This window comes from Pseudomonas baetica (assembly GCF_002813455.1).
Lineage (GTDB): Bacteria > Pseudomonadota > Gammaproteobacteria > Pseudomonadales > Pseudomonadaceae > Aquipseudomonas > Aquipseudomonas baetica.
On record NZ_PHHE01000001.1, the window covers coordinates 2,066,627 to 2,123,519 of the forward strand.

A 56,893-nucleotide genomic window follows, 5' to 3' on the forward strand; every position below is an offset into this window, starting at 1 on the left:
CTCTCAAAGGCGCCAACGATCCGCTATTGGCGTACTTCACAGAGCATGCATCCGAGGAGTGGGGTTATCTGCTTTTCAGCGACGTCGATGCGCATGCGTTATGGGACCATTGGCGCCACTTGCTAAGCGTGGAACATCCGAGCGGCGTGGAAGTCATGCCACGCATTGCGGATTCGGCGGTCATGCATCAGCTATTTGGGCTGGCCGAAAAAAACAGCAGCGCGCGCTGGTTCGGCCCGGTCAGCCATGTCTGCCTGCCGGACGGAGTAGCAATCAACTGGCAGCAACACACGCGCCCGCAACCCGCCATTGCTGAACCCGAGACCTACCGTTTAACGGATCAAGAACTCACCGCGCTGGGCGAAGTCGAGTTTCGTAATTTCGTCTCAGGTCTCGCTGAACACTTGCACACCTACTTTGCGGACTTCATGGCAACTTTTGCACCTGAAGATCGACGCCCGTATGCGCAAGCACTCGCGGATGATGCTTATCAAAAGGGTTTCGCCTCCGAACAGGAAATCACCCTCTACGCGAACGTTTACGGTTACCTGGCCGGTGAGCCACTCACTGATCATCCCGACATCGTTCAGCTACTGACGCAATCGTCACTTGAAGCACCATTGAAACGCGTGGAACGCGCTGCAGAACTGGCCGAACGCCGTGCCGCCGATCGACAAGGAAGCCTATCGTGACCACTCATCAAACACCAAAACCCAGTGCCAACACTGCCGCGATGGCCAAGCCGTCCAAGGACACTCGCGTGCCGATGGGCGTATGCCCGCTGATGAACAAGAAGGTGCAGCTGCTGCCACTGCGCTACGGCCTGGTTCAGCACCTTGACCCGGCTTCCGAGCTGTCGATGCCGTACAAAACCAAGAGCCAGCCGCTGGGCATTCGCTTGCTGCGCGACGGTTATCTGTACATCGTCAATGGCACCACCGGTTACCTGCACGAATACCGCATCGAGAAAGGCCAGATCGCCAAACTGCTGTGGAACAGTCAGGAAGTGTCGGGCGACACCCGAACCAGTTCTGTCGGTGAACCGCATCTGGTATTCACGCGCCAACACACCTTGTACGCCAGCTATTCCGAGATTCAGTGGACGGCCTTCAAATGCTCGCAGGTGCTCAAGTCCAAGGATGAACGCAAGCGCTTGATGCAGCAGCTCGAACTGGCAAGCGCCTGCCCGGAAAAGGGTGGCGAGCATTTGTTGAGCAAGCAGCAGGCGGAGAGTTGGCTGGCGGAGGTGAAGGAAGATCAATCTCGATCCGACGCCAAACCAGAGGGTTCGAATCCACAGGAAAGCGTGGCCTATCACTGGGAGGATCAACCACTATTCAAGCAAACCGCTATCGAAAGTCTGACCAGCAACCTGCAAGGCCCGTACAAGGATGATTACCTGTTTCTGGTGCTGCGTGACGACATTGGTGTGATGCGTGATCTGGCCAGTGCGCAGTTGAAAGTGGCGGACTGGATTGAGCAATGGAGCTCAGATGACCAGTGCCAGGCGCAGTACCTCACCGGTTCATATATCCAGTCCTTGTACGACGTCAACAGTTCGCGCCTTGAGGCGCTGAGTCAATCCGACCCAGCGATCAAGGCCTTAAAGGATGAGACCAACGAAGAACAACAATCGAAGATCTACGAGTTTCTGAAAGTACGTCGCGATCACAAGTATCCGGGCCCGTTCGGTACAGAAGAACATTGGCGAAGAGCCGCGAAAGTCAACGTCTACGCCCGCGCCTACGTGGATATGACGGACTCTCTTGGGCAAGAGCTTCATCGCAAGCATTACGAAACGATCAACAAACTCAGCTTGCAGAGTTGGCAGACACTGCACGGTAAAGAACTTGGCCAGCGTGGCATTGACGACCTGATCAACAGGCCTGAAATGGAAGCCTTTGTCATAAAGCAGCAAATGCTGCTCAGTCACTGGCACACCCGCCTGAACAACATACGGGAAGACCGGTTGAATATGTTCACGAGCGGTTACTTCCACCGTGCGGCCTGGTACTACGACTTTAATCTCGATGCGCAGATCAAACATCGTCTGGAGACCGAGTTTGTCTGCGTGGCCGCGATGTGCGCCGATCCAGCGGCCATTGCGAAAATGGCCGCCTACATGGAAGCCAACCTGCTCATAACGGTTCCGGGGCTCGACACCCTCACCCTTGCCTCACAAGTCGATCTCTCAAAAAAACTGGCGGACTTGAGCAGTTTCACTATCAACGTGATCTCGGCCAAGGAAAACCTCGCCAACATCAATGTGCTGACCAACCAGTTCCACAGCCTGATGACCGAGCACCTGCCCAACTTCACCAAACTGGACACGCAGTTCAAGGGCATGCAAAGCATGCTGGACGGAGCCTATAACCCGGCCCGTGAGATGCAACTTGCCGATGAACTGGACAAGACAAGTTCAGCATTCAGCCGCGGACAAAACATCGACCCCAACCGCTATATCCGCAAAATCGGCGCACCGGCACGCTTGCAAATGTTGCGTGAATTTTCCCGTCGGGGGCTGACGCTACGCGTAGCCACATCGGCGGAGCTCGCGGCATTCACTCAGGCTCGAGAACAGGCGCTGAACTTGCGCAGCCAATTAAAGGATACTTACAAACAGCGCAATCGGGAGTTGGCCCGACAAGCTGCCGACTCTGCGGCGCCCAACACTGCAAAGCTTCTAAACCAACGCATCGAGCAACTGAAAAAAGCGTTGATACCGCTAGAAGAAAAGCTGAGTGACGCCTTGACTGTCGGCGGCGATGGTCCTGCGAAAATCGGCACAGCGATAGAGGGTCTGGACCCGCAGTTACGTGCGGAGATGGGCCGAACTGTGCGTGATTTCAGGGCAACAGGAACACTCAACAAACCGCTGGAGGGAGTCCTTAAATCCAAAGGAGACGGAATCGCGTTTGTATTGTTTGTGATTCAAGGGCAAAAGTTTATTGAAGCGATGACGTCAATGAATGCGAAAAGCACCGCTACTCTAGCTGACAAGCTCGCAGCGTTTGAGGCATTCGTGGGGATGTCAGCGGCGGGTTTCGCGTCTGTTCAAGGTTTATCTGTAACAGTATTTCAGGCTCATATCGAACAAATGGAGAGTGCTGCCGGGAAGCTCAACACAATGAGCCGTTTAGGTCGCTGGACCAGCATTGCGGGATTGGGGGCATATGCGTTTGGCCTCGCGGCGGCAGCAATTGACTTGGGCAAACACTCACTGCAATGGGGCAAAGCTTTGGCGCAGGGCGACTACAAAAGCCTGGGAGCCACTACATTGCAAATTACCGGTGATGGAATACTGGTCGGTACCAATACGTGGGCAGCTAAACACACGACTGCCATAGCCACTAACATCGTGAAAGCTCCAGCAGGGCTACGCGCACTGGCGTGGGCTGAGGCCAGCCCACGTATTTTGGCGATCAGCGTACGCGCCAATCTAATCGGATTGATCGCTACCGCGCTGCAACTGGTGGGCGAGAGCCTTTACAATTACTTCAATCTGGATGATTTACAAAAATGGATGGAAAGCAGTGTCTGGGGTCTCAAGACCAAAAATCGTAACGTTCAGGACGAGTGGAATGAACTGGCGAAAGTCGTGCAGAAACCAACGTGTGAGTTGGTCCGCCCACAACCCCGGCAGACCTATCTGAAGGTGATATTGCCGGGCGTCTGCACCCAGGAAATGGATAACCGTAAATTGCGACTACAGGTTTACGAACAATACCGTGAAACCAAAAACAGACATCTTGGCCCCGGACCATTTCCTCTGATCTGGAAAGAAGCTACCGCCGTTTGGGTCACTCGTTTCATTGTGGCGAGCAAAGGACAAGAAGCATTGACACTCCATTTGCCCATCAGCGAATTGTTGCAAACCAAGGACTTTGCCTTGGCTTTGAACATCGGTTACCAATTGGAGACCGAACGCGACATCATGCATCAGACCATTTTCAGGAATAGCGACTGGCACATTACTGGTGCGCCTTACAGGCAAGACCCGACGCCGGGCACGTTTAAAGTCGATTCTGTTGACACAATGCCGACTGGAACAGGCAAAACTCAGTTCATATTTTTAAGGAAAGAAGACATGGCGACTGTCGATGTTTAAGGCACTATTCAAGCGTAAAAATCGTCATGATGCAGCCGAGTCTGAACCGGACATCCGCAGCCGGAGACCTTGCGCCGGGGAAATCCGCGTCAGCAGTTTGAGCGAGACCCTGTTCCTGTCGCCTTTACCTGTTTACACCGGTCAGCCTCAGTCATCACGCCGTAATTTTTCGGAGATGAACGACACCTATCTAGAGTTGGGTGGCAACAATTGGGGGATGGTAGAGCAAGGAAAAATACTCGCAGCGGGAATCTGGATGATCCTGGGGACGGCATTCGTCGTCCCTGTACTTATTTCAACTTGGCTCGTAGTTTTCCAGCCTCCCGGCATTGAGCGGAGTTTTTTTGACACACTCAGAGGTATCTTGCCGGTCTTCGCGACGGGGTCGCTTCTTCTGTTTCTTCCGATAGGCGCGTACTTATACGGAATGCTCTCCGACGTATTCAAAGGAACAAAAACCTACCCTGTTCGTTTCAATCGTCAACGCCGCGAAGTCTGCTACGTCGACAGTAAAACCCATCGTGTATTGATCACTCCTTGGGAACGCGTCGTCGCCTGGGTCTCCAACACGCAAGGCATCACCAGCTACGGAGCCACCCGGCAGTACACTTTTGGTATGGGTCTGGAAGATGACGAACAGGACAAAGTGCAATTTCTGCTGCTGCAACAGGCCAGTGATGCACACGCCTTGGGAATGTGGGCATCCATTCGCAATTACATGGAAGACGGTCAATTGGTCGATGTTCCAAACCCCATGTTTAAAGCACTGGGCTTGATTCCCACCGGAGATCGGCTCAAGCCGTACGAAGGGCTGCACACTTTTGAAATCGAACGCGAAGACGCGCGCGCGATGGGTTCGCTGGACGAGGGCGGCGACGAACTAACGCCCGAGCAGCGAGAGCACTATGGTTACTCGAAAAAATCCTATTGGCCACTGCGTCGTTGGTACATGTGGCGCGTGCTGAGTTTCTGGAAAATGCCTTACATACTCGCCGAATGGGCGCATCGCAAGGGCAGGCCTACACTTCCGGAACAAGTGCAAACATGGTCTCAGCCGTTGCCACCTGAGCAATGGGCCAAGCCCAGCGCTGCATTGGTAAAAGCCAATCAAATGGTCAAGACCGCAATGGACAAGAAAGGCGTGACGTTTGTCGAAGCTTGTAAAGCGGCGGGTTTGCATTGATGAACAGCGAGCAAACAGGTTTTTCTGCTTCCGATGTTTAGAAATCTGTTCAAACATAAGAGCAATCCTGCACCGGAAATCCGCAACCAGCGCCCTCGTACCGGAGAGATTCGTACGAGCGGCACGGATGAAATTCTTTTCCTATCCCCCCTCCCGGTTTACACAGGGCAAACACAATCATCCCGTCGTAATTTTCCAGAGATGAACGACACCTTCCTCGAATTAGGAGGAAGTAATTGGGGAATGGTTGAACAGGCAAAGATACTGGCTGCAGGTATTTGGATACTGCTGATTCTCGCCTTTATCGCGCCGGCTCTCATCGTTCTATATGGAATGCTCGCCTATCCGCAAAATTTTCCCACACCTATCAAAGATCTTTCGATGTTTGTACAGGCCTTTTCTGGATACGCGCTCTACGGCATCCTCCCTTTAAGTGCGTATTGTAGTGGTCAACTAATCCCGGACACGACGTTAAGTTTTTCTTCGGCCCGAGCTGGCGCCAACCCACCGTTGAATTGATGGGGTCGAACCCAGTTGTACTGATGCATCAAGAAGTGACTGATATCGCGCTGGGCTTCTTGAGCCGTTCTGTAACCCGTGGTCGGTATCCATTCCGTTTTCAAGCTGCGAAACACGCGCTCCATTGGCGCGTTGTCCCAGCAATTTCCCCGCCGGCTCATGCTCTGGCGCATCCGATAACGCCACAGCCGCTGGCGAAATAGACGACTCGCATACTGTGACCCTTGATCCGAGTGAAACAGCAGGCCTTGAGGTTTGCCTCGTTGCTCGTAAGCCATATCCAGCGCCTTGATAACCAGATCGGCGTCCGGCTTTTCCGACAACGCCCAGCCCACTACCCGGCGTGTGCAAAGATCCAGCACGACAGCCAGGTAATGCCATTTCCCCTGGGCCCAGATGTAGGTGATGTCGCCGCACCACACCTGGTTGGGTGCCGGAACATCGAACTCCCGATTCAAGATGTTCGGGATATCCAACCGTTCAACTGTCGCTCGTTTATAGGCATGTGATCCGGGCTGTTTACTGACGAGTTCAAGCTCGCGCATCAGGCTGCGCACTTTGAATCGACCGAGCTGCTCACCGTCGTCACGCATCAGCGACAGGATGCTGCGGCTGCCCGCAGCACTGCGACTTTGCGAGAACAGCTCGCTCACCCGGCTGCGCAACCGCAGCCGTTCGACATCAGGTGTTCGGCGCCTAAGGCGCTGGGCGTAGTAGCACGAACGGGTGACTTCAAACACCTTGCACAGCCAATCAATCGGCTCATGGACGCTCAGCTGATTGATCAGCGCGTACGCTCGTGATCTTCCGACATCAAGAGCGCGGTAGCCTTTTTTAATATCGATTTTTCCCGTTCAAGGCGGGCAATCCGGGCTTCCAGCTCCTGGATTTTCTGCTGTTCCGGAGTCAGCGCTTTGCTCTGTGGAGTGACGCCTTGGCGCTCCTGCTGAACCTGATCAACCCAGCGGCGCAGGGCCGATTCGCCGATGCCGAGTGAACGGCTGGCTTCGATGTAGCTGTAGTTTTGTTTGAGTACGAGGTCGGCAGCCTCGCGCTTGAATTCAGCAGAAAAGGAACGGCGTTGTTTGGTCATCTGACACCTCGATCTGGCGAGCATTCTCGCCTAAATGGGTGTCCGGTTTCATTAGACCACTACATATATCTACGGAATGTTCTCCGGCGTCTTCAAAGCAGCAAAAACCTACCCCGTCCGTTTCAACCGTCAACGCCGTGAAGTCTGCTACGTCGAGAGCAAAACCCAGCGCGTCCTGATCGTGCCTTGGGAAAGCGTCGTCGCCTGGGTCTCCAACACCCAAGGCGTCACCAGTTACGGCGCCACTCGCCAATACACGTTCGGCATGGGCCTGGAGGATGATGAACAGGACAAAGTGCAGTTCCTCCTGCTGCCACAGCCCAGCGATGCGCACGCTTTGGGAATGTGGACGTCGATTCGCAATTACATGGAAGACGGTCAATTGGTCGATGTTCCAAACCCGATGCTTAAAGCACTGGGTCTGATTCCCACCGGGGATCGACTCAAGCCGTACGAAGGGCTGCACACCTTTGACATCGAACGCGAAGACGCACGCGCGATGGGTTCGCTGGACGAGGGCGGCGACGAACTGACGCCCAAGCAACGCGAGCACTACGGTTACTCGAAAAAATCCTATTGGCCACTGCGCCGCTGGTACATGTGGCGCGTGCTGAGTTTCTGGAAAATGCCTTACATACTCGCCGAATGGGCGCATCGCAAAGGTCGGCCTACCCTTCCGGAACAAGTGCAAACATGGTCTCAGCCGTTGCCACCGGAGCAATGGGCAAAGCCCAGCGCTGCATTGGTGAAAGCCAATCAAATGGTCAAGACCGCCATGGACAAGAAAGGCGCTACGTTCGTCGAAGCCTGCAAGGCCGCTGGATTGCACTGAGGCATCCGCGCCAGCAGCGCTCGCAGGCAACAACGGAAATCAGACTGTAGCCTGCCGCACCTGCTTCTCCAGCTCCACCTTCAACCCCGGCTCCAGCTTCAACTGCCGCGCCAGTTCATCCAGATAGCTTTTCTCCATGAAATTCTCCTCATCCACCAACATCACACTGGCGATGTACATTTCTGCCGCCATCTCCGGCGTACTCGCGGCGCGGGCGACGTCGGTCGGGTCGAGGGGCTTGTTGAGTTCGGCGTGCAGCCAGTGCTGCAGTTCCTGGTCGTTGTCGAGTTTGGTGAATTCGCCTTCGATCAGTTCGCGTTCGCGGTCATCGATGTGGCCGTCGGCCTTCGCGGCAGCGACCAGCGCCTTGAGAATGGCCTGGCTGTGTTGCTCGGCTTGTGCCGGTGGCAAACGGTCGAGGGTCTGCGGTTCGCGTTGTGGGGCGGTGCCCTTTTGCGCGTTGTAGTTGCCGTAAGCCTTGTACGCCAGTACACCAAGCGCCGCGAGGCCGCCATAAATCGCGACTTTACCGCCGACCTTGCGCACTTTCTTGTTACCAAGAAGCAAGCCCATCGCGCCAGCCGCCAATGCACCGCCACCTGCACCTGACAGCAGACTGCCGAGGCCACCGGAGCCTGTAGCGCCGCCGAGCAAACCGCCCAAGCTACCACCAGCCGTTTTGTTCTGCGCTCCGCCAGCCTTGTTCTGCAACAGATCCTGGCCAGACTTGAGCAGTTGATCGAGCAATCCACGGGTGTTCATGTTCCGCCTCCAAAACAGGGGTTATCCGGATCTATAAGGCCTCCAGCCTAGTTCGAAAGTGCCCCTGTCCGACCTGCGAGTGTGCTTCCAGATGTTGCTCAGGACGCGCAGGCCCTTCGCAAAAACGGCCTGACATCAAACATTTGCTGGTCAGCGGCGAGATCGATGTCGGCATGTCGATGCTCTCCAATCTCGAAGACCGCCACGTCTTGCAGACCGAAGAGCTGAGCCACTCGCCCCACCGTTTATGGCTGTCGGCCCAGCATCCGCTGCTGGAGCACGACAGCATCAATCTCGCCAGCATCGCCCGTGAACCGTTGATTCAGCTCAACGTCGATGAAATGGATCGCAACGCCCGGCGTCCGTGGCGCGGCGCCGGGCCGGGCCGCAACCGAAGTCATCAACATGGCCTGGCCACGTAGGTCGGATGCGTCGTGGTACGTGAACTATGCGATGGTGTTGAGCACGGCCATCGTGATTGGTTTGGGGCTGGTTTATACGCGGATTGGCAAGTCTTATGACCATGGTAAGGGTCGGCTGGGGATGCGTGGAAGGTGAGTCGCCAAGAGCCTGTGATCCCGGCACTGACAGGTGCAGGGCTTTAGGAAAGCCAAGAAAACGTCAAAAAGAAAGCTCTGCCTGATCGTGCTTCAGCAAGGAAATACGATCGAACAGTTTGATTTTTTCGTTGGCTTTTTGCTTGGCGTGATCGGACATGAATGCAATCAATTCTTCGAGCTGACTGACGTCTCCGACCACTCTGAATTCCTTTTCCTTGTTGACGAAAACAAGCGACTTCTTCTTTCTCGACAACAGTTCTATGACGTTGCTGAGCGTACCGGTGCTCTTTGCATCCCAGATCATCAAGCCGTAGTCAGCTGCTTCGGCCATGACGACGTCTTTCTCGGTGAAGAAAGCTCTCGACCCTTTGGAATGTTTGGATTCCACTGTTCTGGCGGGCCACTGCCCAAGGTTATTGCGCGGCGTTGAACCACTGCAGAACACCGTGGTTCTGGATCGTTCGAGGCTCAACAGGTACTCCTGAATGGAGGTGTCGGCGCCACCTGCATCACCCACTACCACCTCAAAATCAGACGCAACAATATTATTGATACGCTCTTTGACCTTCGGATCAAGGTTCTTGATGTTGATAGAGCCGGCAATAAATACAGTTGTCATTGAGTTCACTTCCAAGTCAGCGCTGCTACGTAAATCTTCCCCACCTTCGGATATTTACGCAAAACAGCGCAAGCCGCGTCCATCGACGCCCCACTATCAAACAAATCATCTACAACCAAAACATTCCAGCGACCATCCGTGGTGATTTCATCATTGACGCTGAAACTGTCTCCAATCGCGGCAACCTTATCTGCTTTGGAATGCAAATCCTTGAGCGACTTTCCTGTCGCCGCTTTCCGAAGCAAATCCGAGAAAACCGGCAGCCCAGTAATTTTCCCCAACGCCAAGGCCACCTCAGTTACCGGTTGTCGCTGACGAATACTTGAAGCAGGCATAGGCACTACAAAACCTACCTGATCCAATTTCGGGAACACATTTGTTGCTACCGCTTGGGCGAGTGGGCCGACCTGAGTCCAATCCTTCTGGTATTTGAGCTGGTAGGTCGCCTCGCCTATCTCAGTGCGCTGATTATCGAAGCATGGATGACCGCGATCATCGTTGCCAAGAAAGGTACTACTTACCATATGTTTGTCCAGCACCCAGCCTTGATCCCAAGGGCCGTTGATCTGCTTGAGTGACACCTTCATTGAATTCTCCTTTATTCATAACAATCCTTTGAACCCTGAAAACAAGGGCCGAGCATCTGCAGCGATGCGCAAGATTTAGATAAATAACGGAAAAAACACTGGTTAGGAGCGGACTCGCTGGCATCCATGCAAAAACAGGCATTTCCTACAGAAACGACCCTCAGAGATAAATCCTCTTTCCTACAGAAGGTGTCGATAGAGCCGACTTGGCGTCGTAGGTTGCTAGCCGATAGGCTTTCTCTCGGCGGCGAAATCAGCGGCCCGGTGTCGGAGCCGGAATAAATATCAACACGGCGTGACCGCACTCATTTGAGTGGCGGCTCTATTCTCAAAATTGGAGTCGACAAATGCCTAACCACGTACAAATTCCTTCTGAAAGCTCCGCTTTCTTCACCCCCACCATCTTCACCCGCCACAACCGCTTCCTCCACGCCTTCATGCAAGACCACGAAGCCTGGTTCTGTGTTCAGGATCTCGGTCGCTTGATGGGCTATCCGCTAAACGAACGCCTCACCCAGAAACTCGATCCCGACCAGCGTCGCCATGTCCTCCTGCGTCGGGACGGCGAAATCATCGATTGCGCGATGGTCAGCGAGTCCGGCCTGTTCGCCCTGCTCGTCCATCACTTCGTCCCGGAAAACCGGCACCTGCGCCAATGGCTGAGCCATGAAGTCATCCCGATGCTGCGCGAAACCCATTCAAGCCCAATGGAAAACCATCCGAGCCTGAGTTCGATGCATTGGGCAGGCGTCACCGTGCCGCTGCTGCACTGGCAACAGCAGGCGTGGGTCAAATGGCGGGATGTGCCGGAGTTGATGCACGGCCAGCGGCCGTATCCAGTACTGGGAACGTGTAGCTGATCCAAATAAAAAATGGGCGGACTTCTCAGTCCGCCCCTTTTTATCTTCTCTTAAAACCGCGAAACACTCCGCATCGCATCCACCAGATAGCGCATCGCGATCCGGTCACTTTCCGAAAGCTCGCGATAGCGCTCCACCAGTTTCAGTTCCTCCGAGTTCAGCCGACGCCTTCTGCGCCCGCTACCCAAGCAAGGAAAGATGCCCAACATGTCGGTGATGCCTTGTATTTTTGCCATGGACGATGTCCTTCTCTAGTACCGCAAAGAATTGCCTAAACACCACATCGCCCTGCCCCTTACAGCAGCGCCTTGTGCCCTGCCGGCCAAATGGGTCGCGCCGGTCATGCCCATAGAATAGAAATAAATTCGGCGCTGAAAAGCAGTTTTTAGAGTAATTAGTCGAGAAAAGCAGATATGCCATGTAAATCAGACGGGCCTGTCAGATTTTTAACCGACATGTCTTGTTTCATTGACACCCTGTCGCACTGAATCAACGAATTTTGCATTGCGAGCGAACGGTTTAAGCTAGCGGGCATCTGTTAATAGTCCGTAGCGTTTGGCCGAAGGCTTGTCCGAACCGTAATTTCTGATCCAGCACGTGCCAGGAACGGCGCGGGATTGTCCACGACAGGTTGTATTTATGCACCGCAGGAATTTGCTCAAAGCGTCCATGGCCATTGCGGCTTACACCGGTCTTTCGGCCACTGGCCTGCTGGCCAGCCGTGCCTGGGCGGCCAGTGGCGGCGCCGCTGATGGCGAGGCGCAGGCCTTCGATTTCGAGGCGCTGAAGCGTCAGGCCAAGCAATTGGCCGGTAGTGGCTATCAGGACACCAAACAGGTGCTGCCGCCGACACTGGCGACCATGACCCCGCAAAACTTCAACGCTATTCGCTATGACGGCGAGCATTCGTTGTGGAAAGAAAATAAGGGTCAACTGGATGTGCAGTTCTTCCACGTCGGCATGGGTTTCCGTCAGCCGGTGCGCATGTACAGCGTCGATGCCAAGACCCGTACCGCCCGTGAGGTGCATTTCCGCCCGGCGCTGTTCAACTATGAGAACACTTCGGTCGATACCCAACAGCTCAAGGGCGATCTGGGTTTTGCCGGGTTCAAGTTGTTCAAGGCCCCGGAACTGGATCGTCACGACGTTTTGTCGTTCCTCGGCGCCAGCTATTTCCGTGCGGTAGACGCCACTGGCCAATATGGCCTCTCGGCGCGCGGTCTGGCGATCGACACTTACGCGAAGAAACGTGAAGAGTTCCCTGACTTCACCAAGTTCTGGTTCGAGACGCCGGACAAGAACGCCACGCGGTTTGTGGTATACGCCCTGCTCGACTCGCCGAGTGCCACGGGCGCGTATCGCTTCGACATCGATTGCCAGGCCGAGCGCGTGGTGATGGAAGTCGATGCGCACATCAATGCGCGCACGGCCATCGAACAACTGGGCATCTCGCCGATGACCAGCATGTTCAGCTGCGGCACCCACGAGCGCCGCATGTGCGACACCATTCACCCGCAGATCCACGACTCGGACCGTCTGGCGATGTGGCGCGGCAATGGCGAGTGGATCTGCCGTCCGCTGAACAATCCGGCGACCCTGCAATTCAACGCCTTCGCCGATACCGATCCGAAAGGCTTTGGTCTGGTGCAGACCGACCACGAATTCGCCAACTATCAGGACACCGTCGACTGGTACAGCAAACGCCCGAGCCTGTGGGTAGAACCTACAACCGCGTGGGGCGAAGGCTCTATCGATCTGCTGGAAATTCCTACAACCGGCGAGACCCTCGACAACATCGTGGCGTTCTGGACACCGAAAAAACCGGTGGCTGCCGGGGATTCGCTGAATTACGGCTACAAGCTTTACTGGAGCGCCTTGCCACCAGTCGGCACACCACTGGCGCGGGTGCATGCAACACGCTCCGGCATGGGCGGCTTCACCGAAGGCTGGGCGCCGGGCGAGCATTACCCGCCGGTGTGGGCACGTCGCTTTGCCGTGGACTTCACCGGCGGCGGCCTGGATCGCCTGCCGCAGGGAACCGGCATCGAACCGGTGGTGACCTGCTCGAACGGCAAAGTGCAGGACTTCAGCGTGCTGGTGCTGGATGACATCAAGGGTTACCGGATCCTGTTCGATTGGTATCCGACCAGTGATAGCGTCGAACCGGTGGAGTTGCGGTTGTTCATTCGCACCAATGACCGCACGTTGAGTGAGACCTGGTTGTACCAGTACTTCCCGCCGGCGCCGGACAAGCGTAAGTATCCTTGAGACTTCTCTAGCGTTTGGGCGGGCCTCTTCGCGAGCAGGCTCGCTCCCACAGTTGATCTAGGTCGACCGCAAAAGTCATGACCGGCATTGAACCAATGTGGGAGCGAGCCTGCTCGCGAAGGCGGGCCAGGCAAAACAATATTCAGCAGACAAAAAAACCAAGCCCCGACCATCACTGGCCGGGGCTTTTTGTTTTCTGGCAGTTCACTCAGTCACGCAGATCAGACTCATGAATCGGCTGATCACGATGGGTCGCGCGCTGATATTGCGCCGGCCATACGGCTTTGCGCCCACCCAGATCATCGTCGGCGTGCAGCGGCCAGTACGGATCACGCAGCAGTTCACGGGCGAGGAAGATGATGTCGGCCTGACAAGTGCGCAGGATGTGCTCGGCCTGCGCCGGCTCGGTAATCATTCCCACAGTGCCGGTGGCGATGCCTGACTCCTTGCGTACGCGTTCGGCGAAGCGTGTCTGATAGCCCGGCCCAACGGGAATCTCCGCGTTGGCCGCGGTGCCGCCCGAGGAGACGTCGATCAGGTCCGCACCGAGTGTGTGCAGACGACGCGCCAGTTCGACGGTTTCATCCGGGTTCCAGCCGTCCTCAACCCAGTCGGTAGCCGAAACACGGACAAACACCGGTAACTCCTCCGGCCAGACAGCGCGGACGGCCTCAGTGACTTGCAGCACCAGACGAATACGATTTTCAAACGAACCACCGTACTGATCCCGCCGTTGATTGCTCAGCGGCGAGAGAAACTGATGCAGCAGATAACCATGCGCCGCATGCACCTCAACCACACTGAAGCCCGCCGTCAGCGCACGTTTCGCGGCATCGACAAAGGCCTGTATGACGTCGGCAATCTGCCCCTCATCAAGCGGTTTCGGCTGTGTGTGTTGCGGGTCAAAGGCAATCGGTGACGGCCCGACCGGTGTCCAGCCGCCATCATCCGGTTTGACGCTGCCATGCTTGCCGATCCACGGCCGATGGGTACTGGCCTTGCGCCCGGCGTGCGCCAGTTGAATACCGGCGACTGCGCCTTGGGCGGTGATGAAACGGGTGATGCGTTGCAACGGTTCGATCTGTTCGTCGTTCCACAAACCAAGGTCTTCGGCGGTGATCCGCCCGTCGGCCGTAACGGCCGTGGCTTCGGTGAATATCAGCCCCGCACCGCCCACCGCACGACTGCCGAGGTGAACCAGATGCCAGTCGTTGGCCAGGCCGTCGACGCTGGAGTACTGGCACATGGGCGATACGGCAATGCGGTTGGGCAGGGTCAGTTGGCGCAGAGTAAAGGGTTCAAGCAGCAGACTCATGGGGCACCTCTCGAATCAGTGGGCAGGCTCCAGGGTTCTGTTTGAAAAGTCGACGAGTGACAGGAAAAGGTACGGCACCCGCCCCCGCGGGCAAAAAAATCGACAAGACGTCACAAGGCCAATCAAGCAGTGCTTAGAGCCTAGTCGACAACCGGGGATGAGGGAGGGTTCAGAGTAATTCTGTGTGTGAAAGTCCGCCTTCGCGAGCAGGCTCGCTCCCACAAGGACAACACCGTACCTGCGGGAGTGAGCCTGCTCGCGAAGGGGTCAGCGCGGTTCGATGTGGGCAATCATCAGTTGCACGGTCTCGTTGCCACGAAACTCGTTGACGTCGAGCTTGTAAGCCAGCTCGACCCACTTGATGGTCGGATTCGGCCAGATATCACGGTCGATACCGAACGCAATGCCATCGAGCTTCACCGAACCGCATTCGCTTTTCAGCACGACTTTGAGGTGACGTTCACCGACCACCCGCTGCTCGACCAACTGGAACACACCATGGAACAGCGGCTCCGGGAAGTGCTGCCCCCACGGCCCGGCGTGACGCAGGGCGCGGGCCAGTTCGAGATGGAACTCTTCCACGGCGAGGGTGCCGTCCGACAGCATGCGCCCGGTGAGGTCTTCTTCGCGAAGTTGCCTACGCACTTCAGCGTCGAATGCTTCAGCGAAAAGAGGAAAATTCTCCTGCCGCAAGGTCAAACCGGCCGCCATCGCGTGGCCGCCGTACTTGCTGATCAGCTCCGGATGCTGCGCCGCCACCACGCTCAAAGCATCGCGAATATGGAAACCCTGCACCGAGCGTCCCGAACCTTTGAGCAGACCGTCGCCAGCGTCGGCGAAGGCGATGGTCGGACGGAAATAACGCTCTTTCATCCGCGAGGCGAGGATGCCGATGACGCCCTGGTGCCACTCCGGATCGAACAGGCACAACCCAAACGGCATCGACTCGACCGGCAAGTCCTTTAGTTGGGCCAGCGCTTCGCGCTGCATGCCCTGCTCAATAGATTTGCGATCCTGGTTCATGCCATCCAGTTGCGCGGCCATTTCCCGGGCCATGTTGGCGTCGGCGGTGAGCAGGCATTCGATGCCCAGGCTCATGTCATCCAGACGCCCGGCGGCGTTGAGGCGTGGGCCGACGATAAACCCCAGATCCGTTGAAGTGATGCGAGCAGCGTCCCGCTTGGCCACTTCGAGGATCGCCTTGATTCCCGGCCGCGCACGCCCGGCACGAATTCGCTCAAGGCCTTGGTGCACCAGAATCCGGTTGTTGGCGTCCAGCGGCACCACGTCCGCGACGCTGCCCAGCGCCACCAGATCGAGCAGTTCACCGATGTTCGGCTGTGGGCTGTTCTCGTACCAGCCAAGGCTGCGCAGGCGCGCGCGCAAGGCCATCAACACATAGAAAATCACCCCGACCCCGGCCAGCGCCTTGCTCGGAAACTCACAGCCCGGCTGATTCGGGTTGACCAATGCGTCGGCCTGCGGCAATTCATCGCCAGGCAAGTGGTGGTCAGTGATCAGGACTTTGAGTCCATGACGTTTGGCGGCGGCCACCCCTTCGACACTGGAAATGCCGTTGTCGACGGTGATCAGCAACTGCGGCTCGCGGGTCATGGCGACTTCGACGATTTCCGGGGTCAGGCCGTAGCCGTATTCGAAACGGTTCGGCACCAGATAATCGACGTGCGCCGCGCCCAACAAGCGCAGACCGAGCATGCCGACCGTACTGGCGGTGGCACCGTCCGCGTCGAAGTCACCGACGATGAGGATGCGCTGGCGTTGTTCCAGCGCCGTCACCAGCAGGTCTACCGCGGCCTCGATGCCCTTGAGTTTCTCAAACGGAATCAAGTGCTTGAGGCTCTTGTCCAGCTCCACTTCGGACTGCACGCCCCGCGCCGCGTACAAGCGGGTCAGCAGCGGTGGCAGGTCACCGAGAAACGGCAGAGTGGCAGGCAACGGTCGAGGATCAATACGCATGGGGTGACGGAGACTTCTCTTGAATACGTAGGATTAATCAGCAGTGGCGCGGATCAGCCGCGCTCGCCTTGCAGCCATTGCAACTGGACTTCGTGCTGACCACGGTCGTCGGTGACGAAGATCGTCCCTTCGCTGATCATCACGTCCCACTTGATGACGCGGGGCATGTCCTTGGCCAGGGTTTCCAGCACTTCTTGTGGGACAGCGGCGATGTTGACGTTTTTCAGGTTCTTGATCGCCGGGATCACTTTGGTTTCCCAAACACGCAGGCTGCCGTAGGCCAGCAGGCTGGTGCGCTCGGTGCGGCGCGAGCACCAGGTCAGGCGATCGGCGTCCGGCTGGCCGACTTCGATCCAGTGCAGAACACGGTCGTCCAGGCTCTTTTCCCACAGCGCAGGTTCATCCACGTCCGACAGACCACGGCCAAACGACAACTGCTCGTTGTACCAGAGTGCGTAGGCCAGCAGCCGCACGGTCATGCGCTCTTCGGTCTCCGAAGGGTGACGGGCGATGGTCTGCTTGACGCTCTCGTAGACGCTGCGGTCGAGGTCGGTGAGGTTCAGTTCGAATTTATAGGTAGTGGACGGCTGGGCCATGAACGGGCTTCTTGATACGAGGAAAGTCGGCAAGTCTAACCGATGCGGTAGGCAATCATCGAATTGATGGCGATCAACTTCGGGCGCCTGACAGCCGGCTATGTTAAAACGCTGTATCCGCTCAACCTTGTCCTACAGGATTCAGTATGCCGTTCGCCAACAAACCGCTCAGCGGCGTGAAAGTCATTGAATTGGGTACGTTGATTGCCGGGCCGTTTGCCTCACGTATTTGCGGCGAGTTCGGCGCTGAAGTGATCAAGATCGAATCGCCGGACGGCGGCGATCCCCTGCGCAAATGGCGCAAGTTATACGAAGGCACCTCGTTGTGGTGGTTCGTTCAGGCGCGCAACAAGAAGTCGCTGACGCTGAACCTCAAACATCCCGATGGCCTGGCGATCCTGAAAAAGCTCCTTGCCGAAGCCGACATCCTGATCGAGAACTTCCGCCCCGGTGTTCTGGAAAAACTCGGCCTGAGCTGGGAAACCCTGCACGCCTTGAACCCGAAACTGGTGATGGTGCGCCTGTCCGGTTTCGGCCAGACCGGGCCGATGAAGGATCAGCCAGGTTTTGGCGCCGTCGGTGAATCCATGGGCGGCTTGCGCTACATCACCGGTTTCGAGGATCGGCCGCCGGTGCGCACCGGGATTTCCATCGGCGATTCGATTGCCGCGCTGTGGGGCGTGATCGGCGCATTGATGGCGCTGCGGCACCGCGAGGTCAACGGTGGTTTGGGTCAAGTGGTCGATGTGGCGTTGTATGAAGCGATCTTCGCCATGATGGAAAGCATGGTGCCGGAGTTCGACGTGTTCGGTTTTATCCGCGAGCGCACCGGCAACATCATGCCCGGCATCACGCCCTCCTCGATCCATACCAGCGCCGACGGCAAGCATGTGCAGATCGGCGCCAATGGCGATGCCATTTTCAAACGTTTCATGTTGGTGATCGGCCGCGAGGATCTGGCCAATGACCCGACGCTGGCCAGCAACGACGGGCGCGACAGTCGCCGTGACGAGTTGTATGGCGTGATTGATCGCTGGGTCAATTCGCTGCCGTTGCAAAGCGTGCTCGACCTGCTCAATCAGGCCGACGTACCGGTCAGCCGAATCTTCAGCGCCGAGGACATGTTCAACGATCCGCAATACCTGGCGCGCGAGATGTTCCTGCACGCCAAGCTGCCGGACGGCAAGCCCTTCAAGATGCCAGGCATCGTGCCGAAACTCTCTGAGACACCCGGCACATCCGAATGGGTCGGACCGCAGTTGGGTGAACACAATGCGCAGGTACTCCACGATCTTGGCTACGACGAACAGCAGATCGCCCGCCTGCGCGAAGACGGAGCCATTTGAACTGAAAAGCCAGCAGACTTCGGCCGCCAACCGCGCCCACCACTGGTGGACGTGGCGACTGTTCGGCTTGCTGTTTCTGCTGGGGTGGCCGGCCTGGGCACAGGCGAAACCGACACTGATCTGGTTATTGCGCGACATGCCGCCGCTGACCATTTTCGAAGGCCCGAAAAAGGGCCAGGGGGTCATCGATTACCTGATGCCGCTGCTCATCGCTGGAATGCCGCAATACGAACACACGCTGATGCGGGTCAACCGCGCCCGGGGCACACAGATGCTTCACGAAGCTTCGTTCACCTGCGACCCGTCGTTAATCTGGAGCAAGGAACGGGCGCAATGGATCGCGTTCTCCATCCCCGCCTTCCGGGCTGTCAGCAATGGTCTGGTAGTGCGCCAGCAAGACCGTGAGGTGCTGGCGCCGTTTCTGGTGGACGGTGAAGTCGATCTGGCAGCGTTTTTAGCCGATGGCAAGGACAAGGTCGGCGTCATCGCGAAGCGCAGTTACGGTGAGCTGGTCGACAATCTGCTGCGCCAGGCACCACAAGACGCGCTGACAGCGCATTACGGCAATGACGCCCTTAACAGCCTTTTGTCGATGCAACGCCTGGGACGCTTACAGGTGGTTTTGGGCTATTGGCCGGAAATCCGCTATCAGGCCCAACTGGCGCAAATTGCCGAAGACGAGCTGCTGTTTTATCCGATTCGCGGCAACGGTAAATACTTGTCGGGCTACATCGGATGCTCCGATACCACCCAGGGTCGCCAGGCGATCACCGAGATCAATCAACTGCTGCGTACCCTGCCCCACGATGAATTAAACCGGCGCTATGCCGACTGGCTGGACCCCGACAGACGTGCCGATTACCTCGAACAGGCCCGGGCGTTCTTCGAACAGCAGGCGGCGCAATGAGTAAATTGCGGACAAAAGAAACCCCGAGAAGTGGGGAGACGACTCGGGGTTAAACGTGGCCCGTAAAAAAGACCAGTAGCAGCAAGCGACAAGCACCGGAGCACAATGCTTGATCCTGCTGTTACGGGGTCTGACTGACAGGGATGCAGGAAGGTTCCCACAAAAAATATTTCATTTTCAGAGCGCCGGACGCTTGTCCAGTCCTGCATTGCGCAAGGCCGCGAGGACACACGGCTGCAGCCGCCCTTCGGCAATCAGGACGTCGCGGTGCAAGCCATCGACCACATCGGTCAACTGACGCTTGTCGGTCAACTGTGCCTGGTTGAACTCGCGCTCCACTACAATCGCGCCGATGCTGTTCTTCAAGGTCACCAGGCATTCGCCGTGGGCACCGCTTGGAGACAACGAAACCTGATACGGGCTCAGAGCCTCACCGAGCAATAGACTGATACTTTCCATCTCGATCTCCACTCAATAGTGCGAAAACATTGTGCCTGGGCGTGTTCACAATAAATGACCACCGGCCCGAGAAGAAAGTTCTGTATACCGGCCGCAGGCACCGCAGTGTCACCGGTCTGTCAGATCATGCCGGGCGAAGATGACAGAAAAACAATCAGCCTTTCTCATACACGAACGGGCTGCTGGGTGGCCGTCAGGTAAGTGTCGAGCAGGCCCCTCAGCAATACCGCCGAGACAGGGGAGTGCAAGCGCCCCAAGAGCTTCAGCCCATGCTCATGCAACTGCTCATCCAGATCCATCAGCAGGCTGTGGGCCACCGCGCCGAGCAGGATGACCGCGCGCGCCTCGCTTCGAGACGTCAGGTGCCGAATCAACGCCAGACCATCACCGCCCTTGAGCTGCGGATCGCAGATCGCAATATCAACCGTACCGCGATGTTCCAGCGAACACACCGCCGAGGCCAGGGATGGCGCAGTCAATACATCGTAGATACCGATGGCGTTGAGCATCTGGTGCAACGCCATCAACTGGAACGGATTATGCTCAAGGATCAGGACTTTTAGCGAGCGCATGGGCGACCTCTGCAACGACAATCGCGGCCTCTGACCGCAGTGACTGTCCACTCTAGGTCAGTGATCCTCAGCCTCCCATCGGAAAAGTAGCCGCGTCTTATAGGACATTTCCGATCCTCACTGCAGACATCGACACCCGCCCTCCGTCCGTCGCTGAGTGATGTCCGTCCAGCCGCCCAGCAAGCCGCGCAATTTGCCATCGGCACTGTAGAACGGCACGGTCCATTGATAAATGTCCCTGGGGCCGTTCTTGAACAGCAGTTGCCGCTTGCTGAAACGTGTCTTGCGGGTCTGCAACTGCGCCAGAAACTCATCGTGCAGCATCATTGCCGTCGCCTCGGGCAGCGCATCAACCTCAACAATGCGCCGCCCCTGCACCTGATCCAGGCGTACCGAAAGCGCTTCTTCGTAGCTACGGTTACACGTAATCAAACGGCCTTCGAGATCGCGCACAAACATCGGGTCGGGCATGGCGTCGATCAGCGCATGCTGAAAGGCCAACTCATCGCTCAAGGACTGTTCGGCCTCACGACGCTGCTTGATGACCACCGTCAGGCGGCGATTCCACACCAGCGAAAGCAGGCCGAACACGCCCACAATGCCCATCACCCAGCAACCAGGTTCGGTCAATCGCTGCCAGATCGATGGTTCTGGGGCCAGCGCGACGCCGTCCAGCCATTTCAGGCGGATGGCCCGCAGATCTGCCGGGGAAAACGCGCTCAGCGCCTTGTTCAGAATGCTCAGCAGCTCCGGCTGGCCTTTACGCACGGCCAGATGATCGGCTTCCCACTTGCCTTCCAGCACCTCGCCGACCTTGAGCAGACCCGACGGATACAACTGCGCGCCGATCTCGTTTTCAATGGTCGCGTGGGCCTCGCCGCTTTCGACCAGTGCCCGGGCCTCGGCATACGTCTTGACCAGACGCAATTGGATGGCCGGATGATCGCGGCGAATCACCTCCTCCAACGCATGCCTGGCGGGCAGCACCAACACCCGTTTGGCCAACTGATCCAGCGAGTTCAATGCCGGATCGCCCGCACGACCGACGAACACCCAGCCGGCGCCACCAAAGGCATGACTGAAATCGAGGAACGTTTTGCGTTTTTCGGTCATGGCCAGCGTCGTACTCAGATCCGCTGCGCCGCTTTCCAAGCGTTCCAGCATCTGGTCAGTGGAAAACGACTCTTCATGGACAAAACGCAGACCGGTCATGGCGCTGATGCGTTGCAGCACATCATTGTTCAAACCGTTCCAGCGGCCATGCTCGTCCTGGAACAGGTACAACGGGTATTGCACCGACGCGACGATGACTCGCGGGTTGTCGCGGATCCACTGTCGTTCCCGGGCATCCAGTGCAACCGGATCGATGTTCGCTGGCCTGACGCTGTCATGCCGCGCCAGCTGCGCGGCGCCGCTGCTGGATACGCCTGCCAGAAGACCTAAAAAAAACATCCAGTTCAAGACTGGTTTAAATCCTTTCTCAAACAGCATTGCCACTTCCTTCGTGATCGGTTCACCCGTCCTTCATGGGTGAAAACCCGAGCAGTGTGGCAGCACAAACAAAAAAGCCCGTCAGGAGACGGGCTTCAAAATGTGACAGCTTTTACAGGCTTAAAGCGGCTTGCCGCGGTTGCCATGCTGACTGACAAAGGCCTGCACGGCTTTCAGCTCGTTTGGCAGAACGGTGCAGCGCTCGTTTCGCTCAAACAAATCAGAAAGATGTGTAGGCAGTTCGAGAGCTTTTCCTACACCGGCTTTTTCCACCGCGTCGGGGAATTTGACCGGATGAGCAGTCCCCAGGATCACCATCGGGATGTCCAGGCTGCGACGGCATTCACGCGCGGCCTTAACACCGATAGCGGTGTGCGGATCCAGTAACTCGCCGCACTGCTCGTAAACTTCGGCGATGGTTTCGCAAGTTTGCGCATCATCCACGGCCAGCGAGTCGAACAGTTTGCGTGCTTCGGTCCAGCGCTCTTGCTCGACGCTGAAGCCGCCGCCCTGCTTGAACGAGTCCATCAAGCCGGCAATGGCGGCACCGTTGCGACCGTGCAGGTCGAACAGCAGTCGTTCGAAGTTCGACGAAACCATGATGTCCATCGACGGCGACAGCGTCGCGTGCAGGGTTTCCTTGACGTACTGATTGCCGCTCATGAAGCGGTGCAGGATGTCGTTGCGGTTGGTGGCGACGATCAACTGGTTGATCGGCAGGCCCATGTTGCGCGCCAGGTAACCGGCGAAGATGTCGCCGAAGTTGCCGGTCGGCACCGAGAACGACACCGAACGCGCCGGGCCGCCCAATTGCAGGGCTGCGTGGAAGTAGTAAACGATCTGGGCCATGATCCGCGCCCAGTTGATCGAGTTCACCGCCACCAGACGGGTGCCTTTGAGGAAGCTCTGGTCGGCGAAGCTCGCCTTGACCATTTCCTGGCAGTCATCGAAGTTGCCTTCGATGGCAATGTTGTGGATGTTCTCGCCGACAATCGTGGTCATCTGGCGACGCTGCACTTCCGACACACGGTTGTGCGGGTGCAGGATGAAGATGTCGACGTTTTCGCAGTGCTTGCAGCCTTCGATGGCCGCCGAACCGGTATCACCGGAAGTTGCACCGACGATCACCACGCGCTCGCCGCGTTTTTCCAGCACGTAGTCGAGCAGACGACCGAGCAGTTGCAAGGCAAAGTCCTTGAACGCCAGCGTCGGGCCGTGGAACAGCTCCAACACCCACTCGTTGCCGTTCAACTGACGCAACGGCGCGACGGCGCTGTGCGAGAACACGCCGTAGGTTTCCTCAAGGATCTTTTTGAAATCGGCATCGGGAATGCTGCCGGTGACGAACGGACGCATCACGCGGAAAGCCAGCTCGTGATACGGCAGGCCGGCCCAGGAAGCGATCTCTTCCTGAGTGAAACGTGGCAACACTTCCGGGACGTACAGACCGCCGTCGGTGGCAAGACCGGCCAGCAGGACGTCTTCGAAATTCAGGGCCGGTGCCTGGCCGCGGGTACTGATGTAACGCATGACTGACTCCAATGGAGAGTGTTCGCAATGCCGGGCCCGCGCACGGGCCCGGTGAACGATTACTGCTTAGTTCAGGTGCTCGACGCGGATGCGCACAACCGGACCGTTCACACCTGCCAGGGCTTCGAGAGCAGCGATCGCGTCGTTGATGCGCTGTTCCACCACGCGGTGGGTCAGCAGGATCATCGGCACCAGACCGTCGTGTTCCTCGACTTCCTTCTGCATGATCGACTCGATGTTGATACCGCGCTCCGAGAGGATGCTCGCCACCTGAGCGAGTACGCCCGGATGGTCCTTGGCCTGGATGCGCAGATAGTAGGCGCTTTCGCAGGCTTCGATCGGCAGGATCGGATGGGCCGACAGCGAGTCCGGCTGGAAGGCCAGATGCGGTACGCGGTTTTCCGGGTCGGAGGTCATGGCGCGAACCACGTCCACCAGATCGGCGATCACCGACGAGGCGGTCGGCTCCATGCCGGCGCCAGCGCCATAGAACAGGGTCGAACCGGCAGCGTCGCCGTTGACCATCACCGCGTTCATCACGCCGTTGACGTTGGCGATCAGGCGATCGGCCGGGATCAGCGTCGGGTGTACGCGCAACTCGATGCCGGCGGCAGTGCTGCGCGCCACGCCGAGGTGCTTGATGCGATAGCCCAGCGCTTCGGCATAATTGACGTCAGCGGTGGTCAGCTTGGTGATGCCTTCGGTGTAAGCCTTGTCGAATTGCAGCGGAATGCCGAACGCGATGGAGGCCAGAATCGTCAGCTTGTGCGCCGCGTCGATGCCTTCGACGTCGAAGGTCGGATCGGCTTCGGCGTAGCCCAACGCTTGCGCTTCGGCCAGCACGTCTTCGAAGGTGCGACCCTTCTCGCGCATTTCGGTGAGGATGAAGTTGCCGGTGCCGTTGATGATCCCGGCGACCCAGTTGATGCGGTTGGCGGACAGGCCTTCACGGATCGCCTTGATCACCGGAATGCCACCGGCAACAGCTGCTTCAAACGCCACGATCACGCCTTTCTCGCGTGCCTTGGCGAAGATTTCATTACCGTGAACGGCAATCAGAGCCTTGTTCGCGGTGACCACATGCTTGCCATTCTCGATGGCCTTGAGTACCAGCTCGCGGGCAACGGTGTAGCCGCCCATCAGCTCTATGACGATGTCGATCTCAGGGTTCGTGGCCACTTCGAAGACATCGTTGGTAATCGCAATACCGGTCGTCTGGAACTGAGGCTTTGGCGTGCGCATGGCAATTTGTGCCACTTCGATCCCACGCCCGGCACGACGAGCAATTTCCTCGGCGTTGCGCTGAAGTACGTTGAAGGTACCGCCACCGACGGTCCCTAACCCACAGATGCCTACTTTGACCGGATTCACTGTGAACTCCCCATAAAACGGCCGACTCAGGGTCGGCCGGAAAACAACCGCGTGCTCGCGGCTCTCTATTAATGGCCCGGCGATGCTGCTGCCGGACCATGATCGTCAAAGGCTGACCGTGACGATGCGAATTACTTGGCGCCCAGCGCCAGTTTGGCGACTTGTGGCGCAGGCTGGTAGCCCGGAATGACTTGTCCGTCAGCCAAAACGATGGCCGGTGTACCGTTTACACCAATCGACTGACCGAGGGCGAATTGTTTCGAAACCGGGTTCGCGCACTTGGCGGCCTTGATTTCCTTGCCATCGACCATTTTGTCCATGGCTGCTTTCTTGTCTTTCGAGCACCACACGGCTTGAAGCTGCTCGTCGCCCGGCGAGCCGAGGCCCTGGCGCGGGAACGCAACGTAGCGCACTTCGATGCCGCGCTTGTTCAGCTCAGGCACTTCGGCGTGCAGCTTGTGGCAGTACGGGCAGGTGGTGTCGGTAAACACGGTGATGTGCGATTTGGTTTCGCCGATGGCCGGGTAAACCACGGTTTCTGCAACCGGAATGGCATTGATCAGTTTTGAGATGCCCACGCGCTCGGCTTTCTCGGTCAGGTTGACCGGTTTGCCGTCCTTGAGCTGGAACAGATAGCCCTGAACGATGTACTGGCCATCGGCGCTGGCGTACAGCACACGGCTGCCCTTGAGCTTGACTTCGTACATGCCTGGCAGCGGGCTGGCATTGATGCTTTCTACCGGAACCTCGAGTTCGAGTTTTTCCAGGCTTTGACGAATCGCTTTGTCGGCCGCGTCATCGGCGACGGCAAAGGTACTGACCAACGCAATGGCTGCGGCGGCGAAAATCTGGGTCAGACGCATGAGAACTCCTGAAGGCGGACAAATGGATCGATCAGAACGCCCGTGCCGGAACACCGGGTCATAACCGTCCATCGTGCAAACCGGCAAAGCCTAACACATAAGGCCACGGTGGCCGAATGCGCCTGTCGACACACTTTCAGGACTGCACAGATCCTTGTGGGAGCGCGCCTGCTCGCGAAAGTGGTGTGTCAGCTAAATGAACGCTGACTGACACTCCCTCTTCGCGAGCAGGCTCGCTCCCACAGGAATTTTTGTTCAACCTCTTGGGTGATGTTTGGCGTGCAGGTCTTGCAGTCGGGCGCGGGCAACGTGGGTATAGATCTGCGTGGTCGACAGGTCGCTGTGCCCGAGCAACATCTGCACCACGCGCAAATCCGCGCCATGGTTGAGCAAATGCGTGGCAAACGCATGACGCAAGGTGTGCGGTGACAGCGACTTGCCGATCCCCGCAACCTTGGCCTGATGCTTGATCCGGTGCCAGAAGGTCTGGCGGGTCATCTGCTCGCCGCGCTGGCTGGGGAACAGCACATCGCTGGGGCGGCCACCGAGCAACTCGCCACGACCATCGCGCATGTAGCGTTCGATCCAGACAATCGCCTCCTCCCCCATCGGCACCAGACGCTCCTTGCTGCCCTTGCCCATCACCCGCAAGACGCCCTGGCGCAGGTTGACCTGCTCCAGTGTCAGGCTGACCAGTTCTGTCACGCGCAAACCACAGGCATACAATACTTCCAGCATGGCGCGGTCTCGCTGACCGATGGCTTCGCTCAGGTCCGGCGCTTTGAGCAACGCCTCGACGTCGGCTTCCGACAGCGATTTGGGTAATGGCCTACCCAATTGCGGCATGTCAACGCGTAACGTCGGGTCGACGCTGATCAACTTTTCCCGCAGCAGATAGCGATAAAAGCCACGCACCCCGGAAAGAAATCTCGCCGTGGAACGTGGCTTGTAGTTCTGTTCCAGACGCCAGGCCAGGTGATCGAGAATCAGCTCACGACCGGCGTTGATCAGCTCGAGGTTCTTCTCCTGCAACCAGCCGTTGAACAGCGCCAGATCGCTGCGATAGGCATCACGGGTGTTATCGGACAGGCCCTTCTCCAGCCATAGCGCGTCGAGAAACTGGTCTATCAGTGGATGATCGATGGCAGGCATGGGCGCTCAAGACACGCAACCTCAAGGATTGCGCGCAAATGTGAAGTGAACTGTAGGAATGGCCGCTAGTCTTTCATAGCCCGCTATTTCAAGGAACAGGGAGCAGCAATGAACGAGCAGCAAATTTTATTGGCATTTGGCGGGATTGGTGTTGTGGCGCTGGGCTGCCAATGGCTGGCCTGGCGCCTGAAGCTGCCGGCGATTCTGTTCCTGTTGCTGACCGGGATTCTCGCGGGCCCGGTGCTGGGCTGGCTTGATCCGCAGGAAATGTTCGGGCCGTTGCTGATGCCGCTGGTGTCACTGGCGGTGGCATTGATTCTGTTTGAGGGCAGCCTGACCTTGCACTTGTCGGAGTGGAAGGAGATCGGCAGCGTCGTGCATCGACTGGTGACCATTGGCGCAATTTCAACTTGGGTCGTCATCGCGGTCGCCACGCATTTCCTGCTCGGTTTCGACTGGATGCTGGCGATTCTGTTTGGCAGCCTGACGCTGGTCACCGGGCCGACGGTGATTGTGCCGATGCTGCGCGTGGTACGGCCGAAAGCCACGATTGCCAACATTCTGCGCTGGGAAGGCATCGTCATCGACCCGATTGGCGCCTTGCTCGCCGTGGTCGTCTACAGCTTTATCATCGCCAGCGGCGAAGGTCAGGGTCTCAAGCAGAGCCTGTTCACCTTCGGCGGAGTGATTGTGTGCGGTGCGGCGTTCGGGATCGTCGGTGGCTGGTTGCTCGGCACGGTTATCCGCCGACAATGGCTACCGGAGTATCTGCACAACCTCGCCTCACTGGCGGCGGTGCTGGGGATTTTCATTGCCTCCAACCAAGTGATGCACGAGTCCGGGCTGCTGGCGGTGACGTTGATGGGCATGTGGCTGGCCAACATGAAAGGCGTGGATGTGCGGCACATTCTGCACTTCAAGGAAAACCTCAGCGTGTTGCTGATTTCCGGGCTGTTTATTCTGTTGGCGGCGCGGCTGGACTTGAACGCTTTGATCGGTCTGGGGCCGCTGGTGCTGATTCTGCTGCTGGTGATTCAACTGATCGCCCGCCCACTGAACGTACTGCTGAGTACCGCCGGTTCCAGCCTGAGCTGGCGCGAACGTGCCCTGCTGTGCTGGATCGCACCACGCGGGATCGTCGCGGCGGCAGTGTCGGCGATTTTCGCCATTCGACTGGATGAAGCCGGGCATGAAGGCGCGCTGCTGCTGGTGCCGCTGACCTTTGCGGTGATCATCGGCACCGTGGTGCTGCAAAGCGCTACCGCACGACCGCTGGCACGCCTGCTCAACGTCGCGGAGCCAGCGCCGAGTGGCTTCCTGATCGTGGGAGCCAATGGTCCGGCGCGGGAGCTTGGCAAGTCGTTGCAGCAACTGGGCAGTCGGGTGCTGCTGACGGATTCAAGCTGGGAAAATATCCGTGCTTCGCGCATGGAAGGCTTGCCGACCTACTTTGGCAACCCGGCTTCACAGCATGCCGACGCCCATCTGGACCTGGTCGGGCTGGGGCACCTGCTGGCGCTGTCGCCGTCAGGCGAACTGAATACGTTGGCAGCCATGCGCTTTCGTCATGATTTCGGCCATCAACGCTTGTTCGGGCTGGCGAGTGGCCAGGAAAGCCGTCGCAGCGACAAACATCGTGCGAGCCTTGAGCATCGTGGCAATCAGTTGGGCAGTGAGGCTCTCACTTACGCGAAACTGGCCAGTCGGCTGAGTCAGGGTGCCGAGTTGTACAGCACGACACTGACGGATGGGTTTGGCTGGGATGATTACCGCGCGCTGCATGGTAATCGAGCAACGCTGCTGTTCATGCGCGATGACAGTGGCTGGGTGCATGTGGTGACGCCGGAGACTACGGTGAAGCCGGGATCCGGGTGGACAGTGCTGGCTCTGATTCAGCCTGAGATCAGCGGCGCCTGACCTGACGTCTTCGCGAGCAGGCTCGCACACAGGTTGTGTGCCGGACATGAATTTTGTGTTTACCCTGATCACTGTGGGAGCGAGCCTGCTCGCGAATGACGCGACTCAGTTCTGGATCAGGCAGCAAACCCTGGCAGCACCGGCACCGGTCGCTTGTCATCGTCGATGGCGACAAAGCTGAACTGCCCATGTATCGCCTTCTCACGCCCATCGCAACTCATGCTTTCAACAAACACTTCCACCTCGACCTTGAGGCTGGTGTTGCCGACCTTGATCACTCGCCCGACCAGTTCGACGATGGAACCGGCCGGGATCGCGTGATTGAAGTCGATGCGGTCGGTGGACACGGTCACCAGCGGCAAACGGCAAAAACGTGTGGCGGTGATGAACGACACTTCGTCCATCCACGCCAGCGCAGTGCCGCCGAACAGGGTGTTGTGGTGGTTGGTGGTCGGCGGGAAGACGGCTTTGGTCACGCGGGTTACCGAGAGTTCAGTGCGGCGTTCGATTTCCTGATCGCGGATAGACATGTGAGATGACTCGTAAAAAGTAGACTGCAAATCGAAAACAAGATCAAAAGATCGCAGCCTTCGGCAGCTCCTACAGGATGGGGGCAGTTTATTGCGGACAACAAAAAAGCAGCCCGTAGGCTGCTTTTTTCTGCATCGGAAGCTGGACTTAAGCCAGTTTTTCCTTGATGCGAGCTGCTTTACCCGACAGGTCGCGCAGGTAGTACAGCTTGGCTTTACGTACGTCACCGCGACGTTTAACAGCCATGCTGTCGATCTGCGGGGAGTAGGTCTGGAAAGTACGTTCTACGCCAACACCGTTGGAGATTTTACGAACGGTGAACGCACTGTTCACGCCGCGGTTACGCTTGGCGATTACAACGCCTTCGAACGCTTGCAGACGGGAACGATCGCCTTCCTTCACTTTCACCTGAACGACGATGGTGTCGCCTGGGGCAAAGGTAGGGATTTCTTTGGTCATCTGCTCTGCTTCGAGTGCAAGGATGATTTTGTTGGTCATGCTGTGCTCCTAAGGTAAATCAACTGATCTACCATCGATACGTTGTTAACTATCGTCCCGCTCGCGGATGTATTCCTCGAGCAGCTTCTTCTCTTCTCCAGAAAGCGAGCGGCTTTCCAGAAGATCGGCGCGTCGTTCATAGGTCCTACCAAGGGACTGCTGTAAACGCCAACGCCGGATATGCGCGTGATTGCCACTTAGCAACACGTCGGGAACACGCTGATCCGCATACACCTCAGGTCGGGTGTAGTGCGGGCAATCCAGCAGACCATCCGTAAAGGAATCTTCCTCAGCGGAATCCGCATGCCCTAAAGCTCCAGGCAGCAGTCGTGTAACCGCATCGATCAGGACCATCGCCGGCAGCTCGCCGCCAGACAGTACATAGTCGCCAATCGACCACTCTTCATCGACATGAGCCTCAATAAAGCGCTCGTCAATGCCTTCATAGCGGCCGGCAATCAGGATCAATGCATCCGATTGTGCCAACTCGCGTACCGCCGACTGAGTCAGTTGACGGCCTTGGGGGGACAGGTAAATCACCTTCGCCGCCTCCCCGGCTGCTGCCTTGGCCTGAACCAGAGCATCTTCCAGGGGCTTGATCTTCATCACCATGCCCGGACCACCGCCAAACGGGCGATCGTCCACAGTGTGATGCCGATCCGTCGTGTAGTTCCGCGGATTCCAACAGGTCAGCTGCAAGAGCCCCTGTTTGACCGCACGACTGGTGATGCCGTAGTCGCCAATGGCGGAAAACATCTCGGGAAACAAACTGATCACTTCTACGCGCAAATTAGCCACGTTTAGAAGTCCGCGTCCCAATCCACCTTCATCTCGCCCGCTGCGAGGTCGACTGCCAACACGCATTGCTCCGTATAGGGCAACAGGCGTTCGCGATCATCCAGGCTGCCAGCGCAAGGCTTGACTACCATTACATCATTGGCGCCGGTTTCCAGAAGATGATCGATTTTCCCGAGCAATTGCCCCAGTTGATCGATGACCTTCAGACCTTCCAGCTGGTACCAGTAGTACTCGCCTTCGGTCAATTCAGCGAACAGGTTGCGTGGCACGCAGATCTCGTAACCGGCCAGAAGACGAGCTTCTTCACGATCATCAAGACCCTTGAGCTTTGCGACCAGGAACTTATCGCTCCCGCGTCCACTGACCAGCTCGACCTGTTTGACATTGCCTTCGCGCTTGAGCGTCCAGGTTTTGTACTGCAACAGGTTTTCAGTCGGATCAGTAAAGGAATAAACCTTCACTTCGCCGCGAACGCCATGAACAGAATAAATTTTGCCAATAACGATCAAATCATCGGCAACAGCAGGCGTCGCGTTCATATTGCTCAGGCCGCAGCCTTGGCAGATTCCTTCAACAACTGAGCAACGCGCTCAGAAGGTTGTGCACCAACGCTCAGCCAGTAGGCAACGCGCTCTTGGTTCACGGACAGACGGGTTTCCTGACCACGGGCAACAGGGTTGAAGAAACCAACCTGTTCTTTGTGGGAACCGTCACGCGGGTTACGCGAGTCGGTTACGGTCAGGTGGTAAAACGGGCGCTTTTTGGAGCCGCCAAGGGCAAGACGGATTGTTAGCATGTGAACATCGTTCCTGTAGTCGGTGCTGCAAATCTAAATGCACAGCGGGCATGGGTGCCCGAAAGGCCGCATATTCTAAGGAATATCCGGACTTTTGCAAATGACTTTTTCCGGCGCCTATGGCATGCCGTGCAGATTTGCATATAGAGCCGTCGATGAAAACGGCCAGTCAGCTCCCGCCGAGTGCGGGTTTGCTGTTGATCCCGCATCCTTGCGGGGCTTGCGCCGGTGCGACGACCGGCGAGTTCTTGTGTCCCGCCTCACCCATTTCGCTCACTTTTGGCGAGTGGCTGATGCCCTCAAGCAAGGCGCCGCGACGAGTCATAGCCAGCTATGGCGAGGAGCGGCAACGCAGCATGAGGGCATCAGACGCCGCCATAAGTGAGCAGAATGGGTGAAACGGGACACCTTACATTTTCGGCATGCCGCCGCCGGGCAACATACCGCCCATGCCGCGCATCATTTTCGCCATTCCGCCTTTGGCGGTGAATTTCTTCATCATCTTCTGCATCTGCTTGTGCTGCTTGATCAAGCGACCAATGTCCTGCACCTGAGTGCCGGAACCCATGGCGATCCGGCGCTTGCGCGAACCGCTGATCAGCTCAGGGTCGCGGCGCTCGGCCGGGGTCATGGAGTTGATGATGGCTTCCATCTGCTTGAATTGCTTCTCTGCGGCGTTCTGGGCATTGCCCATTTGCGACAGGTTGACGCCGCCGATGCTCGGCAGTTTGTCCATGAGCCCGCCAAGGCCGCCCATGTTCTTCATCTGTTGCAGCTGATCGCGGAAGTCTTCGAGATCGAAGCCTTTGCCCTTCTTCAGCTTTTTGGCCAGTTTGTCGGCCTTGTCTTTGTCGAGCGTAGCTTCAGCCTGTTCGATCAGGCTGAGCACATCGCCCATGCCGAGAATCCGCGAAGCGATACGCTCAGGGTGGAACGGATCGAGCGCTTCGCTCTTCTCGCCCATACCGATGAACTTGATCGGCTTGCCAGTGATCGCGCGCACCGACAGCGCGGCACCGCCACGGGCATCGCCGTCGACCTTGGTCAGGATCACACCGGTCAACGGCAGTGCATCGCCGAACGCCTTGGCCGTGTTGGCGGCGTCCTGACCGGTCATGGCGTCGACCACGAACAGGGTTTCGACCGGGTTGATCGCGGCGTGCAGCGCCTTGATCTCGCCCATCATCTCTTCGTCGATGTGCAGACGACCGGCGGTATCGACGATGACCACGTCGATGAATTTCAGTTTGGCTTCTTTAATAGCCGCGGTGGCGATGTCGACCGGCTTCTGGCTCAGGTCGGACGGGAAGAACGTCACGCCGATGTCGTTGGCGAGGGTTTCCAGCTGTTTAATAGCAGCAGGACGATAGACGTCCGCCGACACAACCATGACCGACTTCTTCTTGCGCTCTTTAAGGAAGCGCGCGAGTTTGCCGGCAGTGGTGGTTTTACCCGCACCCTGCAGACCGGCCATCAGAATGACGGCGGGCGGCACAGCGCTCAGGTTCAAGTCTTCGTTGGCCGCGCCCATCAGGCTTTCGAGTTCGGCCTGGACGATCTTCACGAACGCCTGGCCCGGCGTCAGGCTGCGCGACACCTCGGTACCGACAGCGCGCTCCTTGACCGAATTGACGAAGTCCTTGACCACCGGCAGGGCGACGTCGGCTTCGAGCAACGCCATGCGCACTTCGCGCAGGGTGTCTTTGATATTGTCTTCGGTCAGCTTCGCCTTGCCGGTGACATGGCGCAGCGTCTGCGAGAGACGGTCGGTTAAGTTTTCAAACATTGCGCGATCCTTTCAGGCCCTGTGTAGACCGGGATAATGGCGGCCCAGACCGGAATCAACATGTGCTCGGCGAGCCTGCGGCGTGGGCAGGTCGCGGATTATAGCGAAGACTGCGTCTGGCGGACACCTCGCTGTCAGCTTGACGAGTCTTTCGTGTCATGGCGGTTCTATGCCAAACTCAGCCCCTTTCGGGCTTGCCTAACAGGATTTATGCTCCCCTTGTCACCCAGTTTGCTGACCACCCTCGCCGCCGCCCTTCTATATGCCGCTGCGACCCTTTATCAGAGCACCCGTCTGGCCACCGGCGCCAAGGCGAACAAGCGCCTGCTGGTTACCCTCGGCATCTTCGCCGTGGTCGCCCACAGTGCCAGCCTGCTCACCCACTTGCTGACGCCGATCGGCCTGGGCCTGGATTTCTTCAGCGCCTCCAGCCTGATTGCCGCGGCGGTCATCGCGCTGACCCTGCTCGCCTGCTCGCGAATCCCGGTGGAGAACCTGCTGGTTCTGCTGTTCCCGCTGGGGGCGATCACCGTGCTGCTGGCGCAGTTCGCGCCGACCGGCACGGTGCAGATCATCGATGAAGAGCCCGGGATCCTCGCCCACATCCTGTTGTCGATCCTTGCCTACGGCATGTTCACCATCGCCGTATTCCAGGCTTTGTTGCTGCTGGTGCAAGACCACCAGCTCAAGCACAAGCACCCGTCCGGGCTGATCAAGAACTTCCCGCCGCTGCAAACCATGGAAAGCCTGCTGTTCGGGTTCCTCTGGGCCGGCTGGACGCTGTTGTCGCTGTCGTTGATCTCCGGCTGGCTGTTCGTCGAGAACCTGTTCGCCCAGCATCTGGTGCACAAGACCTTGCTGGCGTGTCTGGCCTGGATCGTCTTCAGCGTACTGCTGTGGGGCCGTAATCGCCTCGGCTGGCGCGGCCACAAGGCGATTCGCTGGACCCTCGCCGGCTTCTGCCTGCTGATGTTGGCGTATTTCGGCAGCAAACTGGTTCGTGAATACATTCTGCACATCTGACGGGCGGCATAAATGGACGGTTTGCCCATAGGGCCGATGCTCGCGGTTTTTGTCCTGCTGATTTTATGGTCGGGGCTGTTTACCGCCGTCGAAATCGCGCAGCAGCATCTGCTCGCGCAACGCACGGCCTCGCGCGCCAGCGACAAGCCGCTGGCGAAGCTGAGCTTCCCGCTCGACAGTCTGATTCTGTGCAATACCCTGTGCCGCGCGCTCGCGGTGGTGATTGCCACGCTGCTGGCGATTTTCCTCTGCGAAGAAAACGGCCCCTGGGCCGCATGCCTGGGGGCCGGCGCAATACTGCTGGTCTTCGCCGATTACTTTCCGCGCACCCTCGCCCAGCGTTATCCCGACGCCGTGCTGGTTTTCGGCAATACCCTGCTGGCCGTGCCGCTGAAAATCATTTATCCATTTGCCTGGTTGTTCAGTCGGCTCAGCGCTTTGCTGATGCGTCCGTTTGCGCGCAAACCCCAGGTGGTGCAGCAAAGCGAAGACGATGTGCCGGCCAATCGTCATGACGACCCCGAACACCCGGCTCGCCTGCACCCGGTGTCCGGCATTCACGCGCTGGACAACATCACCGTCAACGACATTCTGGTCCCGCGCAGTGACGTCGACGGCATCAACCTCGACGACCCGATCGAAGCAATCATCGAACAACTGCGCGACACCAAGCGCACGCGCCTGCCGGTGTTCCACAGCGACATCAATCAGGTCGAAGCGGTGCTCAATACCCGGCAGATCCGTCACCTGCTGAACAATGACAGCCTGACCCGCGTGGCCCTGATGGCGGCCAGTTACGAGCCGTACTTCGTTCCGGAAAGCACGCCACTGCAATTGCAACTGCTCAATTTCCACAAGCAGCAGCGACGCCTGGGCATGGTGGTGGACGAATACGGTGAAGTGCTGGGGATCGTCACCCTGGAAGACATCCTCGAAGAGATCGTCGGCGAATTTGAAAGCGAGCACAGCCTCGATAACCCGCACATCCATCCGCAGCCTGATGGTCGTATGGTGATTGATGGCGCAGCGTCGATTCGTGAATTGAATAAATGCCTGGGTTGGCATTTGCCCAGCGACGGCCCGAAAACCCTCAACGGGTTGGTGACCGAAGCGCTGGAGACCATTCCGGAGAGTGCGGTTTGCTTGAAGATTGGCCGATATCGCCTGGAGATTCTTGAGACTGAAGAGAACCGGGTTAGCAAAGTGCTGATTTGGCATACCTCTTCTGTGCCTGCTTTGGTGCCTGCCCGATAAAAATCAAGAGATCGCAGCCTTCGGCAGCTCCTACAGGGGAACGCATTCCAAATGCAGGAGCTGCCGAAGGTTCGGGCCGCGTTCGGACGATCTTTTGCTCTTGTTCAATTGTTAGCCTCCTTCCTATAATCGAGGCGCTTACCCAAGCGCCGCCGAACCTCGTGCTTACCCCGCACCCGAGAGGCATCGGCCATTTCCGCTGCACTCCGGCGACTGTTCCTACTCGAAACAGCGACCGCTCCTCACCCCACATCCCTGGGTGTTCGACCATAATAATTCGCTCCAACGGAGCTCATGACTGTCAGGGGTCACCGCATGACAACCAGTACTGCTTACAGCGAAACCGCGCCTGCCCAGCCGACCAATTCCGCCACTCGCGTCGCCACGGCGAGCTTCATCGGCACCGCAATCGAGTTCTACGACTTCTACGTTTATGCCACGGCCGCCGCACTGGTGATTGGGCCGGTGTTCTTCCCGCAGACCTCCGGCACCGCGCAGATGCTCTCGGCGTTTCTCACCTTTGGCATTGCCTTTCTTGCCCGCCCGTTAGGCTCGGCGCTGTTCGGTCACTTCGGTGATCGCATCGGGCGCAAGTCCACGCTGGTTGCCTCGCTGCTGCTGATGGGCGTCTGCACCACGCTGATTGGCGTGCTGCCGGGTTATGCCAGCATTGGCGCCTGGGCGCCGATTCTGCTGTGCGTGCTGCGTTTCGGTCAGGGCCTGGGATTGGGCGGCGAATGGGGTGGAGCCGCGTTGCTGGCCACGGAAAACGCGCCCAAGGGCAAGCGCGCCTGGTTCGGCATGTTCCCGCAGCTCGGCCCTTCGATTGGCTTTCTCGCGGCTAACGGCCTGTTCCTGACATTGGCCATGACGCTGAGCGACGAGCAGTTCCGCAGTTGGGGCTGGCGGATTCCTTTCCTGCTCAGCGCGGCACTGGTGATGGTCGGCCTGTATGTACGCCTGAAACTCCACGAAACACCGGTATTCGCCAATGCCATCGCCCGCCAGCAACGAGTGAAAGTGCCGCTGGTCGAGGTGTTCAGTCAGTACTGGGCGCCAACCCTGTTGGGCGCGGCGGCGATGGTGGTGTGCTATGCGCTGTTTTATATCTCGACTGTGTTTTCCCTGAGCTACGGCGTGTCCACTCTGGGTTACAGGCGTGAGACGTTCCTTGGCCTGCTGTGCTTTGCCGTGCTGTTCATGGCGGCCGCGACACCCCTGTCGGCCTGGGCCAGTGACCGTTACGGGCGCAAACCGGTGCTGATCGTCGGCGGCGTATTGGCGATTCTGTCCGGGTTTCTGATGGAGCCGTTGCTGACTCAGGGCTCGACCTGGGGCGTGGCGCTGTTTCTGTGCATTGAGTTGTTCTTGATGGGCGTGACCTTTGCGCCAATGGGCGCGCTACTGCCGGAGCTGTTTCCGACTCACGTGCGTTATACCGGCGCATCGGCAGCCTACAACCTCGGCGGCATTGTCGGAGCCTCGGCAGCGCCGTTCTTTGCGCAGAAACTGGTGGCGATGGGCGGTTTGAGTTATGTCGGGGGGTATGTTTCGGGAGCGGCGGTGATCAGCTTGATCGCAGTGCTGTGCTTGAAGGAAACGCGTAATAACGATCTGAATCAGATTGCCTGACAGAAGATCAAAAGCTTCGCGAGCAGGCTCGCTCCCACATTTGGAATGCATTTCCCAGTGGGAGCGAGCCTGCTCGCGAATGCCGCGCCTCGGTTTACAGCTCTACAACAACAGCCTGAGCAGCGCGAGTTGCCTTGGCCCGAGCAGCCTCAATCGACTCATCCCGCGCCAGCGCCACGCCCATACGACGCTGGCCATTCACTTCCGGCTTGCCGAACAGACGCAGCGCCGTATCCGACTCGCTCAGCGCAGCACCCAGGTTGGCGAATGCGGTTTGATTCGACTGACCTTCCACCAGAATAACCGCCGAAGCCGATGGCCCGAACTGACGAATCAACGGCACCGGCAGGCCAAGAATGGCGCGTGCGTGCAAGGCGAACTGCGACAGATCCTGGGAAATCAGCGTGACCAGACCGGTGTCATGCGGACGCGGCGAGACTTCGCTGAACCACACCTGATCACCCTTGATGAACAACTCGACGCCAAACAGACCACGACCACCCAATGCTTCGGTGACAGCCTTGGCAACACGCTCGGACTCAGCCAGTGCAATCGGGCTCATGGCTTGTGGCTGCCAGGATTCCTGATAGTCGCCCTTCTCCTGACGGTGACCGACCGGCGCACAGAACGTGGTGCCGCCGATGTGGCGCACGGTCAGCAGGGTGATTTCATAGTCGAAATCGATGAAGCCTTCGATGATCACTCGGCCTTTACCCGCGCGGCCGCCCTCTTGGGCGTAGTCCCAGGCTTTCTGCACGTCATCATTGCTGCGCAGCAGGCTCTGGCCCTTGCCCGACGAACTCATCACCGGCTTCACGACACAGGGGAAGCCCAAGTCCTGAACGGCTTTGCTGTAGTCCTCGAAGGTGTCGGCAAAGTGGTACGGCGAGGTCGGCAGATCCAGCTCTTCAGCGGCCAGACGACGGATGCCTTCGCGGTTCATGGTTAACTGCGCAGCACGGGCAGTCGGAATCACGGTGAAGCCTTCGGCTTCCAGTTCGACCAGGGTGGCGGTGGCGATGGCTTCGATTTCCGGCACGATGAAGTGCGGTTTCTCGGCCTCGATGACTGCACGCAGGGCCGCGCCGTCGAGCATGTTGATCACATGGCTGCGATGGGCGACTTGCATGGCCGGCGCGTTCGCGTAACGGTCGACGGCAATCACCTCAACGCCCAGGCGTTGCAGCTCGATTACCACTTCCTTGCCCAACTCACCACAGCCACACAGCAATACGCGGGTCGCGGTTGGCGACAATGGAGTTCCGATACGGGTCATCTCAGGTCCTCAAAGAAGCGGATCATCGAGGAAAGCAACGCGATGCGCGCTTTCCATGGGGAGAAAGCGCGGCATTTTACATGAACCCGAGGGTTTGGCTTCAGCCGGCGACGGCCTGTTTGCGCTCGCGCCAGGCCATGATCAGCCAGACGGCGGTGACACCGGCAAACTTGGAGGCCAGCGCGGTGATGATTACCGGTGGCGTCAGCAGGTCGATCATGCCGAAAAAGATGAAGGTATCGAGGGGAATGCTCAGCGCCGAACTGATCCACAAGCGGTCGCGCAACGGTCGTTTGGTGATGCTGAACACCAGCCAGTCGATGCACTCGGAGACCGCGAATGCGGTGGCGCTGGCCAGTGCAATGGACGGATCGGAGGTAACGTAAGACAGCACCAGTGCCGCCAGCATCGCCACGATTGCGCCATGGCCGAAGCGGGTTTGAACCATGTCGCGCAGCACGAACACCAGACCGCCCCAGGCCGACCAGATGATGTCCAGGTGTGGCGCGGTGGAGAAAGCGAAGTTGATGAGTACAACGCTGCTGATGTAGGCGATGAGGAAAATCATGGGGGCGACCTGTCAGATTGGCGCACAGGTTACTTCAGGGATTGTTTTGGGCCAATAAGAAGTCGAGGCGGTGCCGGCCTTTTCGCGAGCAAGCCCGCTCCCACATTGGATCTACAGTGAACACAGATTTTGTGTATGCAATAGATCCAGTGTGGGAGCGGGCTTGCTCGCGAAGGCGCCCTGTCAGGCGCCGGATTTCCCGGGGATCATCCACACCAACCCACTCGCCTTCGCCCGCTCATGACACAAACCCAGCACCACGCGGCGCTCGTCATTGGTCATCCGGCCCCAGCGCGTAATCTCCTCGACCGTGCGCTGGCAGCCAGTGCAAACGTCGTCCTCATCCAGCGCACAAATATTCACACAGGGCGAAGCGACAGGTCTTTCGGGCGTGTTCATTCTTCTTGCTCGACCAGATCACGCGCATAACGCTGGGCGTTGTGCACATAGTGCGCGGCGCTGGCTTCGAGCATCTTCTTCTGTGGCTCGGTCAATTCCCGCACGACCTTGCCCGGCGAACCCATCACCAGCGAACCGTCCGGGATTTCCTTGCCCTCACCAATCAGCGAGTTGGCGCCGATGATGCAGTTCTTGCCAATCTTCGCGCCGTTCAGAATCACCGCATTAATGCCGATCAGGCTGTAGTCGCCGACCGTACAGCCATGCAGCATGGCGTTGTGGCCGATGGTCACGCCGGTGCCGATGGTCAGCGGATAACCCATGTCGGTGTGCATCACCGTGCCGTCCTGGACGTTGCTGTTCTTGCCGATCAGGATCAGTTCGTTGTCGCCGCGCAGCACGGCGTTGAACCAGACGTTGGCGCCCTCCTCCAGTTTGACCTTGCCTACCAGCACGGCATTGGGGGCGACCCAGCTCTGCGGGTGGGTCTCGACACGGGCGTCGCCCAAGCGGTATTTCATCTTGTTTTCCTCAGGGCTCACGGTGATGGCCATTCGAACGATGGCTTAGGTGTTAATAAAGCTTTTAGGCGGAGTATGCAGACTGATCTTGGCGTCATAGAGCAGATTGATCAACTCGACGATCATGATGGCGGTCAGGCCCCAGATCTTGAAATCGCCGTAGCGATAGCTCGGCACGTACCAACTGCGACCTTGATAGTCGATGCGATGGGTGTGTTCGCGAGGGTCTTTGCGGAAGAATTCCAGCGGCACGCTGAACACTGCGGCGATTTCCGCGTCGTTGGGCTGGTACTCGACGAAATCGGGGATCACGCCGACATAAGGGGTGACTTTGATGCCGTGCAGGGAGATCAACGGGCTGAGCGGGCCGATCACTTCGACCAGTCCCGGTGGCAGGCCGATCTCTTCTTCGGCTTCGCGCAGGGCGGTGAAGATCAGATCCGGGTCTTCGGGATCGCGACGTCCACCGGGAAAGGCGACTTCGCCGCCGTGGGTCGAGAGCCCGCTGGCACGCAGGGTCAGCACCAGTTCCGGCTCGTCACTGCGGGTGATCGGCACCAGAACGGCGGCCTCGGGGAAACGGGTGTCGGTCTCCAGCGTGCGCGGTGTGTGGTTGCTTACCCTATGCAGTAGCTCGTCCAGCATGAGTGTTCTCGATCTGTGCCTTACCCTGCATCATGCACCAATCATTGCAGCCGCCCAACCCCCTCACGGGGCCATGTCGCGAAACGACAACTTGCCGACCGACACCGCTGCACGCCAAGATAGGCGCAGCCTTCAGGAACCCAAGCATGAAATTTTGCAGCCAGTGCGGTAACCCGGTGACCCAGCGCATTCCCGAGGGCGACTCGCGACTGCGATTTGTCTGTGATAGCTGTCAGACCATTCACTATCAGAACCCCAATATCGTCGCCGGCTGTGTCGCGACCTGGGGCACTAAAGTGCTGCTCTGTCGCCGCGCCATCGAGCCACGCCTCGGCTATTGGACGCTGCCCGCCGGTTTCATGGAGAACGGCGAGACCATCGAACAGGCCGCGACCCGCGAAACCGCCGAGGAAGCCTGCGCCCGGGTGCGCAACCTGAGCATCTATACCCTGATCGATGTGCCGCACATCAGTCAGGTGCATGTGTTCTTCCGCGCCGAACTGGTCGATCTGGATTTTGCCGCCGGCCCCGAGAGCCTGGAAGTACAACTATTCGACGAAGCCGACATCCCGTGGGACGAGCTGGCTTTCCGCACGGTGGGGCGTACCTTAGAATGCTTCTTCGCTGACCGGCGTATCGAGACTTATCCGGTTCGTTCGGAATCGATCCCGCCGTTGGTGCAGCCGGTCATTATTTGATCGGGCGATGGCACCGGCTAGAAGATCAAAAGATCGCAGCCTGCGGTAGCTCATACATAAAACCTGTTTGCGTCACTCCTTGGGGAATCGTTTCAATGCGCTGGTTGCTTGCCCTGTTCTGCCTGTCGTTCGTCACGGTCTCGCAAGCGTCATTCGTGACCACCGTGACGCCGTCGAAAACGCCTCTGATCGAGAAAGTTCTGGTGCTCAAATCCGCCCATCAACTGCAGTTGATCGTCGACGGCAAGCCACTCAAGACCTATCGCATTTCCTTGGGCAAGGGTGCGAAAAAAGGGCCGAAACTGATCGAGGGCGACAAACGCACACCAGAAGGTTTCTATTGGATCGACTGGCGTAAAGTCAGCGAAAAATTCAATCTGGCGATGCACATCTCCTACCCGAACATCAGCGACTCCGCCCGCGCCCGGCGTGAAGGCGTCGAACCTGGGGGGATGATCATGATCCACGGCACCCCCGACACCGAGGACACTCCCGAAGACCTGTTCCACACACTGGACTGGACCGACGGCTGCATCGCCATGCGCAACATGGACATGCGCGAAGTCTGGGGCCTGGTGCCGGATGGCACGATGATCGAGATTCGCCCTTAGTCCCTGACCACTGGTCACCTGCAAAAAATAAATCAAAAGATCGCAGCCTGCGGCAGCGCCTACAGAGGTGATACCACTTCCCACTGTAGGAGCTGCCGAAGGCTACGATCTTTTGCTATTTAACGACCACCCTTAATACCACTTAAGACAACCACCTCAGAAAACCGCCATTTCATTGGGCCAACGACCATTTCCCTACGTTGACATGGTATTCAAGTGGTATTAATTTCCGCACCACAAGCGAGCCACAACAATCCAATACTCGCGCCGGAAATGACCGACATGAATGACTTCAACGTCCTACGCCCAGACGACTCCCAGCCGACGCCGCTGTACCTGCAACTGGCGCGCAACCTGGAAGCAGCGATTCATGCCGGGCAGTGGAAAGCCGAACAGGCGATGCCGTCCGAGCGCAACCTCAGCGAACAGTTGGGCATTTCCCGAGTCACCGCACGCAAAGCACTGGAAGTCCTTCTCGATCAAGGCCTGATCCGTCGCCTGCAAGGTTCCGGCACCTTCATCACGCCACGCCTGGAACAACCCCTCTCACGCCTCTCCGGCTTCAGCGAAATGCTCCGCCTCAAGGGCTTCGTGCCCAGTTCGCAATGGCTGGAGCGGGAAATCACCCTGCCGACTCACGAAGAGCTAATCCGCCTGAGCCTGTCGCCAAACGACAAGGTCGCGCGCATGAAACGCCTGCGCAAAGCCGACGACACGGTAATGGCTATCGAGATGAGCACCCTGCCCGCCTCGATCATGCCCAAGCCGCAAGCGGTGAGCGACTCGCTCTACGAATACCTCGACGGCATCGGCAAACCGATCGTCCGCGCCTTGCAGCACATCCAGGCGATCAACGCCTCGGACGAGTTCGCCGCGCTGGTCGGCATCGCCCCCGGCACCGCCATGCTGCTGATGACCCGGGTCGGCTATCTGGAAGACAACACGCCGATCGAAGTCACCGACACCTATTGCCGCAACGACTACTACGACTTTGTTGCAGAGCTGCGCCGCTAACCGGGCGCAGACGTCAAACAGCGAGAACCGAAATGTCTGAAGACAACATCCTCACCGCTCAGGGCTGGGTTCGCGGCCGGCTGATTCACGAACACGGCAAAGTCGTGTCGATCGAAGGCGTGCCTTGCGATCCGGCAGACAACGATCTGCCGTATCTGCTGCCAGGCTTCATCGACCTGCACGTTCACGGCGGTGGCGGTAAGGACATCATGGAAGGCGCCAGCGCTTTCGAGACCATCACCAAGACCCACGTGCGTTTCGGCACCACCTCGCTGCTGGCCACCACCATGACCGCGCCGAGTGCCGAGATTTCCAGCGTACTCAAGGCCGTCGGCGAGTTCTGCGAACAGCGCCCGGCCAACAGCGCCCGGGTCCTCGGCGTACACCTCGAAGGCCCCTACATCAACCCCGGCAAACTGGGCGCGCAACCGAACTTCGCCCACACCGCACTGATGGCCGAAGTCGAAGAATATCTGGCGCTGGCGCCGATCCGGGTGATCACCATCGCCCCGGAAATCGCCGGCCACGACGGTTTGATCCGTGAACTCAGCAGCCGCGGTATCCGCATGCAGATCGGCCACACCCTCGGCAGTTACGAAGAAGGCGTCGCCGCCCTCGACGCCGGCGCTACCAGCTTCACCCATCTCTATAACGCCATGAGCCCGCTGCATCACCGCGAACCGGGCATCGTCGGCGCGGCACTGGCCCACGCCAAGTACGCCGAGCTGATTCCGGACTTGCTCCACGTCCACCCCGGCGCCATCCGCGTGGCTCTGCGCTCGATCCCGTGCCTGTATTGCGTCACCGATTCGACCGCTGCCGCCGGCATGCCCGACGGTGAATACAAGCTCGGCAGCCACACCGTGACCAAATGCCTGGGCGGCGTGCGCCTGCCCGACGGCACGCTGGCCGGCAGCACGCTGACCATGGATCAGGCCCTGCGCAATCTGGTGAAGATCGGTTTGCCGATTGCCGAGGCTTCGCAACGTCTTTCGCAATTCCCCGCCGACTACCTCGGCATCACCGAACGCGGGCGCCTTGAACCCGGCGCCTGGGCCGACTGCGTGCGGCTCGACCGCTCACTCACACTGACCACCGTCATGGTCGAAGGAGAAGACATTGACTTCAAAAATGCTTGAAGAGGCGCTGTCCTCGTTCGAGGCCGTGCAGGCCCAACTGCAACAACTCGACCCGCAACTGATCGAGATCGCCGGGCGCCTGCGCCGTCAGCCGCCGCAAGTGGCGATGACTGTGGCCCGTGGCAGCTCTGATCACGCGGCGAGCTACTTCGCCTACCTGACCATGCAGCAACTGGGCGTGCCGGTAGCGTCGTTGCCGATGTCGGTGGTGACCATGCAGCAGGCGCCGTTGAAGGTCAGCGGTCAGGTCGCTTTTGCCTTCTCGCAGTCGGGTCAGAGCCCGGATCTGGTCAACAGTCTGCGCCTGCTGCGCAAGCGCGGGGCGCTGAGCGTTTCCATGGTTAACGCCGCAGATTCGCCCCTGGAAGCCGCGTGTGAATTCAGCGTGCCGCTGCTCGCCGGCACCGAAAGCAGCGTCGCCGCGACCAAGAGTTTCATCGCCACCCTCAGCGCCAGCGCACGCTTGATCGCGCACTGGAAAGAGGACAACGAATTGCTCGAGGCGCACAACGCCCTGCCCGAAGGCTTGCGTGCAGCAGCGCAACAGGACTGGAGCGCGGCCATTGAGGCCCTGCGCGATTGCGAACGCTTGATGGTCATCGGCCGTGGCGCCGGTTTTGCCATCGCTCAGGAAGCGGCGTTGAAGTTCAAGGAAACCTCGGCGATCCAGGCGGAAGCCTTCAGCAGCGCCGAAGTCCGTCACGGCCCGATGGCGTTGATCGACGAACACTATCCGCTGCTGGTCTTCGCACCACGCGGCGCCGAACAGGCCGGCCTGTTGAGTCTGGCGGCGGAAATGCGTCAACGCGGCGCCCGCGTCTTGCTGGCCGCACCGGACGATGTGAGCGAACGCGATCTGACCCTGAGCCGCGCCGAGCACCCGGCCCTCGATCCGATTCTGGCGATCCAGAGCTTCTACGTGATGGCTGCAGGCCTGGCCGTGGCCCGAGGCATGGACCCAGATCAACCGCGCCACCTGAGCAAAGTGACGCGTACGCACTGATAACCAAAACGGACGACGAATCCCCCTGTAGGAGCTGCCGAAGGCTGCGATCTTTTGATCTGGTTTTTATGGATCAAGATCAACAGATCGCAGCCTTCGGCAGCTCCTACAGGGCTCAGCGAAACCGTGAGATCGCGATGCAGGCATTCAGCAACACCGTGGAATCGCGACATTCCGAACTACTGATGAGACCGAGCCATGCACAACAACAATAAAGAGCTGACCCTCAGCGCCCCGCTCAGCGGCCCGGTGCTCACGCTCGCCAAAGTCCCGGACGCGGTGTTCGCCAGCGGTGCGATGGGCGATGGCATTGCTATCGATCCACTCAACGACACCCTGTATTCGCCATGCGCCGGGGTGATCATTCACGTCGCCCGCACCGGCCACGCCCTCACCGTGCGCGCCGACAATGGCGCAGAAATCCTTCTGCACCTGGGCCTCGACACCGTTGAGCTGAACGGCGAAGGCTTCTCGATGCTGGTCAAGGAAGGTACGCGAGTCAGCAAGGGGCAGCCGCTGTTGCGCTATGACCTGGACAAGGTCGGCCAGCAGTGCAAAAGCCTGGTCAGCCTGTTGATCCTGACCAACAGCGAGGATTTTCAGGTGCGACCAATCACCCTGAAACCGGTGAAAGTCGGCGAGCCGTTGTTGCACATTGTGGCGCGCAACGCTTCTGCGGCGAATGCAGAAGAAATCGCCGGGCCTGAGGTTAACGGTCATGTGCTGGTTGCGCATCGAGGCGGTTTGCATGCGCGCCCCGCCGCATTGATTCGTCAGACGGCGCAAGGTTTCAAAAGCCAGTCGCAGCTGCACTTCGCTGGAAAATCGGCGCCGTGCAACAGCCTGATCGGGTTGATGGCGCTGGCAATCGGCGAGCAGGATGAAGTGCAAGTCAGCTGCCAGGGACCGGACGCCGAAGCCGCGCTGCAAGCGTTGCTCTGCGCATTGGCCACCGCGTTGCCCGACGATCATCACGCTAGCGCCCCGGTCAGCGCGGCACCGCGCACGCGCCCGGCCGAGGCGGGTGTACTGCATGGCGTTGGCGCTGCGCCGGGGTTGGTCGGCGGGCCGCTGTTTCGCTTGAACGCAATCAACTTGCCGGCGGATGCAGGCAATCATGATTCGCTTGAGCAACTGGAAAAACTTGAAGCCGCGCTGAATCAGGTGCGCAGCGAAATCGACGGCACCCTCGCCCAGGCGAAAAAGCACAAAAACACCGACGAAGAAGCGATCTTCGCCGCACACATGGCGCTGCTCGAAGACCCGGCCCTGCTCGACGCCGCACAACAATCCATCGAACAAGGCGCTGCCGCGACTCACGCCTGGAGTCAGTCGATTGATGTCCAGTGCGAAGTGCTCCAGCAAACCGGCAGCACGCTGCTGGCCGAACGCGCCAACGATCTGCGCGACCTCAAACAACGCGTACTGCGCGCCCTGCTCGGCGAAGCCTGGCATTACGACGTGCCGGCCGGTGCCATCGTCGCCGCGCATGAACTGACCCCGTCGGATCTGTTGCAACTCAGCGCGCAAGGCGTCGCCGGGTTGTGCATGGCTGAGGGCGGCGCGACTTCACACGTGGCGATTCTGGCGCGGGGCAAGGGCCTGCCGTGCATGGTTGCTTTGGGCTCGGCATTGCTTGATCAGCCGCAAGGCCAAGCAGTGGTGCTCGACGCCGATAATGGTCGCCTGGAACTGACGCCAAATGCCGAACGCCTGGCCGAAGTCGAACAAGCACAAATCGACCGCCAACAACGTCGCAACGCCCAACAGGCCAAGGCGCATCTGCCGGCGGAAACACGAAACGGTGTGGCCATCGAAGTGGTCGCCAATGTCGCTTCCAGCGCTGAAGCGACGGACGCCTTTGCCAACGGCGCCGACGGTGTCGGTCTGCTGCGCACCGAATTCCTCTTCGTTGATCGCCAGACCGCGCCGGACGTCGAAGAACAGCGCGCCGCCTATCAAGCCGTCATCGATGCCATGGGCGACAAGTCGGTGATCATCCGCACCATCGACGTCGGCGGCGACAAGCAACTCGACTATCTGCCGCTGCCCGCCGAAGCCAACCCGGTACTCGGCTTGCGCGGTATTCGCCTGGCCCAGGCCCGCCCGGAAATCCTTGATCAGCAACTGCGCGCCCTGTTGCAAGTCAGCCCGTTGCAGCGTTGCCGGATCCTGTTGCCGATGGTCACCGAAGTCGATGAGCTGCTGCACATCCGTGAGCGCGTCGACGCGTTGTGCCTTGAACTGAACATCACTCAACGCCCGGAAATCGGCGTGATGATCGAAGTCCCGGCCGCCGCACTGCAAGCCGAACAACTGGCCGAACACGCCGACTTCCTATCCATCGGCACCAACGATCTCTCCCAATACACCTTGGCCATGGACCGCGACCACGCCGGCCTCGCCGCACGGGTCGACGCCTTGCACCCGGCGCTGCTGCGCCTGATCGCCATGACCTGCGAAGGCGCGGCGGTACACAAGCGTTGGGTCGGCGTTTGCGGTGCCCTCGCCTCTGATCCGCTGGCAACACCGGTATTGATCGGCCTCGGCGTCACCGAACTCTCGGTGAGCCCGGTGCAGATCGGTGAAATCAAGGATCGCGTGCGCCAGTTGCACGAAGCCGAATGCCAACGCCTCGCCCGCGACCTGCTCAAGCTGAGCAGCGCTGCGGCGGTGCGTCACGCCTGTCATCAACACTGGCCTCTGCGCTAATAACAACAAGAAGGAGAACCGCCATGTACCAACTCTTCATCGAAGGCCTGCAACGCCTCGGGCGTGCACTGATGCTGCCGATCGCGATCCTGCCGATTGCCGGTCTGCTGCTGCGTCTGGGTGACACCGACCTGCTGAACATCGCGATCATCCACGATGCCGGGCAAGTGATCTTCGCCAACCTGGCAATGATCTTCGCCATCGGCATCGCCGTCGGTTTCGCCAAGGACAACAACGGCACGGCGGGCCTGGCCGGGGTGATCGGTTATCTGGTGATGATCTCCACCCTTAAAGTGCTCGATGCGAGCATCAACATGGGCATGCTCGCCGGGATCGTCAGCGGCCTGATGGCCGGCGCGCTGTACAACCGCTTCAAGGACATCAAACTGCCCGAGTATCTGGCGTTCTTCGGTGGCCGGCGGTTTGTACCGATTGTCACCGGGTTCGCCGCAGTCGGCCTGGGCGTGGTGTTCGGCTACATCTGGCCGCCGATTCAGCACGGTATCAACAGCTTCGGCACCCTGATGATGGAAAGCGGCAGCCTCGGCGCCTTTGTCTTTGGCGTGTTCAACCGCCTGCTGATCGTCACCGGCCTGCACCACATCCTCAACAACATGGCGTGGTTCGTGTTCGGCAACTTCACTGATCCGACTACCGGCGCCTTGGTCACCGGCGACCTGTCGCGCTACTTCGCTGGCGATCCGAAAGGCGGCCAGTTCATGACCGGCATGTTCCCGATGATGATCTTCGGCCTGCCCGCCGCATGCCTGGCGATGTACCGCAACGCCCTGCCGGAACGGCGCAAGGTGATGGGCGGGATCTTCCTGTCGATGGCCCTGACTTCATTCCTGACGGGCGTGACCGAGCCGATTGAATTCGCCTTCATGTTCCTCGCACCGCTGCTTTACCTGCTGCATGCGTTGCTGACCGGGTTGTCGATGGCGATCACCAATGCGCTGAACATCCATTTGGGCTTTACGTTTTCTGGCGGCTTTATCGACATGGTGCTGGGCTGGGGCAAGTCCACCAACGGTTGGCTGGTGGTCCCGGTCGGGCTGGCGTACGCGGTTGTGTATTACGTGGTGTTTGATTTCTGTATTCGTCGTTTCAATCTGAAGACGCCGGGGCGTGAGGATGTGGCGACCGCTGAGAAAGCCGTCCTCACCGAAAACCAACGAGCCGGTGCTTACATCAAAGCCCTCGGTGGTGCGGAGAATCTGCTGACCGTTGGCGCCTGCACTACCCGTCTGCGACTGGAGATGGTGGATCGCAACAAGGCCTCCGATGCCGATTTGAAAGCGCTGGGTGCGATGGCAGTCGTGCGCCCGGGCAAGGGCGGCAGTTTGCAGGTGGTGGTCGGGCCGCTGGCCGACAGCATTGCTGATGAAATTCGCCTGGCGATGCCGGCGTTGGGCCGTGCTGTTATTGCCGAATCTGTTGCAGTGGTCGAGGAGCCAAAAGCCGTGATGGTAGCGAGCGCCGAGGCACAGAAATGGCTGAATGCACTGGGCGGCGGCGGCAATGTGCTGCAACTGGATTGCATCGCCATGAGCCGGATTCGTCTGTTGCTGGCGGATGGCAAGGCGTTGTCCGAGGCTCAGTTGAAAGAGCTGGGGTGTCAGGGTGTCAGCCAGCTGGAAGGTGGCGTTTGGCATTTGCTGGTGGGGGATAAGGCTGCGAGTTTGAGTGGAGCGCTTGAGGCGCTGGTCAATCGTAGCGAAGTCAGCGCCAAGGTCTGAGCCTTTACATCAGAGAGTGTCAGATTTTTTGTGTGCGGGCCGGTAATGGCCTGCCGTCAGGCAGGCCGGGTTTTACCAGGTCGGCCTGATAAATCGATCTCCGTACAGAATCGCAAATTGGTTCATCGCACTCTTCCAGTCATGAGCCGCCGAGCCCCAGTTTGCCGTGATGTTACGCAGCCCAAGCCAGATCAGCTTGGTCGCTGCGTCATCCGTCGGGAAGTGGCCCCGGGTCTTGATGATCTTGCGTAGCTGAGCGTTGATGCTTTCGATAGCGTTGGTCGTATAGATCACTTTTCGAATGGCAGGCGGGAAGACAAAAAATGGAATCACTCGATCCCAGGCTCGTCTCCAGGCCGCCACCACCGTTGGGTATTGCTTACCCCAAGGGCCATTTTCAAAGGCATCCAGTGCTTCCTCAGCCGCTTCTGCGTTGATGGCTTGATAGATCGGTTTTAGCGCCTTGGCCAGCTCACGGCGCTTGTCCCACGCCGCGTAATCGAGGCTGTTGCGGATCAAGTGGACGATGCATGTTTGCAGCGTTGTTGCCGGAAATACTGCGCTTAGCGCCTCTGGCATGCCTTTGAGACCGTCAGTCACGGCGATCAGCACGTCCTCTACGCCGCGGGTCTTGAGGTCGTTGAAGACCTTCATCCAGAACTTCGCACCCTCGGTGTTTTCGATCCAGATACCAAGAATATCGCGCGTTCCATCGGGTAAAACACCCAGCGCCAAGTAAATCGCCTTGTTGCGGACAAGGCCTTCTTCTCGGATCTTGACCCGCAGCGCATCGAAGAAAATGACTGGGTACATCGGCTCAAGCGGTCGCTGTTGCCACGCACCAATTTCCTCCATCACCTCGTGCGTGACTGAGCTGATGAAGTCATGGGAAACGTCCGTCCCGTATTGCTCAGAGAGGAAAGCGCGGATTTCTCGAACGGTCATGCCTCGGGCATACATGGCGATGATCTTGTCATCAAAACCGGTGTAACGCCGCTCATGCTTGGGGATCAGAATGGGGGCAAAACTGCCATCCCGATCACGGGGAATCTCCAGCCGCAGCGGGCCATCCCCCGTCAAAATCGTCTTGCCCGTTTTGCCATTGCGCTGGTTGGTTTCATCCTCTGGGCGCTGCGCGCCCGGCGGATACCCCAGGTGGTGACCGAGCTCGGCACTCAATGCTCGCTCAATCAAGGCCTTCTTGAAGGCCGCAGAAGCGTCTTCAATAGCCTCTGCGGTAATCAGCCCCTCACCGAACTCTTCGAGCAGCTCCTTGGGGATTTTTGGTAGGTCACGCAGGGGTTTCTTTTTGGTTGGCATACATGCACCTCTTACTCATGTTATGCCCGAACACAAAATTTCTGACACCCCCTTACATCAGGCTCTACTCGAAACAACTGATACAAAAAACCCGGCGTTGGCCGTAATGCTGTTCACTTAAGCGGAGCAGCCTTACGGTCCACCGGAAACCGGGTTTTTGAAATCTTCACCGTCCTTGGCCTCGAAGGCCTTGGGCGGTGATCCAGAAACAGCCCGCCAACGCCTTTTCTAAGTTCCGCCAACCGTCTACCCGTCGCTGAAACAGGATTGGCCGCTGCCATCACGATCAACTGCACGGCGATGTACTGGCAAGCCGGCTTGAAACGGATGTCCGACGGCGCTCGACCAAACGCGACTGCTGCCTGACTTGCCTCCCGACGAATCACGTTGTAAGCCAGCAACAACCCCCACACTTCCTGGTAGATCAGATCGACCTTTTTGCTGCGCAAGGTCATTGCGTTTTGCTGCATTGAGCTTTTGATATCCCTGAAGCCCAATTCGATTTCCCAGCGCTCCTGATAAAGCTTGGCAACAGACTTGGTGCTGTAGATCTTGGCCGGCAACGACGTCATGACTGTTTTTACTTTGCCTTGAATTTCATAACTGACTTCACGCGCCTCCCAGTGTGTAGGAAGAGTCGGATTTCGCTTTCTGGCTTGCGGCGAGACTTTCATGCGCACCAAACGGTCGTGCTGGTTGTAACGAGCTACCTCCTCGCAAACCAATCCCTTTTTTGCCGGAATCAGCCAATGACGGTGACTGCCGTCGCCGCTCAGGCTGAGCATGAGATCGGCGCTCCAGAACCCTTTATCGAACAACGTCACGGAGTGGTCGGGGATCTGCTGCAAAAACTCATCGGCCAGACGCATTTCGCTGCGTCGGTAAGGGCTAAGCTGTGCATCCAGGATCAGGTGTGAACGCACATTCATCAGCGCCACCAGGCGCAGCATGGGAAAGGGAGTCTGGCGGTCGGTCGAGGTGTTTCCAGAACCGAAATGGTCTCGCAACTCCGGCGTATCCGGCGTGCGCAGAAGCGCACCATCGACTGCAAATACTTGCAGATCCTGCCAGGCATCATCGGGATAGCGCTGCGCGCCCCATTGAGTACCCGTTTTGCGAAACAACCACTCAACCGGGTCGGCCCCCAGCCGCTTGCGGGCTTCGGTTACACCGCTACGGGCCAATAGATGGTCAGAAGCCAGACCTTGGGCGCAGATGTTCAAACGTCGGGCAACCTCATGAACCGGCTCGTCACGAAACAGTGCCATGCCGAGCACCAGCCAGAGCACTTGGTCGGCAGGCAAGCGACGCCGTCGGATAGTGGCCTGGCTGGACAGATCCAGCGCAGACGCGACCCACTCGATGGGAATATTTTGAGTGAATGTGCTCAAGTCACAGAAGTTGAAAAGGTCGCCGAGGTCGAGCAAGTCCTGTTGAACAGACATAAAAAATCCGATGCCAGAGATCTGACATCGGATTTTCGGAGAAGCCCGGCGAGGATTCAAATGCTTAAGTGAACAGCATTACGGCGTTGGCCGGGTTTTTTCATGCAGCTCAAGTTCAGGACATTCTTGCGCGCTGTTCCGCCTCGTAATGCCGAGTCTGGTACGGCATGAGCGCCTGAATCTTCAAACCCAGACTTTCCGTCAAACCCCAAGCAACCGCCAACTCGTCGCGGCGATTGCGTAATAAAACAGCGGGTTGAGAAACGACGTGTAGCTTGGGTGTTTTGGCGGCGAAAAGCTCGAGTGCATGGAGCGTTTCCGACACGCGGCTATCCGATACACATGCGAAACGCGTAAATCGCTCCAGCAGATAAGCCGCTCGGCGCAGCTCGACTTCATCGCTGTGAAACTTGAGAAATGTTGATACCTCACTCTCAAGATCGGATTTTGAATACCAGACCTCTTTGGCTGCATTGACCAGCGCTGTCCCATCGGCTTGATCCAGCGGTCTTCTGACCAACGTATCCAATGCCGAAGAGAGGACATGATCATCAAGAGAGTTGGACATCTGGTTCCTCCAGGTAGTCCTGCAAGATATTGGTGAGCACTGAGGCAGGTTGCTCTTTGTTGCCAACATATACATCAATTGCTTGCAATGCCAGACACCGGAAATCACTCGCCAGAATGAAACCGGCCCTAAGAAGCGCCTTGATGTCCGCAACGTCGTGATCGGTAGCCCTGCCAAGTTTCGTAATTGCAATATCAACCGGAGCAGCAATATGAATCTGGAGCGGGGACGTCTCCGGAAACTCAGTCATGGGAATACTTCGCGCCCAGTAGTCTTCATGGATCGGGCCGAAACTTGTGTTGTATTGAAGGTCGTAGTTCAGCTCCATCACTCGAGCGGAGCGTTCGTCGATAAAAGGCTCCGGAACTTGAGCAAGAAGCGCTTGAAGGTCGAACCCTGGCGGAAGGCAAGCTTCATAAATCTCCGCATCGACATCCATGGAAATACGATGATTTGTGTAGAGATGTACGGCACAACCACCAAAGACGATGATTTTGACTGCACCCGGATCGGCATTTTCCTGCGTCAATTCTGCTTCGACTGATTTGAACATCGAAACCAATGCCTTCCCCAAGGCAGTATTCGTGTTGATGCGGGGAGTGACTACGGGTAGCAATTCCATTTTTGAACCTCAGAGTCATGTCGATGGCTAAAGCGATGCAACTGGTTGCCCTGCTCGCTGTTTGCCAGAGACAGATCAAGGTATGGATGCAACTTCCGAGGGACAACCTGAAAGAGTGGTAGGAAAATTCCCCGGTTTGATTGCGCTCTGAAACTCGTCTGACGCCTGTTAATGCCTCATCGCTGGCAAGCCAGCTCCCACAGGGGAATGCGTTTCAACTGTGGGAGCCAGCCTGCTGGCGATGAACGGTGACACGGTCGTCAGTTTTGCGGGTCGACCCGATCCAGCGCCCTACTCACTGCCAGTTCGGCGAGCATGACGATTTGCTGGATGCCTAATACCGTGCTGCGCTGAAAACCGCTTAGCTCATTGGCGAAGTTGCTGGCGGCGGCGCTTGCGCTGGCCAATGACTCAACCGCGTGAGCGAGCAGGCTTTCGGTGTCGGCCTGGGGGCAGACCATGAACATGGTGCTCGATCGGCGGGGCTTTGCGGGTTCGGGGCACAAGTAGAAGTCGAGGGCGCGCTTGATGGCTTCACGGTTTCGGGCCTGCTCTTCGGTGCGGAGGGCTTCTTCGAGTGGGGTTTTTGTTTCGGGTGGGTCGGGGACGATTTTAGTCATGGATCGGTCCTTGCTGGTTGGAGCCATCCAAATACCGTTTCTCACGCGGCGAATTGGGTGGCAGCTATGTGCGGGGTGAGAAACCGGGCAAAGACCAGCAAACCTCCGGCCGGACCGAAGTCCGCCCGCACATAGCCACCATAAAAATGCAGCAGCGAATGAGCTGGCGGCAATTATGGGACTACTGGCGCTGGAATGACACTTACCCGGGTTCTCACGCCCGATCACCGCATTGGCAGTGACAACTCAAGACTAGAGACCCGACGTCCGACGGACAACCTGAAAACCTTGTGGGAAGGTTCTGCCAAACAGATACCACTTTAAACACCCAGAAACCGAACGCCGAGCGTCCCGGGCTGCATTCCCCTACAACGTAAAACCGATCAATGCCGGGTTAATCTGCAGCAATGACTTCAAACATGCGCACTGCTGATTCACCTGCCTTGTTTTTGACGAAAACCTCGTGCTTGCCAAGGCTCAATGGCGGAAAACGAAACGACCAAAATCCGCTGACACCCGCAAAGACTTTGCCGACAAAGTAACCGTTGTCGTGAATTGCGATGAGGCTACTGCTTGATGCGATGCCATCGATTGTCACGGGAAGACGAGACGTGGCGACCCGTTCTCCTAACTCTGCGCCGTCATGATCTGTTAACAAGGTAATGGTGGGAACAGCGTTGCAGAAAGTCATGGCCAAGCTCCTTCTTACCCATTTCGATTGAAACCCTATATAACAAAAGATCTACAACACGCACCACTGTCAGAAGTAACAGGTCGACAGATGTTTTCGACAAATGGTCGTTCTTGGCCCCCATCGGTCCCTTTCGCGAGCAAGCTCGCTCTCACAATTGGATTGAGTGCAGTCAGATAGAAGTTGCTCGCCTGTGTCAGTACGTCATCGCGAGCAGGCTCACTCCTACAGTTGGATTGAGTACATCGGCAAGAATCAAGTCGGCTGTCAAGCCGCCTTCTCCGGCACGCTAGCCCAAAGTTTCAATTTGCGAAATACCCCGCGGCAAAGCCGCCCCACTTAACAGGATGAGCGTTAGCTCGGCTGCAGCTTTTGATCTTGATCCACCGGCCCCGTCGGCAGGCTGAGCGGAGGGATTCATCCGGGGGGCAGGCGCGCAGCGCCGTTCGACGAAGTCGAACACATCGAGAGGAGGTGCAGCGCAGCAAACCGGAGGCGATGCGCCCGGATGAGTCCCGGAGCGAAGGAACCCCGAGCGTTAGCGAGTGGGCCGAACGCAGGAGCAAGCCTTTTCGGTTACCTTTTCGGCGTTTGGAAAAGGTGACTCGCCGTAAGGGCCATCCCTTTCAAGGTCTTAGGTAAAATCCCCTGATACTTCAGCCAGGAGGACCCGAACGATGTGGGCCGATGTTCTAGCGCGTTTCGAGAAAAAAGCACCTGCCAGTGTCATGGCCAAATTGGCGCTGGAGCAGGCCATTGCGCCTGAGTGGATTGATCAGGTCTTCGAAGAGCATCGGCAACGGCAGTATTCTCGTGAGCTACTGTTCTCGACCATCATCAAGCTGATGTCCCTTGTTTCATTGGGCTTGAAGCCATCACTGCACGCCGCCGCGCGGCAACTGGAAGATCTTCCTGTCAGTTTGGCTGCCCTCTACGACAAGATCAGTCGTACCGAACCTGCGCTGTTACGCGCTCTGGTCACAGGTTGTGCGCAACGTCTGACTCCGACCTTCAGGCGTGTGAGGATGCCTACGCAAGCGAGCGTGTTTGCGTGCTGCCTCTACTGGCCAATGCCGAGCCAGGCCAAGTGTGGCTGGCTGATCGACTCTATTGCACGCTCCCGGTCATGGAGGCTTGTGAGCAGGTCCAGACATCCTTTGTCATTCGTCAGCAAGCCAAACATCCACGCCTGATTCAATAGGGTGAGTGGCAAGAACCCGTGCCTGTGGAAACAGGCACTGTGCGTGAGCAGATCATCCAGGTCAGAGGCGGTTACCAATGTCGGCGTGTCGAACTGACGCTTCATTCGCCAACAGACTCGGGTGACAGCAGCTTGATGTTCTGGAGCAATCTACCCCAGAGCGTCAGCGCGCAGCAGATCGCGCAACTCTATCGCCGTCGCTGGAGCATTGAAGGCATGTTCCAGCGACTGGAAGCGATCCTGGAAAGTGAAATCGAAACTCTTGGCAGCCCAAAGGCTGCCTTACTCGGGTTCGCCACTGCGGTGTTGGCCTACAACGTCCTGGCCGTCCTCAAACGAAGCGTCGAGCAAGCTCACCGGGATACCCAGCCTGGCGGCTGGGAAGCCTCGATCTATCACTTGGCGGTTCAGGTCAGGAGTGGTTATGAGGGAATGCAGATTGCGCTGCCTTCGGAATATCTTCCCGTCATTCCTCTGGAAAAACTGGCCCAGCGCTTACTAGAGCTGGCCAGCAACATCCAACCCAAACAAGTTGCGAAAAGCCCCCGTGGCCCCAAAGTGCCTAAGCCCAAGACATGGGTCCAAGGCACGGCGGTGCATGCGCATGTTTCAACGGACAGAGTAATCAAGGCTGCCAAAACTAAAAGACCTTGAAAGGGATGGCCGTAAGGGCGGAACCCTAAGCAGCCGTTACCGCAGCAACGGATATGTACCCGATCAGCCAGAACATCATTGCCTGAGCCGACGCCTTCGCGAGCAAGCCCGCTCCCACATTGGAACCCCATCGCACAAAAAATCGCAGGCAACAAAAAACCCGCAGACAATCACTGATCTGCGGGTTTCCTGTTTCAGCAGCAAGGAAGATCAAAAATCTTCCAGCCGCCACACCTCATAAG

At 58.2% G+C, this 56,893-nt stretch carries 53 protein-coding genes and 3 pseudogenes (2 of these 56 cut by a window edge); 23 read left to right on the forward strand and 33 right to left on the reverse strand.

Going from position 1 to position 56,893, the window contains the following annotated elements:
• The 4 genes in view from ATI02_RS09430 to ATI02_RS31995 are tightly spaced (at most 33 nt apart) and all read left to right on the forward strand, a layout consistent with a single transcriptional unit that may run on beyond the window.
• A protein-coding gene (locus tag ATI02_RS09430) for a DUF4123 domain-containing protein (protein WP_100846124.1) crosses the window boundary here: on the forward strand, nt 1–692 show its 3' portion. 181 nt of this gene lie to the left of the window's left edge; only the last 692 of its 873 coding nucleotides appear in the window; its start codon lies off the left edge, out of view; its stop codon occupies nt 690–692.
• On the forward strand, nt 689–4,108 hold the full coding sequence (locus ATI02_RS09435) for a toxin VasX (RefSeq protein WP_100846125.1): 3,420 nt from the start codon (nt 689–691) through the stop codon (nt 4,106–4,108). Before ATI02_RS09430 ends, ATI02_RS09435 begins: the two co-directional genes overlap by 4 nt.
• Nucleotides 4,101–5,291, forward strand: coding sequence for a DUF6708 domain-containing protein (locus ATI02_RS09440; protein WP_238156184.1), 1,191 nt, complete (start codon nt 4,101–4,103; stop codon nt 5,289–5,291). Before ATI02_RS09435 ends, ATI02_RS09440 begins: the two co-directional genes overlap by 8 nt.
• Nucleotides 5,292–5,324: 33 nt before the next feature.
• The gene (locus ATI02_RS31995; protein WP_146166067.1) at nt 5,325–5,810 is read left to right on the forward strand and encodes a hypothetical protein; all 486 of its coding nucleotides are present in this window, start codon (nt 5,325–5,327) and stop codon (nt 5,808–5,810) included.
• On the opposite strand, the gene ATI02_RS09445 is transcribed toward ATI02_RS31995, so the two are convergent.
• Nucleotides 5,741–6,903 (reverse strand): IS3 family transposase gene (locus ATI02_RS09445; protein WP_100845154.1). Its coding sequence is split into 2 segments (ribosomal slippage): nt 5,741–6,648 and nt 6,648–6,903, totalling 1,164 coding nucleotides; the frame shifts between segments, so codons are not numbered across the junction. The two genes, ATI02_RS31995 and ATI02_RS09445, sit on opposite strands and share 70 nt — an antisense overlap.
• A 76-nt stretch (nt 6,904–6,979) precedes the next feature.
• Here ATI02_RS09445 and ATI02_RS09450 point away from each other — a divergent pair.
• Nucleotides 6,980–7,735 (forward strand): DUF6708 domain-containing protein, encoded by a 756-nt coding sequence (locus ATI02_RS09450; protein WP_238156183.1) that lies wholly within the window; start codon nt 6,980–6,982, stop codon nt 7,733–7,735.
• Between the two features lie 39 nt (nt 7,736–7,774).
• Here ATI02_RS09450 and ATI02_RS09455 read toward each other — a convergent pair whose 3' ends face one another.
• Entirely contained in the window at nt 7,775–8,497 is a 723-nt protein-coding gene (locus tag ATI02_RS09455; RefSeq protein ID WP_095191171.1) for a tellurite resistance TerB family protein, read from the reverse strand.
• 122 nt (nt 8,498–8,619) lie between these two features.
• Between ATI02_RS09455 and ATI02_RS09460 the strand changes: the two are divergent.
• Together ATI02_RS09460 and ATI02_RS32640 are read left to right on the forward strand one after the other, a co-directional pair.
• A pseudogene (locus ATI02_RS09460) lies at nt 8,620–8,877 on the forward strand (LysR substrate-binding domain-containing protein); the annotation flags it as partial.
• A gap of 16 nt (nt 8,878–8,893) precedes the next feature.
• A pseudogene (locus ATI02_RS32640) lies at nt 8,894–9,102 on the forward strand (hypothetical protein); the annotation flags it as partial.
• 16 nt (nt 9,103–9,118) lie between these two features.
• Here ATI02_RS32640 and ATI02_RS09470 read toward each other — a convergent pair.
• Together ATI02_RS09470 and ATI02_RS09475 are read right to left on the reverse strand one after the other, a co-directional pair.
• Entirely contained in the window at nt 9,119–9,676 is a 558-nt protein-coding gene (locus ATI02_RS09470; protein WP_100846126.1) for a hypothetical protein, read from the reverse strand.
• Nucleotides 9,677–9,681: 5 nt separating this feature from the next.
• Nucleotides 9,682–10,263 carry a ComF family protein gene (locus ATI02_RS09475; protein WP_095191173.1) on the reverse strand — a complete coding sequence of 194 codons (582 nt, stop codon included), beginning with the start codon at nt 10,261–10,263 and terminating at the stop codon, nt 9,682–9,684.
• Between the two features lie 347 nt (nt 10,264–10,610).
• Between ATI02_RS09475 and ATI02_RS09480 the strand changes: the two genes are divergently transcribed.
• The gene (locus ATI02_RS09480; protein ID WP_100846127.1) at nt 10,611–11,123 is read left to right on the forward strand and encodes a BRO-N domain-containing protein; all 513 of its coding nucleotides are present in this window, start codon (nt 10,611–10,613) and stop codon (nt 11,121–11,123) included.
• Between the two features lie 50 nt (nt 11,124–11,173).
• On the opposite strand, the gene ATI02_RS09485 is transcribed toward ATI02_RS09480, so the two are convergent.
• Nucleotides 11,174–11,359, reverse strand: coding sequence for a hypothetical protein (locus ATI02_RS09485; protein ID WP_053117475.1), 186 nt, complete (start codon nt 11,357–11,359; stop codon nt 11,174–11,176).
• Between the two features lie 403 nt (nt 11,360–11,762).
• Here ATI02_RS09485 and ATI02_RS09490 point away from each other — a divergent pair, with 403 nt between their 5' ends.
• Nucleotides 11,763–13,391: a glucan biosynthesis protein D gene (locus ATI02_RS09490; RefSeq protein ID WP_100846128.1), complete on the forward strand. Its 1,629-nt coding sequence runs from the start codon at nt 11,763–11,765 to the stop codon at nt 13,389–13,391.
• 208 nt (nt 13,392–13,599) lie between these two features.
• Here the strand turns inward: ATI02_RS09490 and ATI02_RS09495 are convergent, their stop codons facing one another.
• The 3 genes from ATI02_RS09495 to ATI02_RS09505 all read right to left on the reverse strand — a co-directional run bounded on the left by ATI02_RS09495 (nt 13,600) and on the right by ATI02_RS09505 (nt 17,279).
• Nucleotides 13,600–14,706, reverse strand: coding sequence for an NADH:flavin oxidoreductase/NADH oxidase (locus tag ATI02_RS09495; RefSeq protein ID WP_095191176.1), 1,107 nt, complete (start codon nt 14,704–14,706; stop codon nt 13,600–13,602).
• Between the two features lie 267 nt (nt 14,707–14,973).
• Nucleotides 14,974–16,683: a single-stranded-DNA-specific exonuclease RecJ gene (gene recJ, locus ATI02_RS09500; RefSeq protein WP_100846129.1), complete on the reverse strand. Its 1,710-nt coding sequence runs from the start codon at nt 16,681–16,683 to the stop codon at nt 14,974–14,976.
• Nucleotides 16,684–16,736: 53 nt separating this feature from the next.
• Nucleotides 16,737–17,279, reverse strand: a complete 543-nt coding sequence (locus ATI02_RS09505) for a YaeQ family protein (protein WP_007908961.1) — start codon at nt 17,277–17,279, stop codon at nt 16,737–16,739.
• A 146-nt stretch (nt 17,280–17,425) separates the two neighbouring features.
• Between ATI02_RS09505 and ATI02_RS09510 the strand changes: the two genes are divergently transcribed.
• Together ATI02_RS09510 and ATI02_RS09515 are read left to right on the forward strand one after the other, a co-directional pair.
• Nucleotides 17,426–18,625 (forward strand): CaiB/BaiF CoA transferase family protein, encoded by a 1,200-nt coding sequence (locus ATI02_RS09510; RefSeq protein ID WP_100846130.1) that lies wholly within the window; start codon nt 17,426–17,428, stop codon nt 18,623–18,625.
• On the forward strand, nt 18,552–19,532 hold the full coding sequence (locus tag ATI02_RS09515; protein WP_100846131.1) for a TIGR02285 family protein: 981 nt from the start codon (nt 18,552–18,554) through the stop codon (nt 19,530–19,532). The genes ATI02_RS09510 and ATI02_RS09515 overlap by 74 nt, the downstream gene beginning before the upstream one ends.
• Nucleotides 19,533–19,709: 177 nt before the next feature.
• On the opposite strand, the gene ATI02_RS09520 is transcribed toward ATI02_RS09515, so the two are convergent.
• The 7 genes from ATI02_RS09520 to xerD all read right to left on the reverse strand — a co-directional run bounded on the left by ATI02_RS09520 (nt 19,710) and on the right by xerD (nt 26,970).
• Entirely contained in the window at nt 19,710–19,991 is a 282-nt protein-coding gene (locus ATI02_RS09520) for a DUF3509 domain-containing protein (RefSeq protein WP_100846132.1), read from the reverse strand.
• A gap of 164 nt (nt 19,992–20,155) precedes the next feature.
• Nucleotides 20,156–20,563, reverse strand: a complete 408-nt coding sequence (locus ATI02_RS09525) for a response regulator (protein ID WP_100846133.1) — start codon at nt 20,561–20,563, stop codon at nt 20,156–20,158.
• Between the two features lie 117 nt (nt 20,564–20,680).
• Nucleotides 20,681–22,054, reverse strand: coding sequence for a transporter substrate-binding domain-containing protein (locus ATI02_RS09530; RefSeq protein WP_095191182.1), 1,374 nt, complete (start codon nt 22,052–22,054; stop codon nt 20,681–20,683).
• A 120-nt stretch (nt 22,055–22,174) separates the two neighbouring features.
• On the reverse strand, nt 22,175–23,584 hold the full coding sequence (gene thrC / locus ATI02_RS09535; protein WP_095191183.1) for a threonine synthase: 1,410 nt from the start codon (nt 23,582–23,584) through the stop codon (nt 22,175–22,177).
• 66 nt (nt 23,585–23,650) lie between these two features.
• Complete coding sequence (locus tag ATI02_RS09540; RefSeq protein WP_007908972.1) at nt 23,651–24,955, reverse strand: homoserine dehydrogenase; 1,305 nt, start codon at nt 24,953–24,955, stop codon at nt 23,651–23,653.
• A gap of 131 nt (nt 24,956–25,086) precedes the next feature.
• On the reverse strand, nt 25,087–25,818 hold the full coding sequence (gene dsbC / locus ATI02_RS09545) for a bifunctional protein-disulfide isomerase/oxidoreductase DsbC (RefSeq protein WP_095191184.1): 732 nt from the start codon (nt 25,816–25,818) through the stop codon (nt 25,087–25,089).
• Between the two features lie 255 nt (nt 25,819–26,073).
• Nucleotides 26,074–26,970 carry a site-specific tyrosine recombinase XerD gene (gene xerD / locus ATI02_RS09550; RefSeq protein ID WP_095191185.1) on the reverse strand — a complete coding sequence of 299 codons (897 nt, stop codon included), beginning with the start codon at nt 26,968–26,970 and terminating at the stop codon, nt 26,074–26,076.
• A 108-nt stretch (nt 26,971–27,078) separates the two neighbouring features.
• Between xerD and ATI02_RS09555 the strand changes: the two genes are divergently transcribed.
• Nucleotides 27,079–28,887, forward strand: a complete 1,809-nt coding sequence (locus ATI02_RS09555; RefSeq protein WP_100846134.1) for a cation:proton antiporter — start codon at nt 27,079–27,081, stop codon at nt 28,885–28,887.
• 116 nt (nt 28,888–29,003) lie between these two features.
• On the opposite strand, the gene ATI02_RS09560 is transcribed toward ATI02_RS09555, so the two are convergent.
• The 6 genes from ATI02_RS09560 to ffh form a co-directional block, all read right to left on the reverse strand.
• On the reverse strand, nt 29,004–29,417 hold the full coding sequence (locus ATI02_RS09560) for an acyl-CoA thioesterase (RefSeq protein ID WP_025112190.1): 414 nt from the start codon (nt 29,415–29,417) through the stop codon (nt 29,004–29,006).
• A 148-nt stretch (nt 29,418–29,565) separates the two neighbouring features.
• The gene (rplS, locus tag ATI02_RS09565; protein ID WP_003175895.1) at nt 29,566–29,916 is read right to left on the reverse strand and encodes a 50S ribosomal protein L19; all 351 of its coding nucleotides are present in this window, start codon (nt 29,914–29,916) and stop codon (nt 29,566–29,568) included.
• A 45-nt stretch (nt 29,917–29,961) separates the two neighbouring features.
• Complete coding sequence (trmD, locus tag ATI02_RS09570; RefSeq protein ID WP_100846135.1) at nt 29,962–30,714, reverse strand: tRNA (guanosine(37)-N1)-methyltransferase TrmD; 753 nt, start codon at nt 30,712–30,714, stop codon at nt 29,962–29,964.
• A 2-nt stretch (nt 30,715–30,716) separates the two neighbouring features.
• Nucleotides 30,717–31,253 (reverse strand): ribosome maturation factor RimM, encoded by a 537-nt coding sequence (gene rimM, locus ATI02_RS09575; RefSeq protein ID WP_095191188.1) that lies wholly within the window; start codon nt 31,251–31,253, stop codon nt 30,717–30,719.
• Between the two features lie 5 nt (nt 31,254–31,258).
• A complete protein-coding gene (gene rpsP, locus ATI02_RS09580) occupies nt 31,259–31,510 on the reverse strand; it encodes a 30S ribosomal protein S16 (protein WP_016986371.1) in 252 nt (83 codons plus the stop codon).
• A 409-nt stretch (nt 31,511–31,919) separates the two neighbouring features.
• A complete protein-coding gene (gene ffh, locus ATI02_RS09590; RefSeq protein WP_008081630.1) occupies nt 31,920–33,296 on the reverse strand; it encodes a signal recognition particle protein in 1,377 nt (458 codons plus the stop codon).
• Nucleotides 33,297–33,506: 210 nt separating this feature from the next.
• Here ffh and ATI02_RS09595 point away from each other — a divergent pair, with 210 nt between their 5' ends.
• From ATI02_RS09595 to ATI02_RS09610, 3 genes are all read left to right on the forward strand, one after another.
• Complete coding sequence (locus ATI02_RS09595) at nt 33,507–34,319, forward strand: cytochrome C assembly family protein (protein WP_095191190.1); 813 nt, start codon at nt 33,507–33,509, stop codon at nt 34,317–34,319.
• A gap of 12 nt (nt 34,320–34,331) precedes the next feature.
• Nucleotides 34,332–35,573, forward strand: coding sequence for a transporter associated domain-containing protein (locus ATI02_RS09600; RefSeq protein ID WP_100846136.1), 1,242 nt, complete (start codon nt 34,332–34,334; stop codon nt 35,571–35,573).
• A 315-nt stretch (nt 35,574–35,888) separates the two neighbouring features.
• Entirely contained in the window at nt 35,889–37,205 is a 1,317-nt protein-coding gene (locus ATI02_RS09610; RefSeq protein WP_095188854.1) for an MFS transporter, read from the forward strand.
• Nucleotides 37,206–37,299: 94 nt separating this feature from the next.
• Here ATI02_RS09610 and purT read toward each other — a convergent pair whose 3' ends face one another.
• The 5 genes from purT to ATI02_RS09635 form a co-directional block, all read right to left on the reverse strand.
• Complete coding sequence (purT, locus tag ATI02_RS09615) at nt 37,300–38,481, reverse strand: formate-dependent phosphoribosylglycinamide formyltransferase (RefSeq protein ID WP_100846138.1); 1,182 nt, start codon at nt 38,479–38,481, stop codon at nt 37,300–37,302.
• A 100-nt stretch (nt 38,482–38,581) separates the two neighbouring features.
• Nucleotides 38,582–39,049 carry a VUT family protein gene (locus ATI02_RS09620; RefSeq protein WP_016986366.1) on the reverse strand — a complete coding sequence of 156 codons (468 nt, stop codon included), beginning with the start codon at nt 39,047–39,049 and terminating at the stop codon, nt 38,582–38,584.
• 183 nt (nt 39,050–39,232) lie between these two features.
• Nucleotides 39,233–39,448 carry a DUF1289 domain-containing protein gene (locus ATI02_RS09625; RefSeq protein ID WP_095188852.1) on the reverse strand — a complete coding sequence of 72 codons (216 nt, stop codon included), beginning with the start codon at nt 39,446–39,448 and terminating at the stop codon, nt 39,233–39,235.
• Entirely contained in the window at nt 39,445–39,969 is a 525-nt protein-coding gene (locus ATI02_RS09630; protein ID WP_047538150.1) for a gamma carbonic anhydrase family protein, read from the reverse strand. The genes ATI02_RS09625 and ATI02_RS09630 overlap by 4 nt, the downstream gene beginning before the upstream one ends.
• A gap of 45 nt (nt 39,970–40,014) precedes the next feature.
• Nucleotides 40,015–40,614 (reverse strand): CoA pyrophosphatase, encoded by a 600-nt coding sequence (locus ATI02_RS09635; protein ID WP_095188851.1) that lies wholly within the window; start codon nt 40,612–40,614, stop codon nt 40,015–40,017.
• A gap of 146 nt (nt 40,615–40,760) precedes the next feature.
• Between ATI02_RS09635 and ATI02_RS09640 the strand changes: the two genes are divergently transcribed.
• The 7 genes from ATI02_RS09640 to nagE all read left to right on the forward strand — a co-directional run bounded on the left by ATI02_RS09640 (nt 40,761) and on the right by nagE (nt 49,530).
• On the forward strand, nt 40,761–41,312 hold the full coding sequence (locus ATI02_RS09640; protein WP_095188850.1) for an NUDIX hydrolase: 552 nt from the start codon (nt 40,761–40,763) through the stop codon (nt 41,310–41,312).
• Nucleotides 41,313–41,407: 95 nt separating this feature from the next.
• On the forward strand, nt 41,408–41,923 hold the full coding sequence (locus ATI02_RS09645) for a L,D-transpeptidase family protein (protein ID WP_095188849.1): 516 nt from the start codon (nt 41,408–41,410) through the stop codon (nt 41,921–41,923).
• Between the two features lie 282 nt (nt 41,924–42,205).
• The gene (locus tag ATI02_RS09650) at nt 42,206–42,937 is read left to right on the forward strand and encodes a GntR family transcriptional regulator (protein ID WP_100846139.1); all 732 of its coding nucleotides are present in this window, start codon (nt 42,206–42,208) and stop codon (nt 42,935–42,937) included.
• A 32-nt stretch (nt 42,938–42,969) separates the two neighbouring features.
• Nucleotides 42,970–44,076 (forward strand): N-acetylglucosamine-6-phosphate deacetylase, encoded by a 1,107-nt coding sequence (nagA, locus tag ATI02_RS09655; protein ID WP_100846140.1) that lies wholly within the window; start codon nt 42,970–42,972, stop codon nt 44,074–44,076.
• Entirely contained in the window at nt 44,057–45,079 is a 1,023-nt protein-coding gene (locus tag ATI02_RS09660; protein ID WP_095188846.1) for an SIS domain-containing protein, read from the forward strand. Before nagA ends, ATI02_RS09660 begins: the two co-directional genes overlap by 20 nt.
• 198 nt (nt 45,080–45,277) lie before the next feature.
• Entirely contained in the window at nt 45,278–47,791 is a 2,514-nt protein-coding gene (gene ptsP, locus ATI02_RS09670; protein ID WP_100846141.1) for a phosphoenolpyruvate--protein phosphotransferase, read from the forward strand.
• 23 nt (nt 47,792–47,814) lie between these two features.
• Nucleotides 47,815–49,530 carry an N-acetylglucosamine-specific PTS transporter subunit IIBC gene (gene nagE / locus ATI02_RS09675; protein WP_100846142.1) on the forward strand — a complete coding sequence of 572 codons (1,716 nt, stop codon included), beginning with the start codon at nt 47,815–47,817 and terminating at the stop codon, nt 49,528–49,530.
• A 72-nt stretch (nt 49,531–49,602) separates the two neighbouring features.
• Here nagE and ATI02_RS09680 read toward each other — a convergent pair whose 3' ends face one another.
• The 6 genes from ATI02_RS09680 to ATI02_RS09705 form a co-directional block, all read right to left on the reverse strand.
• Entirely contained in the window at nt 49,603–50,850 is a 1,248-nt protein-coding gene (locus ATI02_RS09680) for an IS256 family transposase (RefSeq protein ID WP_095191982.1), read from the reverse strand.
• A 113-nt stretch (nt 50,851–50,963) separates the two neighbouring features.
• Nucleotides 50,964–52,295 (reverse strand): IS4 family transposase, encoded by a 1,332-nt coding sequence (locus ATI02_RS09685; RefSeq protein WP_100845381.1) that lies wholly within the window; start codon nt 52,293–52,295, stop codon nt 50,964–50,966.
• Nucleotides 52,296–52,410: 115 nt separating this feature from the next.
• Entirely contained in the window at nt 52,411–52,863 is a 453-nt protein-coding gene (locus tag ATI02_RS09690; RefSeq protein ID WP_100846143.1) for a hypothetical protein, read from the reverse strand.
• Nucleotides 52,847–53,485: a DUF6036 family nucleotidyltransferase gene (locus tag ATI02_RS09695; protein ID WP_191626461.1), complete on the reverse strand. Its 639-nt coding sequence runs from the start codon at nt 53,483–53,485 to the stop codon at nt 52,847–52,849. Before ATI02_RS09695 ends, ATI02_RS09690 begins: the two co-directional genes overlap by 17 nt.
• 260 nt (nt 53,486–53,745) lie before the next feature.
• On the reverse strand, nt 53,746–54,105 hold the full coding sequence (locus ATI02_RS09700; RefSeq protein ID WP_100846144.1) for a DUF6124 family protein: 360 nt from the start codon (nt 54,103–54,105) through the stop codon (nt 53,746–53,748).
• A 394-nt stretch (nt 54,106–54,499) separates the two neighbouring features.
• On the reverse strand, nt 54,500–54,796 hold the full coding sequence (locus ATI02_RS09705; protein WP_100846145.1) for a hypothetical protein: 297 nt from the start codon (nt 54,794–54,796) through the stop codon (nt 54,500–54,502).
• A 728-nt stretch (nt 54,797–55,524) separates the two neighbouring features.
• Between ATI02_RS09705 and ATI02_RS09710 the strand changes: the two are divergent.
• A pseudogene (locus tag ATI02_RS09710) lies at nt 55,525–56,651 on the forward strand (transposase).
• Between the two features lie 210 nt (nt 56,652–56,861).
• Here ATI02_RS09710 and ATI02_RS09715 read toward each other — a convergent pair.
• Nucleotides 56,862–56,893, reverse strand: the 3' portion of a protein-coding gene (locus ATI02_RS09715; protein ID WP_100846146.1) for a YqfO family protein. Its footprint extends 280 nt past the window's final position; 32 of the gene's 312 nt are visible here — the last part of the coding sequence; the start codon falls outside the window, past its right edge — the gene reads right to left on this strand; its stop codon occupies nt 56,862–56,864.

Bases quoted from the DNA above. Each gene is read 5' to 3' on its own strand.
- ATI02_RS09530 (WP_095191182.1), bottom strand. From the start codon at position 22,054: ATGCTGTTTGAGAAAGGATTTAAACCAGTCTTGAACTGGATGTTTTTT.
- recJ (WP_100846129.1), bottom strand. From the start codon at position 16,683: ATGCGTATTGATCCTCGACCGTTGCCTGCCACTCTGCCGTTTCTCGGT.
- ATI02_RS09640 (WP_095188850.1), top strand. From the start codon at position 40,761: ATGAAATTTTGCAGCCAGTGCGGTAACCCGGTGACCCAGCGCATTCCC.
- rplS (WP_003175895.1), bottom strand. From the start codon at position 29,916: ATGACCAACAAAATCATCCTTGCACTCGAAGCAGAGCAGATGACCAAA.
- ATI02_RS09625 (WP_095188852.1), bottom strand. From the start codon at position 39,448: ATGAACACGCCCGAAAGACCTGTCGCTTCGCCCTGTGTGAATATTTGT.
- ATI02_RS09610 (WP_095188854.1), top strand. From the start codon at position 35,889: ATGACAACCAGTACTGCTTACAGCGAAACCGCGCCTGCCCAGCCGACC.
- ATI02_RS09515 (WP_100846131.1), top strand. From the start codon at position 18,552: ATGCGCAGGTACTCCACGATCTTGGCTACGACGAACAGCAGATCGCCC.
- ATI02_RS09440 (WP_238156184.1), top strand. From the start codon at position 4,101: ATGTTTAAGGCACTATTCAAGCGTAAAAATCGTCATGATGCAGCCGAG.
- thrC (WP_095191183.1), bottom strand. From the start codon at position 23,584: ATGCGTTACATCAGTACCCGCGGCCAGGCACCGGCCCTGAATTTCGAA.
- ATI02_RS09645 (WP_095188849.1), top strand. From the start codon at position 41,408: ATGCGCTGGTTGCTTGCCCTGTTCTGCCTGTCGTTCGTCACGGTCTCG.
- ATI02_RS09685 (WP_100845381.1), bottom strand. From the start codon at position 52,295: ATGTCTGTTCAACAGGACTTGCTCGACCTCGGCGACCTTTTCAACTTC.
- ATI02_RS09695 (WP_191626461.1), bottom strand. From the start codon at position 53,485: ATGGAATTGCTACCCGTAGTCACTCCCCGCATCAACACGAATACTGCC.
- ATI02_RS09480 (WP_100846127.1), top strand. From the start codon at position 10,611: ATGCCTAACCACGTACAAATTCCTTCTGAAAGCTCCGCTTTCTTCACC.
- purT (WP_100846138.1), bottom strand. From the start codon at position 38,481: ATGACCCGTATCGGAACTCCATTGTCGCCAACCGCGACCCGCGTATTG.
- ATI02_RS09520 (WP_100846132.1), bottom strand. From the start codon at position 19,991: ATGGAAAGTATCAGTCTATTGCTCGGTGAGGCTCTGAGCCCGTATCAG.
- ATI02_RS09505 (WP_007908961.1), bottom strand. From the start codon at position 17,279: ATGGCCCAGCCGTCCACTACCTATAAATTCGAACTGAACCTCACCGAC.
- ATI02_RS09495 (WP_095191176.1), bottom strand. From the start codon at position 14,706: ATGAGTCTGCTGCTTGAACCCTTTACTCTGCGCCAACTGACCCTGCCC.
- ATI02_RS09485 (WP_053117475.1), bottom strand. From the start codon at position 11,359: ATGGCAAAAATACAAGGCATCACCGACATGTTGGGCATCTTTCCTTGC.
- ATI02_RS09510 (WP_100846130.1), top strand. From the start codon at position 17,426: ATGCCGTTCGCCAACAAACCGCTCAGCGGCGTGAAAGTCATTGAATTG.
- ATI02_RS09635 (WP_095188851.1), bottom strand. From the start codon at position 40,614: ATGCTGGACGAGCTACTGCATAGGGTAAGCAACCACACACCGCGCACG.
- ATI02_RS09455 (WP_095191171.1), bottom strand. From the start codon at position 8,497: ATGAACACCCGTGGATTGCTCGATCAACTGCTCAAGTCTGGCCAGGAT.
- ATI02_RS09475 (WP_095191173.1), bottom strand. From the start codon at position 10,263: ATGAAGGTGTCACTCAAGCAGATCAACGGCCCTTGGGATCAAGGCTGG.
- ATI02_RS09450 (WP_238156183.1), top strand. From the start codon at position 6,980: ATGTTCTCCGGCGTCTTCAAAGCAGCAAAAACCTACCCCGTCCGTTTC.
- xerD (WP_095191185.1), bottom strand. From the start codon at position 26,970: ATGCCTGCCATCGATCATCCACTGATAGACCAGTTTCTCGACGCGCTA.
- ATI02_RS09490 (WP_100846128.1), top strand. From the start codon at position 11,763: ATGCACCGCAGGAATTTGCTCAAAGCGTCCATGGCCATTGCGGCTTAC.
- ATI02_RS09680 (WP_095191982.1), bottom strand. From the start codon at position 50,850: ATGCCAACCAAAAAGAAACCCCTGCGTGACCTACCAAAAATCCCCAAG.
- nagA (WP_100846140.1), top strand. From the start codon at position 42,970: ATGTCTGAAGACAACATCCTCACCGCTCAGGGCTGGGTTCGCGGCCGG.
- ffh (WP_008081630.1), bottom strand. From the start codon at position 33,296: ATGTTTGAAAACTTAACCGACCGTCTCTCGCAGACGCTGCGCCATGTC.
- rimM (WP_095191188.1), bottom strand. From the start codon at position 31,253: ATGAACGCGACGCCTGCTGTTGCCGATGATTTGATCGTTATTGGCAAA.
- nagE (WP_100846142.1), top strand. From the start codon at position 47,815: ATGTACCAACTCTTCATCGAAGGCCTGCAACGCCTCGGGCGTGCACTG.
- ATI02_RS09555 (WP_100846134.1), top strand. From the start codon at position 27,079: ATGAACGAGCAGCAAATTTTATTGGCATTTGGCGGGATTGGTGTTGTG.
- ATI02_RS09600 (WP_100846136.1), top strand. From the start codon at position 34,332: ATGGACGGTTTGCCCATAGGGCCGATGCTCGCGGTTTTTGTCCTGCTG.
- ATI02_RS09690 (WP_100846143.1), bottom strand. From the start codon at position 52,863: ATGTCCAACTCTCTTGATGATCATGTCCTCTCTTCGGCATTGGATACG.
- rpsP (WP_016986371.1), bottom strand. From the start codon at position 31,510: ATGCTAACAATCCGTCTTGCCCTTGGCGGCTCCAAAAAGCGCCCGTTT.
- ATI02_RS09700 (WP_100846144.1), bottom strand. From the start codon at position 54,105: ATGACTAAAATCGTCCCCGACCCACCCGAAACAAAAACCCCACTCGAA.
- ATI02_RS31995 (WP_146166067.1), top strand. From the start codon at position 5,325: ATGTTTAGAAATCTGTTCAAACATAAGAGCAATCCTGCACCGGAAATC.
- ATI02_RS09650 (WP_100846139.1), top strand. From the start codon at position 42,206: ATGAATGACTTCAACGTCCTACGCCCAGACGACTCCCAGCCGACGCCG.
- ATI02_RS09560 (WP_025112190.1), bottom strand. From the start codon at position 29,417: ATGTCTATCCGCGATCAGGAAATCGAACGCCGCACTGAACTCTCGGTA.
- ATI02_RS09470 (WP_100846126.1), bottom strand. From the start codon at position 9,676: ATGACAACTGTATTTATTGCCGGCTCTATCAACATCAAGAACCTTGAT.
- ATI02_RS09620 (WP_016986366.1), bottom strand. From the start codon at position 39,049: ATGATTTTCCTCATCGCCTACATCAGCAGCGTTGTACTCATCAACTTC.
- ATI02_RS09525 (WP_100846133.1), bottom strand. From the start codon at position 20,563: ATGCGCTCGCTAAAAGTCCTGATCCTTGAGCATAATCCGTTCCAGTTG.
- ATI02_RS09630 (WP_047538150.1), bottom strand. From the start codon at position 39,969: ATGAAATACCGCTTGGGCGACGCCCGTGTCGAGACCCACCCGCAGAGC.
- dsbC (WP_095191184.1), bottom strand. From the start codon at position 25,818: ATGCGTCTGACCCAGATTTTCGCCGCCGCAGCCATTGCGTTGGTCAGT.
- ptsP (WP_100846141.1), top strand. From the start codon at position 45,278: ATGCACAACAACAATAAAGAGCTGACCCTCAGCGCCCCGCTCAGCGGC.
- ATI02_RS09705 (WP_100846145.1), bottom strand. From the start codon at position 54,796: ATGACTTTCTGCAACGCTGTTCCCACCATTACCTTGTTAACAGATCAT.
- ATI02_RS09595 (WP_095191190.1), top strand. From the start codon at position 33,507: ATGCTCCCCTTGTCACCCAGTTTGCTGACCACCCTCGCCGCCGCCCTT.